Source organism: Virgibacillus alimentarius (assembly GCF_017874635.1).
GTDB lineage: Bacteria > Bacillota > Bacilli > Bacillales > Amphibacillaceae > Virgibacillus_B > Virgibacillus_B alimentarius.
Genome location: NZ_JAGIKX010000003.1, coordinates 115,344 through 173,014, shown reverse-complemented (window position 1 = coordinate 173,014; position 57,671 = coordinate 115,344). Strand labels below are relative to the sequence as shown.

Here is a 57,671-nt window from a genome sequence, read left to right as displayed (position 1 = left end):
ACCTAGTAATTCAGGAGCAATAACCTCATTCACATTTTCTACTGCTTTTAAAACACCTTTTCCTAAATAACGGTCTTTATCACCGTCACGAAGCTCTACTGCTTCATATTCGCCTGTTGAAGCACCACTAGGAACTAATGCAGAGCCGAAAGCTCCTGATTCCGTAAAAACCTCTACTTCAATGGTCGGATTACCACGCGAATCCAATACTTCACGTGCATAAACATCTGTAATATATGGCATTTGAATCTCTCCTCTATTATTTTTTTATTAATGATTTACCTGTCATTTCTTTCGGTTTTTCCAAATGTAATAAATCAAGCAATGTTGGGGATAAATCTGCTAAAATACCTCCATCACGCAGTTCAATATCATCTTTCGTAACAATGACTGGTACAGGATTCGTTGTATGAGCTGTCATTGGTTCGCCTTCAAGTGTTATTACTTCATCCGAATTGCCATGATCGGCCGTAATAATAGCATGTCCACCAAGTTCTATAATTTTATCAACAACTTTGCCAAGACACTCGTCAACCGCTTCAATCGCCTCAATGCTTGGCTCTAATTTCCCGGAATGTCCTACCATGTCTGGGTTAGCAAAGTTTAAAATAATTGCATGATGCTGCTTGGTATCCAACTCTTTTAATAATGCATCCGTTACTTCGTATGCACTCATTTCCGGTTTTAAATCATATGTTGCCACTTTGGGTGAATCAATTAATACTCGCTTTTCTCCTGGGAATTCATTTTCCCTTCCACCACTCATGAAAAATGTTACATGCGGATATTTTTCCGTTTCTGCAATTCGAAGTTGTTTCAGATCATGCTGAGACAACACTTCACCAACTGTATTATCAAGGTTCACTGGATGATAAGCAACATACCCATCAACAGATTCACTAAAATTCGTTAACATAACGAAATCCAAATCTTTTGGGACATGCTCACCACGATCAAAGTCATGAAAGTCCTGATTTGCAAAGGTTCTGGATATTTGAATCGCCCGATCTGGACGGAAGTTATAAAATATAATCGAATCCCCGTCTTCAACCTTTCCAATTGGTTCCCCATCTTTATTTGTAATTACAGACGGGATAACAAACTCATCATAGATTCCGTTCTCATAGGAATCATCTACTACTTCAAATGGATCCATGTAGCTTGGTCCTTTTCCGTAGACCATCGCATCATATGCTTTTTTCACACGATCCCAGCGTTTATCTCGATCCATGGAATAATAACGTCCTGATATTGTAGCAAATTGACCGACACCGTATTCTTTCATTTTATCTTCTGTTTGTTTGATATATTCCTTTGCTGTTTGCGGTCCAACATCCCGTCCATCTAAAAAGGCATGCACATAAACCTTTTCCATGTTTTCTTCTTTTGCAAGTTTTAATAAAGCAAACAAATGATTAATATGGCTATGTACACCACCATCAGATAACAATCCAAAAAGATGTAATGCCTTATTTTTTTCTTTAGCTTTATTTATTGATTTTAAAAATGCTTCTTTTTCAAAGAATTCCCCGTCTTTTATTGACAGGTTCACACGCGTTAAACTTTGATAAACAATTCTGCCAGCGCCAATATTTAAATGACCAACTTCCGAATTTCCCATTTGGCCTTCAGGTAGACCAACTGCTTTTCCGCAAGCAGTCAATTGATTATGGGCATACGTATTCCAATAACGTTCAAAATTAGGCTTATTAGCTTGTTTAACTGCATTTCCCTTTTCTTCCGCTCGAAGACCGAACCCATCTAAAATAATTAATGCTGCCAAATTATCCCGACTCATTTTGTTCCAGCCTCCATTAGTTGTAAAAATGACTCTGGCTCTAGGCTAGCTCCACCTACTAATGCGCCATCAATATCAGACTGTGCCAGTAATTCATCAATGTTTGCAGGTTTTACACTGCCCCCATATTGAATAATAACTTTTTCAGCTGTAGCTTCAGATGTAATTTCTTTCACAACATGACGTATATGTGTACATACGTCACTTGCTTCTTCACTAGAAGCTGTTTTACCTGTTCCAATCGCCCAAATTGGTTCATATGCGATAATCGTTTCCGCAATTTGACTTTCAGATAAGTCTTTTAAAGCTGCTTTCACTTGAGATGCTATATGATTCATTGTCTCATTTGCTTCACGTTGTTCTAATGTTTCACCACAGCAGATAATTGGCGTTAATCCATGCTTAAATGCAGCATGTGCTTTTTTGTTAACACTTTCATCTGTCTCAGCAAAATATTCTCTGCGTTCAGAATGTCCAATAACAGCATGACTGACACCAAGATCCTTTAACATCGATGGACTTACTTCACCTGTAAATGCACCTTTTTCTTCATAATGCATGTTTTGAGCACCAATTTTTAAGCTCGTTCCTTTTGCCTTTTCAACAAGTGATGCTAGAAAAGGAAATGGCGCACACACAATTGCTTCTACATGATCGTTATTTGGTACCTTGTTTGCTGTTTCCACCAAGAATTGATTTGCTTCTGATAACATTTTGTTCATCTTCCAATTTCCGGCGATTACTTTCTTACGCATATGATCCATCACTCCTTCTATTTTTCATCCAGCACTTTTACACCCGGCAGCTCTTTCCCTTCCATAAATTCCAATGAAGCTCCGCCGCCTGTTGATACGTGGTTCATATTATCCGCAAGATCGAACTTTTCAACTGCTGCAGCTGAATCACCGCCACCAATTACAGTATATCCTTCGGTGTTTGCTAAAGCATCAGCAACAGCTTTCGTTCCTCCTGCAAAAGCGTTCATTTCAAATACACCCATTGGACCGTTCCAAATAACAAGTTGTGACTCAGCCACAATCTGACTAAATAATTCACGTGTTTCAGGTCCAATGTCTAACGCTTGCCAATCTACAGGGATTTGGTCAATTGTTACAATTTTTGTATTTGCTGTTTCCGAAAAATCATTAGCCACGACCGCATCTTTCGGTAAAATGAGTCTAACGCCTTTATCCTTTGCCTTTTGCATAAACTTTTTGGCAAGATCGATTTTATCTTCTTCAAGTAATGAGTTCCCAATTTCATAGCCTTGTGCTTTCACAAAGGTGTAGGCCAATCCTCCACCAATGATTAAGTTATCAACCTTTTCTAATAAATAATCAATAACATCAATTTTATCTTTGACTTTCGCACCCCCGATTATCGCTGTAAATGGTCTATCGGGTGCTTTTAGCGCCTTGCTTAAAACATGTATTTCTTGTTCCATAAGAAATCCAGCAACAGCAGGTAATTTATCTGCTACTCCTGTTGTAGAAGCATGTGCCCGATGCGTGGTTCCAAAAGCATCGTTAACAAATATATCGGCCATATCAGCAAAAGCTTGTACTAATTTTGCATCATTTTTTTCTTCGCCGGGATCAAAGCGAACGTTTTCAATTAATAAAATATCTCCTTCACTCATTTTAGAAATTGCTTCATTTACTTCTTTCCCGTGAACTTCATCTGTTTTCAAAACTTCTTTTTCAAGTAGATCGCTTAACCGCTTTGCCACAGGATCTAGACGCAACTCTTCAACCACTTGCCCTTTTGGGCGGCCAAGGTGGCTTGCCAATATAGTAATTGCTCCTTGGTCCGAAAGATAATTAATTGTTGGTAAGACAGCCTTTATACGAGTTTCATCTGTTACTTCACCATTATCCATAGGAACATTTAAATCCACACGGCAAAACACCTTTTTACCTTTCAAATCCAGGTCATGAAGTGTTTTTTTGTTCAATACAAAAACCTCCCTATTAACAACTATGTACAAAAACAATCATAATAGGTTTTCCCAATAAATGCATCCAATAACCATTTAAAATTGAAAATGGAGGAGGAATGCATTCCTCCTCCTCTTATAAAATTTTATAAGCCTTGTTTTTTCATATATGCGGCCAAATCAACGCAACGTGCAGAATAAGCCATTTCGTTGTCATACCAGGAAACGACTTTCACCATATTGTCTTCCAGAATCATATTGGAAAGACCATCAACAATGGAGGAATTTGTATTCCCTACAATATCATTGGAGACAAGTGGAAGTTCACTATATTCTAAAACTCCTTTTAATTCACCTTCAGCAGCTTCTTTAAATGCATCATTTACATCTTCTAACGTAACATTTTTCGTAAGTTCTGCTACTAAATCGACGAGTGAACCATCTGGAGTTGGTACACGAACTGCCATCCCATTTAATTTTCCATCTAATGCTGGTAACACTTTTCCTACTACTTTTGCAGCACCAGTTGATGTTGGAATGATATTTTGAGCAGCTGCACGCGCACGTCTATAATCTTTATGGGGTAGATCTAGAATTTGCTGGTCATTTGTATAAGAATGAACAGTGGTCATTAATCCGCGATTAAGACCGAATTTTTCATGGAGAACTTTTGCTATAGGTGCCAGACAATTTGTAGTGCATGATGCATTTGATACAATATGGTGTTTATCAGCATCGTAATCTTGATGGTTAACACCCATTACCATTGTTAAATCTTCATTTTTAGCCGGTGCGGAAATAATCACTTTTTTAGCTCCTGCATCTATGTGCTTTTGGGCATCTTCCCTTTTAGTAAAACGGCCTGTTGACTCAATAACAACTTCTACGCCTAGATCACCCCAGCCGATATTAGCCGGATCACGTTCAGATAGTACTTTAATCTCTTTCCCGCCAACAATAATATTTGAACCATTTACATTGATTTCTTCCCCTAATTGTCCATGAACAGAATCAAATTTTAATAAATGGGCGAGCATCTCTGCGTCCGTTAAGTCATTTACTGCTACAACTTCTACTTCTTCATTTTTGAGAGACTGACGGAATACATTTCTTCCAATTCTACCAAAGCCATTTATACCTATTTTCACTGACATCTATATTCCTCCTATAACTGAGATAAATTTTATATATTCAAAGGGAATAATTAAGCCCTTAAAATCGCTTCTGCTACTGCTTCATCCGTAATGAGCAAATCACTTTTGTTTCTCATGAAGTAAGATACGATTGCCTTTGCCTTTGATTTTCCACCTGCTATTGCGATAACCTGAGGAGTAGACGATACATCTTCTAATTGAAGACCTATCGTTCTGACTTTGTGGACAATCTCTCCTTTATTATCAAAATAATAACCAAATGCCTCACTAACGGCATTCTTCTCTTTTAACTCTGCTGTTATGTGTTCTGGCGTATTTCTTCTTGCTGCCATCGTTAAGGCATCACCTATGCCATGTAAAACAATATCAGCGCTTTTTATTTTTTGTAAAACTTCTTTAATTGCCGGCTCATTGATCATTGTTTGATAGGATGTCTCACTTAATGTATCAGGTACATAAAGCAAACGGTAATCACCCTTCGCTTTTCTTGCCATTTTAGCAACAATTGAATTTGCCTGATTTTCCATTCTTTCCCCTATACCACCTCTTGCAGGGACAAATAAACAATCATCTGAAGTTTCTATTGGTGTCATCACATCAGCTACAGCAGCAATTGTTGTACCGCCAGTAACTGCTATTGCAGAGCCGGATTGAACCGTTTGTTTAAGATATGAAACACAGACTTTTCCCATTTCTTGTTTTACCCAATTGTCTTCATCACTATTACCTGGAACGATCAAGGCCTGTTTTATTTGTAATTTATCCTTTAATCGTTCCTGTAAAACACTTACCTTTGAAAACTCACTCATAAAAGGAGCCAGTTGTTCCACTAGCATTTTTCCCTCTTTCGTAATTTGCATTCCTTTTGTTGTCATATGAATAAAACTGTGTTTTTGTAAAAAAGTGACTTCCCCACGCACAATACGTTCGGTCAGTTTTGTATGTTCTGCCAAACCTCTTCTACCAATAGGCTGAAAAAGATAGATATTGCGCAACACAGCATATCTTTGATGCATACTTTCTAATAAGTCGGGATATAATTTTTTCTGCAAGTTAAGTAAGTCATTCATAAGAAAGGCTCCTTTTCACATAGGGACATATTTGTCCCGAATAAAATTACTATGTCCCACATGATTCAAAAAAATAGACATCATTTCACGTTGTCTATTTTTATTATAGCAAAGAGATACAATTCTTCAACAAATTTGATTGCATAGATTTTTGTTTACACATGTTCTTGGATTACACGATTTAATGTTTCAAAACTTATATTTCTGCAATCAAGCTGCCTACCATTTATATCAATAACAGGGATGTTCAGCTGATAAGCTTCCAACCAAGTTTCATTTGTATCAATATTTCTTTTATCCACTACAAATGGATAATCATTTCGAAGCAAGGTTAACAATGCTTCTGCATCTTCGCATAACGGACAGTTTTCCTTGGTATAAAACTTTATTTGAAGCATATTTTAACGCCCTCTTTCTATATTTCACAGTGTATAGTACCATCTTCCATTTTGCTGTTCTCGTTGACATTCTCCCCGGTTTCTTAAATATTCAAGGTGGGCAAGTGTCTCCCCAATAGCAAAACGCATTTCATGTACGGTAAGTTCCTTTTGAAACAGTTTCCCACAAATATCATAAACGGTATCACCCTGATGATCTAGGAATGATAATGTTTGTGCAAGTCGTTCCTCATGGTGTCCTTTGATTTCATCAATCCTTCGATTTGCTCCATGAAACGGTTTGCCATGAGAAGGAATGACTAAATCAGCATCCAATTTTTTTATTTTATCCAAAGATTTTAAATATGTATCCAGCGGATCTTGGTTACCATGGAACCAATGCGAGATATTCGGTGTAATCTTTGGCAATATATGATCGGTTGAGAGCAAAACATTTTTATCTTTATTATAAAATGTGATTAAACCGTCTGAATGCCCAGGCGTAAAGATTACCTCATAATTATATTTACCAAGAGGAACTAATTCACCTTCTTGAAAATAATGATCCACGTTTGGATAAGGTGTTACTGCTTCAATAAATTCTTCAGTATTGCCAGTCATTTTACCAGCCATTTCATTCGGAATCCCTGCAAGTGTATAGCTGTTGCGAATGCTTTTGATCGTATCTTCCTGCCAAGCTGTAAAACCGGCATTCACATCAATCTCACTCATTGAGAGACGAGCGTTTACCTTTCTTTGTAATCCTCCGGCATAACCAAAATGGTCTGGATGGTAATGCGTAATATATATATTTGAAACTATTTTTCCTTCCAATTCTTTTTCCCATCTCAAGATGGTTTCCTTGTTATTTAATCCAGTATCAATAATCGTCCATCCATTTTCACCTTCTGCCATAAAACAATTTACATGGTTAAGGCGAAAAGGCAAATCAAGCTTGATAAGTTTTAATCCATACGCTTCTAACATATATTCCTCACTGCTCACTTTCCTATTATATTTGATATTAAGAAGCCTCTTCCAAACTAGCTTCAAAGAATGTATCCACTTTTTTAATATATTCATCTTTGTTTTGTTTGTAGGCTTTTACATGACCTTCCCCATCAGGAAGCCATAATTTAAATTTTTCCGGATTTTTCTCAGCCATTTTCTTGCTTTCCGTATATGGAATCGCATCGTCTTCCTTATTATGGATAAAAAGTACTCGTCTTGGGGCGATGTCTCCCAATACAGAAATAGGACTGGCGTTTTTTGGATCCAGATCAGAAATCATAGGTACTAACGTCAAAATTAGCGGTGTGAAAGGAAAATTTGGCAAATTGGACCAGACTGGTAAATTGACTTTTAGATACTCCTCTAAGTCACTAAACGGACTATCAGCAACCACACCAATGACATCTTCTGCTTGAGAAGCGGCAAGTAAAGATGTCGAAGCTCCCATCGAGATACCAAGTAAACCGATTGGTTCATCATACCTTTCATTGACGTAATCAATTGCACCAAGCAAATCAAATTGTTCTTTTGCACCAATTGTTGACATATCGCCATCTGATTCTCCAGCATAACGAAAATCAAACATAACAACACGATACCCTTTGTCTAAAAGGTCTTTTGCCATGGAGAGATATGGTATATGGTCTTCATACCGATTCCCTTTATAGCCGTGCGAAAAGATTACTGTCATTTTTGGTGTCTCCTCCGGTTTCAGTACCCAGCCAGATAACTGCAGCCCATCTCCCCTACTGCTAAATTCAATATCTTCATAAGCCATCCCGTAATCACTAGGCGATTGCTCAATTGGTTTTTTTTCAGGATGTGTCATACTATACCCGACGAAAATAGATATTCCAACACACACAATAAGGGTTAATATAATCATTGCACCAAAAATAAGACTTACGGTTTTCTTCCTATTTCTTTTTCTTGATGAATGCTCCGTTTGATGTACTTTTTCTTCCAACTGATCACCTTCTTTCATTCACGTCATTCAATTGCTTTAAGGCCTACCGCTCCAGCAATGATGCAACATAAGAATAGCATTCGCTTCCAGCCCGCTGATTCTCTAAAAAAGAAAATACCTATTAATACTGCTCCTGCTGCTCCTAAACCTGTCCATATCGCATAGGCCGTACCAAGTGGTATATCTCGCATCGCAAGTGACAAAAACAAAAACCCGCCTGAAAAAGATAGGATCACCATTAACAGCCATTGAAGCGATTTTTTTTGAAGATAAATATTGATGAACATCACTCCAAAAATTTCACCGAAACTGGCAATAACCAGATACAACCAAGCCAATTTATCCCCCCCTATGTATGACTGTTTCCTTTTTCGCTTCGGTTGTTGTAATCTTAATACCAATAACACCTATTATAATTAACCCAATAAAAAATAGTTTTGCAACAGAAAATGCTGCACCAAAAATAAGAAAGTCAATTAAAACAATTGCAGCAGCTCCTGAACCGGTAAACACAGCGTAAACAGTCCCTGTTGGTAATTGTTCACTGGCTTTCACAATAAAATAAAAACTCAAAATAATAATAAAAATAGTACCAATCCACTCCATCAATGAATCAGAATATTTCAAACCAATGACCCAGAATACCTCGACAATAGCAGCAAAAAGAACATAAAGCCAACCCAAATCTCTAAAGCCTCCTATAATAATACTATTTCAAAACTACCTTACTATTTCGATAAGAGCAACTTATTCCTATTTTTCACTTTATCATATCACCAATTTGCCCATAATAATATCGTTCACAGAATGTTCATTGCTCTTCTTGGCACCGCCTGTTAAAATCATGTTAGAAATTGTTTTAGTTTGTTAAAAATCGATTAATGATTGAGAGGTGAAACATTCATGCTACCTATTGATCGTCAAAATCAAATTAAAAAACTAATAAAAAAGAAACAGACATTAAAAATTTCCGAGCTAAGTGAAATGCTTGATGTATCTGAAATGACGATCCATCGGGACTTAAGGCCATTGATTGAGTCTGGAGACGTCATTAAAACTTTTGGTGGTGTAACCATTGCTCAAAAGCACAAATCATCTGCGAATCCCGAGGAATGCACCGTATGCCAACGTTCTATCAACGAAAGAATGGCTTACAGGCTTATTCTGCCAAATAATCAAGTTGAGACTGCATGCTGTGCCCACTGTGGACTTCTTAGACATCGTCAGTTAAATGAGCAAGTTGTTCAGGCATTATGTTATGATTTTCTGAAACAAACCACAATAAGTGCACCTTTGGCATGGTTTGTCATGGATACTTCCCTTCATCTGGGCTGCTGTCAACCACAAGTTTTACCATTTGAGTGGAGAGATCATGCGGAAAAATTTGTTCATGGATTTGGAGGTAACGTTTATCCATTTCATGAAGCGCTGGAAATTGTCTTTAAAAAGATGAATGAGGGTAATGTGAATCCTTGTCAACACCATTAAAGAAAGGAAGTCATAAATGAGATTCATAAAATTTTTTGCCTTTATTTTTATCCTGTTCCTCGCTGCTTGCGGCGGTGAAGACATTGAAACAAATATGTCTGAAGAGGTTGCAGATTTTGAATTTACAACACAAGATGAAAAAAAATTAAGTAATAAAGATTTAGAGGGCGAATGGTGGGTAGCAGATTTCGTCTTTACAAACTGTACGACTGTTTGTCTACCAATGACCTCAAACATGTCCATTTTACAAGATAAATTAAAAGAAGAAGACCTAGATGTTCAGCTTGTTTCCTTTAGTGTTGACCCTGAACATGATACACCGGAAGTGTTAAGGGACTACGCCAAAGAATATGAAGCCGATCTTGATAACTGGACGTTCTTGACAGGATATGACTTTCAAACCATTAAAGAACTTTCTATTAAATCTTTTCGTTCTCTCTTAGCGGAACCCCAACCCGGGGATGATCAAGTGACACATGGAACAAACTTCTTTCTGATTAATCCAGAGGGAGAAATCGTAAAAAAATATGATGGTGTGGATAAAAAGGAAATAGAAACAATTGTGGAGGATTTAAAGGCTGTGCTCTAACATGAATAAAAACAAGGGGGAAAAGAAGAATGAGACGGAAAATATGGATATTTCTTTTTGTTCTCATGCTAATGCTATTAGCAGCATGCAGTGATAATCATTCAGACGAAACAAAAGAAGAAACAGAGGAATTAGCAGAACTGAAAGTTGATTTCGCTTTGCCTGAATCTGCAGAAGTTGACGAAGAAGTCGAGTTAAAAGCTATTGTTACTTATGGTGACGAAAAAGTGAAAGATGCAGATGAAATGGAATTTGAATACTGGAAGCAAGGAAATGAAGACGATAGCACTACAGTTGAAGCACAAAATAATGAAGATGGAACATATACAGCGAAAGTAAGCTTTGAAGAAGATGCTGTTTATGAAATCTATGCACATACAACAGCAAGAGATTTACACACTATGCCAAAAAAATCGATAGAAGTAGGAAATGCGATTGCCGATGAACATGATGCTCATGACGAACATGGAGATCATGAGCACGAGAATGCTGATGGCCTTCACATGCATTTCATGGAGCCTGAAGAGGTCAAAACAGATGAGGAAGTAGACTTAATCACACATTTACAAATGGATGATGAGCCTATTGAAAAAGCAGATGTTCAATACGATATCTCTAAGAAAGACGAATCGGATAATCAAGAAACAGCGGAGGCAGAAGAAACAAAAGCAGGTGAATATAAAGCAACACATACTTTCTCAGAAGCAGGCTCTTATACGATACAAATTCATGTTGAAGATGATGATGGAGTAAAAGAACAAGAAGAATATAAAATTGAAGTAAAATAAAACTTTTAAAACCCAAATCAGAACAATGATTTGGGTTTTTTGATCGATTTATTCAGGTACCTATCCAAGCATGTAGTCAGAAAGGAAGACTATTTACTTTATACGTAAGAATAATCCCTAATTTATGCATTATCATCATCGAAAGTCCAGCTGCAATTTGATCAAATTTTGTATTAAAAGGAGGCGGAAGTAATGCAACGGGGTCAGACGGACCTGCAAAACAAAGTCCTGTGGTTAATTCATTTAGAAATGGATTGGTCATTCCATCCATGAAAGCATATACAATGAATATTACACATGCTGGCATTATTAAAAGACTGCTTAAAAATGCATATCGCTTCTTTTTCTTTTTAGGTAGCTGTCTGTTTGCCGTACCTGCAATTGGCCACCACATAATAACAGCCAGTATAAATAATATAATTCCATAAACTTTATGAATTGCTGGATATTTAGATAGTAGTGTTAACACAAAAGGCATGTGGTAAAAAAAGAATAATATAGCGAAGATACACAGAGTGATGAACGGAAGGAATAAAATAAATTTCTTTTTTCTCAAATTTATTTTTTTTCTCATATATTCAATGATTTGGCTAGGTATTCCCAATAAAAATAAAGGAGGAATAATAAAATAAATGATACTCATCTGAATCATATGCAAACTGAATGAAGCATGGCTAACACCCGCAAAAGGACTTCCAAGAGACAAATAAACTAAACACAAACAGAGAACAAAAAGGGATGATTGCTTTTTTTTCAGATTCATCTTCATCCAATATTTAATCAGAAAGAAATAAAAACAGGCAATTGCGACTAAGCCAATCAACCATGGTATATTCCACTGCATGTGATCTTCGAGCAATACTTCATACATCATTTGTATCCCTCCAAAATCAAACCTATCATTGTATCAAATTCACACCCAACGATTTATCATCTATTTATTCTATGCAAAACTGGAATAAAGTGTGATTGGGAAGGGTTAAAAAATACAGGAAGAGACCTAGTAATGGACGCCCCTTCCTTTTACATTCTACTCTCTGTATCCGGTATTTGCCTTCACCTTTACTTCTGCATATCTTCTGGGATCTCTTTCTTTTGATAAAACTGTTCCTAGATATCCCCCTAAAAATCCAAGTGGTACTGAAAACAATGCGGGATTTGTAAACGGGAATATAGGATCTCCGACAAACATTGCCTCTCCTGGCACGGGAGAAAATACATTTGGACTTAATATAACAAGTACAAGAGATACTATTAATCCAGTCAACATTCCAGTAACTGCGCCACTTGTATTAAATCTCTTCCAATAGATCGTATATAAAATAACCGGTAAATTGGCACTTGCAGCAACACAAAATGCTAATGACACGAGAAAAGCAACGTTTAGATTTTGGGCAAATAATGCTAATATAATCGAAAATACAGATACTCCAAACGATGCATATTTTGCAGCAAGCATTTGATCTCGATCTGAAATCTTACCTTTCTTAATAATTTGACCATACACATCATGGGCAAATGCAGATGCACCTGATAAAACGAGCCCCGCTACAACAGCAAGAATCGTAGCAAATGCGACTGCTGATACAAATGACAATAAGAAATCTCCGCCGAGCGCTTCAGCCAGCAGTGGTGCAGCCATGTTTCCCGCTGTATTTGCAGATGTAATGGCTTTTGAACCCACAAACGCAGCCGCTCCAAAACCAAGAAAAACAGTTAAGACATAGAAAATGCCAACAACCCATGTAGCAGTAATGACAGAACTTCTTGCTGTTTTCGCATCTTTAACAGTAAAGAAACGCATTAATATATGTGGTAAACCAGCTGTTCCTAATACCAATGCGATCATTAGTGAAATCGTACCAAGTGGATCTGTGTACTTAAGTCCGGGTTTCAAGTAGTCTGCACCATGTTCTGTAACCGTTTTCATCTCACTGAACATGTAAACAAGATTAAAGTTAAATTTAGCTAATACCATAAATGAGATAATGACGGTTCCAAGCATTAATAAAAGTGCTTTAATAATTTGTACCCAACTTGTAGCTGTCATTCCGCCAAACAATACATAAATGGTCATCATTACGCCAACAATTAAAACAGCAACCCAATAATCTATGCCAAACAATAACTGAATAAGTGCACCTGCCCCAACTAACTGAGCAATCATATAAAAAATAACTATAACAATTGTATTTAAAGCAGCTGCCCCCCTTACTTTTTTTGCGTCAAAACGTGCATTTATCATATCAGCAAGTGTATATTTTCCAAGATTTCTCAAAGGTTCGGCTACTAAAAAAAGGACAACAAGATAAGCAATTAAAAATCCAATACTATAGAAAAATCCATCAAATCCATTCAGTGCTATAGCTCCTGCAATACCAAGAAAGGAGGCAGCGGATAAATAATCACCTGCAATTGCCAACCCATTTTGCCATCCCGTTAACCCGCCTCCAGCAGTGTAAAAGTCACCTGTTGATTTTGTTCTTTTTGCGGCCCAATATGTAATAACTAAGGTGCCTGCTACAATAAGAAGAAAGAAAAAAATCACTGTTGCATTCATGAATCGATTCCTCCCTTATCTAGCTGTTCCTCGATTATTTCATTTGATTTTTTATCAAAAACAGCTGCTTTTCTAATGTAGATAATAGATAGCACCCAAGTCATTACAAACTGCGCAAAGGCATAAACCCAAACCCACGTAATATCCCCAATTACTGGTGTGTTTAAAATAGTTGTATAGGACGTTAATATCGGTAACATAAAATAAAATACAATAAAGAAAATTGTAAACGGAATAATAAACTTTTTCCTTTCATTCATTAATTGTTTAAATTTTCTACTCCTAGCAACTTCTTCATAGTCTGGCGGGTTACTTACGCTTCTTGCTAATTCTTTTTCCAATAATACCAACTCCTATCTTCATCATTTTAAATGATTTGTTGTGATTTAGTATATCAATATAGATGCATATTTTCAAAATAATTCGGAAATTATTGTATATTTTAAAAATATAGAAAACATCAGTTATAAACTTTATTAGATAAGAATTATCCATCCGTATGCCTTACAAAAATTCAAGCTTTAGTATTAAAAAAGGTCTGCCCCTCTGCAAGGGACAGACCGTTCCAGTTTATAAAGTAACTGCAGTTACTTTATAAATATCTTCTAATTCTTTTAGTAATTCAAGTCCTGTTTGCTCTACCTGTTTATCGACTGTCAACATCATGATTGCATCACCGCCAACATCTGATCTTCCTACTTGCATTGTTGCTATATTTATATTATCTTTTGCAAGTGTTGTTCCCACTCTGCCGATAGCACCCGGCTGGTCTTTATGATGGACTAATACCATGTGGCCTTCCGGTATAACATCTACTCGATAATTGTCTACTTTGATAATACGGGCTCCATAGCCATTTAATAATGTTCCTGCTACTTTTCTTGTTTCTGATTTGGTTTTAACTTCTACCGTAATTAAATTTGTGAATCCTTTTGTAGTAGAAGTTTTATTCTCATTAATGATAATACTTTTTTTCTCTGCTAAGTATGCTGCATTTACGTCGTTTACATGATCCCCTAAGTAACGTTTTAATACGCCTTTCACAGTATTGCGTGTTAATGGTGCTACTTCTAATTCAGAAAGCTCTCCAGCATAGTATATATTAATCTCTTCAGCTGCTTCTTCTACAAGACGAGCTAGAAATGCACCTAATTTCTCAGATAAATGGAAATATGGTTCAATTTCGCTCATAATGTCTTGTGGTACAGCAGGCAGATTTACTGGATTTTGTGGTACTCCGCCTGACAGAATGTTTACAACGTCACGACTAACATCGATTGCTACATTTTCTTGCGCTTCTACAGTACTGGCACCAAGATGTGGTGTAGCAATTACCTCAGGAAGTTCAAGTAATTTATGATTACTAATAGGCTCTTCTTCAAATACATCTAATGCCGCACCAGCTACCTTCTTAGCCATAATTGCTTCATACAATGCATCCTCATCAATAATACCACCACGTGCACAGTTGATAACTCGTACAGAGTCTTTCATTAAGTCAAATGCATCTTGATTAATGAGATGTTTCGTTTCTTTCAAGAGAGGCGTATGAACAGTGATAAAGTCAGCTGCTTTTAGCACTTCTTCTATCGTTCCACATTCAATTCCCATATTCTCTGCTTTTTCTTCTGTTAAAAAGGGGTCATAAGCAATCACATTCATCCGCTGTCCTTTAGCTCTCGTAGCTACCTCTGCACCAATTCTGCCAAGCCCTACAATTCCTAAAGTTTTGTTTTTTAGCTCCACTCCCACATGTGACTTACGATCCCACCGTTCTTGTTTTAGAGCGTAGTAGGCTTGAGGAATTTTGCGCGCCAAAGACATAAGCATCGCCATTGTGTGTTCTGCTGCGGAGTTTGTATTCCCATCAGGTGCATTCACAACAATAACACCAGCTTCAGTTGCTGCCTCCAAATCAATATTGTCAACACCGACCCCAGCTCGTCCGATTACTTTTAACTTTTCTCCATGTGCAAATACTTCCTTTGTTACTTGCGTTTGACTGCGTACTAATAATCCGTCAAAGTCTTTTATCCTCTCAAGCAACTGATCATTTGTCAAATCTGTCTCCATTACTACTTCGATGTTATCCGCCTCACGTAAAGGGAATATACCATCTTCACTTAAAGGATCACTAATTAAAATACGAAATGTCATTGTTGACTTACCTCCTGTTTTAAATAGCATTCTTGGGCCGCTGCTACTCCTTGACCAAGTGTTACATCCTTGCCTAATTTTCGTAAGCCCAATTCCATTAAACCAATGGTTTGTATTACATCTGCCGGTGAACAATAACCCATATGACCAATTCGAACAATCTTTCCTTTTAGGTGTTGCTGGCCACCAGCCAACTCCAATCCAAATTCCTGTTTCACCTGTTTACGTAACATCTCTCCATCAAAATCTTCTGGTTGAATAGCTGTTACCGTAGGTGATGCAGTCGCGTCAGATGTCAGAAGCGGAATATCAAGCGCTTTAAAAGCGTTACGAGTCATTTCCATCATTATTTGATGCCTTTGGAAAACTTGTGCTAATCCCTCTTTTTCCATTAATGCTAAAGCCTGTTCAAGTCCAAACAACAAAGACAGTCCTGGAGTAAATGGTGTTGAAGCCTCATTTAAACTTTTTCGGTATTTATTTAAGTCTAAATAGAAACGTGGCTGCTGATTTTCCTCTATTACTTCCCAAGCACGCTCACTAACTGCAATAAAAGTTAGTCCTGCAGGTAACATCATAGCTTTTTGTGAACCAGTAACAAAGACATCAACACCCCATTCATCCATCTTTGTTTCCACTCCGCCAACACAGGAAACACCGTCTACTACCATTAGAGCTTTTGAATTTTCATGTACGACATTGCTAATTTCCCGTATCGGATTTAGCACACCTGTTGATGTTTCACAATATGTCGAAAAGACTGCTTTAATTTGAGGATTGTTTTTCAGATAATCTTTCACGATCTCAGGTTGAACAGCATCTCCCCATGTGATATCCAAACGGTGTACATTCAGTTGATAAGATTCGCAAATTTTAGCAAAACGATCTCCAAATGCACCCGTTACAATAACAAGTACATCATCGCCAGCTTGAGCAGTATTTACCACTGCAGCTTCTAAGCCAGAAGTACCACTACCCGTAATGATAAGCACATCCTGTTCTGTTCCAAATACAGGAGATAGTTTTGGTTTGATTCGCTGAAGGAGTTCTTTCGTCTCAATCCCCCGATGACCGATCATCGGTTGACTCATTGCCCGCTGAATACTCGGCGGTATAGGTGAAGGCCCTGGAATACGTAGTATATTCGTATCTTGTAGCATGATTAATCCCCTCTCAATTTTAGAAATCAAATACTATAAAAAATAAAAAAGCCCTTTCGCCCTTAATAGCTTAAGCTAAGGGGCGAAAAGGTTTCATTTTTCGCGGTACCACCCTTTTTTTACTGCATATGAATCCTATACGCAGTCTTCATTGGATTTACGATAACGGCCAGGTTGCCGGACAAACCTACTGTATGGTTTCAATTTGTCTATTCCGAAGTGCCGTTCACAAAAAGAATACACTGATTTACACCATCCATCAGCTCTCTAAAGTATCTCATTTTCATGAACCTATCTTCATCTTTATAGTTATTTATGAAATTGCTATAAAATAATAAATTTTTTAATTAATAATAATAATCATAGCAAAATTTCATTTATTGTCAACATATTTTGATATAATAATTTGAAAGAAAGAATTTAAATCGGTTGCTCAAATAAGTTCACACCTTCTTGCTCTTATATAAGAGTTTCATATTTCACCAGTTATTTAAATACTCTTTTCCCATCTATTTAATCAACTTAATTTATAAAGTAGCCCTAAATTTTATATATTTGTACATTTAACTGATTCTATATACTTCTTTATTCTTTAATTCTCTGCGAAGTATTTTTCCGCTGATTTTTGTTTTTGGTAACTTATCCAGCACTTCAATTTCTCTAGGAGCTGCATGTGCTGATAGATTATTTCTTACAAATACACGAATTTCTTCAAGTAACTCTTGGGACTCTTTATAGCCAGTTCGTAATACAATAAATGCTTTCACTAACTCCCCGCGAAGTGCATCTTGTTTACCAATGACCCCCGCTTCTGCCACTGCCGGATGTTCAATGAGTTTACTTTCTACTTCAAAAGGGCCGATTCTCTCCCCGGCTGAATTAATCATATCGTCGCTTCTGCTATGAAAAAACACATAGTCTTCATCGTCTTGAAAAGCCATGTCACCAGATACATACCAGCCTTTATATTTAAAATAAGAATTGAACTTATCTTTGCTTCCCCAAATCTCCTTCATCAAACCGGGCCACGGTGTACGAATAGCTAATTGTCCAACGGAACCACGTGGTAATTCCTTTCCGCTTTCATCTAATATTCCTACTTTAATCCCTGGAAATGGCCTTCCCATTGATCCTGGTTTAATAGGTTCTGAAGGTAAGTTTACAATCAAATGTCCTCCGGTCTCAGTCATCCACCATGTATCGTGAATACGAATTCCTAGTTGATTCCATGCCCAGTGAATAACCTCTGGATTTAAAGGCTCACCTACACTTAGGACGTGCCTTAAGGAGGAAAGATCATATTTTTTCAATAAATCACCTTGGGATAATAACATTCTAAAAGCAGTTGGCGCACTGTACCATGTGGTTACTTTTAATTCTTCTATTATTTCATACCAATTTTCAGCTTTAAAACGTCCTCCCTGAATGACGACTGTAGCTCTATTTAACCAAGGAGCAAATAAGCCATATACACTTCCTGTTACCCATCCTGGATGAGAGGTACACCAATATACATCATCGTCTTTAAGATCCAACACCCATCTACCTGATTCATAATGATGAATCATAGCACGATGAGCGTGCAAAATCCCCTTCGGTTTACCAGTTGATCCACTTGTATAGTGTATAATGAATCCGTCTTCTAAATGAACCCACTCGATAGTCGCCTCTATATTTGGAGTATTATAAAAGGAATCCTCCAAATCCTCTGTAAACAAAATTGATCGGAGGGAAGGAATATCTTTATTAGAAACGCGATTAATTAAGTATTTATCTGTAATAAGCATTGTTGCACTACAGTCATTCATCCGATCTGTTATTGCTTCCTTCATAAACGCTTCAAATAACGGTCCAGCAATTCCACCAATCTTAATAATCGCTAAAATAGAAATATAGCATGCAGGGGTTTTAGGTAGTAAAACAAACACTCTATCTCCTTTTTTCACGCCATTTTCTTTTAAAACACGAGCATAATGATCTGTTTTTTCTTTAACTTCTGCAAATGTTAAAACTTCTCTCTTATCACCATTTACGTACTGAAGTGCAACTCTCTCTCCAAAACCTTCATCAACATGTCTGTCGATCGTTTCATAAGCAATATTTACTTTTCCTGTTTTCCAAAAACTTAATTTTTCTGCTGCATTATTCCATGAAAATGATTCGTTTATAGCTTGGTAATCTTGTAAATTATATGTACCTGTAATTGACGGAAGCTCATTATTTACTGTAGACATGTTCATCTCCTCCTATTAAATTTAAGCTATCTAATATCTCTGTTTTAAACTCTGCGGATTTCCTACTGCCTCTTTTTCTAGGACGTGGTTCGGCTAATCTAATTTCTTTAGCAATTTCTCCTGGATGACCGCATAAGATAATAATTCGATCACATAAATAAATTGCTTCATCAACATCATGGGTAACTAACACCATTGTGGATTGATAACTTTCCCATACATCCAGTAATAAATCTTGTAAATGCATCTTGGTGAATGCATCCAACGCACTAAATGGTTCGTCCAATAATAGAATTTCCGGAGATGTAATCAAAGACCGGGCGATTGCTACACGTTGGGCCATTCCTCCAGAAAGCTGTTTTGGATAAAGATGTTCACTTCCAGCTAAGCCAACATCTTTCAAATATTGCCTTGCACAATCCTGCTTCTTTAGCTTGCTCCCTTTTAATCCAAACGTAACGTTATCCATTACTGTAAGCCAAGGCATTAAACGGGGTTCTTGAAACATAAAACCAGTATTCTTATGCATTCCTTTTGATATATAATCATTTATAACTATTTCTCCACTATATTCATTATCCAAGCCAGAAATAGCACGTAATAACGTACTTTTTCCACAACCACTCGTACCTAAAATACCAATAATTTCTCCTGGATTTGCAGTAAAAGAAATGTTTCTAACAACTGTTTTACCATTAAATGTTCGGCTAACATCTTTCATTTCTAAACTCACCATGTATACCTCCCGCTATGATTTCATTAAATTGTCCTGCCAGTGTAACGCTTGTTTTTCGATAACTTTCAAAATCCAATCGAAAAATTTTCCGATAATCGCAAATAAAATAATACTAGCAATAATTATCTCGGGAGAAAGTGTATTCTGGCCTAGAACCAACAAGTACCCTAGTCCTTCACTGGCCCCCATCAATTCTGCAGCAACAACAAACATCCAACCGAGTCCTAAACCACTTCGCAAACCAACGAGGAAAGAAGGCAATGCTCCCGGCAAAATGATCCTGCGAATTAATTGAAATATATTTAAATCATAAATTTTTCCGACTTCAATTAATTTTCGGTCAACTCCAAGTATTCCGCTCACAACATTAAGATAGACAGGGAAAAAGACACCAACTGCTATCATTGTTATTTTAGATGGCTCGCCAATTCCCATCCATAAAATGAACAATGGCACCCATGCAAGCGATGGAATAGAACGAAAAGCTTGAATCATTGGATCAAATAATCGCTCTGCATTTTTATAAAAGCCAACAAGTGACCCTAATAGGACAGCAGCTACTGTACCAATTAGAAACCCCATCAAAACACGATAGGTTGTAATTCCAATATGATCCCATAAAGTTCCTTCCTGTGCCATTTCTTTAATGGTAATTAAAATCGTTGTCGGTGCTGGGAGTTGGTAAGTTGGGAAAAATCCTACTCGACTTAATCCTTCCCACGCAATAATTAGAATAATTGGAATGAAACTTCCTAAAAGAACAGATTGAAGATTTTTTGACTGCTTCTTTTTCATTTTTTCATTACCTTTGATGCGCTCTGTAACAAACACAGATGCTATTTCTTCTTTATGCTTTGCCAATTTTATCCTCTCCTTTAGAATAGAACTAATTATCTACTCAATCGTTTCTTTTGCAAATGAGGGGTCAATTAGCTCTATAACAAGTTTTTCGACATTTGCATCCTCATCAATAACTTCTCCGTTTTGTAACACTTTACCAGCTTCTATTAAAGATCTTTGCTGATCTTTACCAGGAACTGGTCCAGAAAAATCATTACGTTCTAATTGCTTTTGTGCTACATCTACTGGAATACTTGCTTCTTCCGCTAGGATTTCTGCTGCCTCTTTAGGATTTTTAATTGTCCAAGTTCTTGCTTTTTCATACACCTCAATGACACGACTGACATATTCAGGATACTGTTCAACAAAACTCTCTCTTACATTTAAAAAACCGTATGTATTAAAATCTACGTTCCGATAGAATAACTCAGCATCAGATTCTATTTCTAGTCGAGCCATGTGAGGGTCAAGGCCAGCCCATCCATCCACAGACCCTGAAGTTAGCGCAGATGCCCCGTCCCCATGCTGTAGATTAACAATCTCAACATTACTGGCTGAAACCCCCTCCTCATTTAATGAACGAAGTAAGAAGATATAAGGATCTGTACCCAGTGTTGCCGCAACCTTCTTTCCTTGTAAATCATTTATACTTTCAATCTTGGAGTCTGCACGGGAGACAAGCGCAGTCCATTCCGGCTTTGAATAAATATATACATTTTTGATTGGCGCACCATTTGCCTTAGACATTAATGCAGCCGCACCTGCTGATGAACCAAAGTCAATACTGTCGCTATTTAAAAACTCTAATGCTTTATTGCTGCCTTGACTTAAAACCCACTCTATCTCAATACCTTCTTCTTCAAATGTCTCTTCTAGCCATCCAAACTTTTTAAGAACCAAGCTAGTTGGTGAATAATAGGCATAATCTAACCGAATTTTTTCTGGTGTACCTTTCGAGCTTGTTTTTGAAAAACATCCCATAGTTAGGAATAGTAAAACTCCTATTAGTCCTATTAATGTGAATTTTCCGACATAATGCTTTCTAAAAATCCTTTTTTCAAGCATTTTACCCTCTCCTTTTTCTATAAAATAATAAATAAAAACCCTCTTCCTAAGAAGAGGGTTAAAAAAACTATTCTCTCTTCTCATCTACCAGGAAATATCCTGCAGGAATTAGCACCTTCATAAACTATTTAATCTAGCCTATGGGTTGCCGGGCATCATTGGGCCAGTCCCTCCGCCTCTCTGGATAAGAAACTTATTTATAAATTTATACGAATAACTACTATACTAAAAAAACCTCTCAGATAAGTTAGAGAGGTTCATCTATTCTCATCTTATCTTCCTAAGCATCTTGCTTAGCTGGATTTAGCACCTATTAGGTATAGCACCTAATGGTTGCTGGGTATCATCGGGCCAGTCCCTCCACCACTCTGGATAAGATTTATTTAATTTTATTAACTAATGATAATTCAGAGTCTATCACAAGGAATTATTTCTGTCAACACTGTTACTGTAAAAATATGAATATTTATAAGGTCATGCATAATCTAGAGAGCTTTGAAGAAATTCTGTTCATCCCAAATAACGATGATAAAGTGTTTTGGCTTCCGATATATTCTTCGTTCCATGTATAAGTGTACGACCATCCTGAAATAGAACGAGCCGCTTTTTTTCAACTGTAAAAGAAAGCAGAAATGGGTTTTGTTCTACCTTCCCCATAGATGACAATGTCTGAGCTATCGTTTCTAAATCACGTTTTTCTTTTTTGGCCGGACGAATTTGAACAGAATCTCTTCCACAAAGCACAGCTGATTTTGTTTGATTTTCATAATCAAGGAATGGGTACGTAGGATGAACGCCGCAGGAGGTGCAATCAGCTTTTCTTAAACTAGAAACATTGATTTTTGATTCTTCGTTTTTCCAAAGATCAAAGGATACTAATTTTTCTCTTCGTGCGCCCCAATCTTCTGTAAGTATTTTTAGTGCCTCGGCTGTTTGATACACTACGACCATATTAGCTGCAGGACTGATGATCCCCGCGGTATCACAGGTCAGTCCGCCAATAGGCACAGTTTCCATCAAACAATGTAAACATGGTGTTTGATTTGGAATAATTGTAAAACTAATACCATAGCTCCCGACACAAGAGCCATAAATCCAAGGCACCCCATATTTCTGTGAAATATCATTAATAATCATCCGAATATCAAAATTATCGGTAGCATCTATTATTAGATCAACATTTTCTATTAAGCTTTCAAATTCTTGCGGACCGACATCTAAAATATGGGCTTCTATTTCTACCTCAGAATTAACTTGTTGGAGCCGCTTTTTGGCAGCAATTGCTTTTGGTATACGCTCTATTGCGTCTGATTCAACAAATAGCTGTTGTCGTTGTAAATTACTCCATTCAACATAATCGCGATCCACTATCGTTATTTTTCCAACACCCCCGCGGACAAGTGATTCCGCATTACCTGTGCCAAGAGCCCCTGCTCCCACGAGTAACACATGCTTTTTTTTTAGTCTTCTTTGTCCCTTTTCACCAATCGGAGCGAACAGCGTTTGTCTGGAATAACGATCATTCATCCGATACTCAGCCCTTCCATTGGACTGCTTGCTGTTGCTGTTCGTTTTTTAGGAATTCTTCCAGCTTCATAACCTAAGCGGCCCGCTTCAATTGCGAGTTTCATCGCTTTAGCCATTTTTACTGGGTCATCTGCAGCAGATACCGCTGTATTTAGTAACACAGCGTCAGCTCCTAATTCCATCGCTATTGCAGCATCAGCAGGAGAACCAATACCAGCGTCGACAATCACTGGAACCTTTGTTTGTTCAACAATAAAACGTAAATGAAGCGGATTAATAATTCCTTGACCTGATCCAATTGGTGAAGCTCCCGGCATGATCGCATGGGCACCAAGTTCTTCCAGTCTTTTAGCAAGCACAACATCATCAGAAGTATATGGCAGAACTGTAAAACCTTCTTTGAGCAGTTCCTCTGTTGCTTTTAATGTTTCCACAGGATCCGGAAGCAACGTCTTATCGCAACCAATAACTTCTACTTTGATCATATCGCAAAGCCCTGAGGCTTGAGCTAGTTTAGCATGGCGTACTGCTTCTTGAGCTGTTTTTGCACCAGCTGTATTTGGTAGCAAGTTAACTTTATCTAAATCTATTTTTTCAAGAAAATTAGGTTGACTTGGTTCATAAATGTTCATGCGCCGGACAGTAAATGTTAAAATTTCAGATTCTGATACCTCTACGGCTTGTTTTTGAATATCAAAATTTGGATATTTTCCTGTTCCTAATAGTAATCTGGAATGAAATTGTTTATCGTTAATGGTTAGCATCTCAACCGCCTCCTACAAATTGGACTAATTCTATTTTGTCACCTTCAAAAATTTGAGTTTTTTCATGTGCATTTTTATCTAAAATCGTGTCATTATGTTCCACAATGATGACAGGGTTGTTTATGTTAAAATGATCAATAACTCCTTTAATTGTACGCACCGAATCAGGTACAGTTACAACCTCCCCGTTTACTCGCAGATTCACTTGCTCACCTCCTCTACACTACGTTGTTTTATTTAAAAAGGGGCTTCTATTTCCTCTCCCTCAAGAAGTTTGGCCATATTTAACCCGGTAATAGGTGCAAGAAGTATTCCATTCCGGTAGTGACCTGTAGCAATCGATAATCCCTCAAACAGCGGGTGTCTTCCCATGTATGGTGTTTTATCAGCTGTTTGCGGCCGAATCCCAGCCCAAGATTTTTCCCACTGTGCACAGGTTAATTCCGGAATCAGTTTGATAGCGCGCTGCATAAGCTGAACGAGGCCCTCTAAATGAACCGATTCATCAAATGTATTTGCTTCTTCGGTCGCTCCAATAACTAGCCTTCCATCTGGTTTTGGCACAATATAACAACCTTTTGAGAATATCGTTCGTATAACCGGGCTCTTTTTAACCCGGACGGAAAAACATTCTCCTTTTACTGGATACGTGTTCAACTTTATCCCTAATTGACTTAGTAATTGTTCACTCCACGCCCCCCCTGTTATAACTGTTTCATCGGCAAATATTTTGCCTATCATCGTTTGAACGCCTATGATTCTATTTGTTTCTTTAATAAAACCACAAACCTCCGTATGTTCCATCATTTCTGCTCCCAGACCTATAGCAGCATGAGCTAATGCTCTAGATAGATTTGGTGGGGAAACATTTCCATCGTTTGGGATATACATAGCCCCTTTTATATACTCAGAAAGGGAAGGTTCCCACTCTCTTAATTCGTTTGGAGCTATCCAAGATGCACTTTCACCTAGCTTTTTCTGAATGGATATGATGGATGCTAGTGAAGCAGCTTCTGCATCCGTTTTCGCTATTTTAAATATCCCATTTTGTACGAGTTGAATATCTATTCCTGTCAATTCTTTTAATTCCTCTGCAAGTTTTGGAAACATTCCCCTGCTTTTTCTAGCTAAGCGGAATAATGGGCTATCTTTTTCCAATTCTGATTGCGCACCCAGCATTCCCGCTGCAGCACTTGATGCTTTGCTGGCTAGCTTATTTTTCTCCAGCAGCAGCACGTTTCTTCCTCGCTTACTTAATTGGTAAGCAATGGAACTCCCAATAACTCCGCCTCCAACGACAATCACATCATAATGTTTTTTCATCATTCACTTCGCCTTCTCTAAACTTTTTCTATATGCTAATGTAGCTTGTATAGGATTCTTTGCGAGTAAAACCCCTGATAGAACTGCAATCCCTCTAGCACCTGCTTTAATTACTTCTCCCGTATTTTCAGGAGTAATACCACCAATAGCTATGACTGGCACCTTGACGGTACTTGTAATTTCTTGTAATTTTTCAAGTCCTCTAGGAGGTATACCAGGTTTTGATTGTGTATTAAAAATATGACCATAAAACAAGTAATTTGCACCTTTTTCCTCCGCTAATATTGCTTGCTCCACTGAATGAGTTGAACAACCAATTTGCAATGATGGAAACGCTCCTTTTACCAAAGCAATATCTGCGCTATGATGTGTGAGCTGCACACCAATTGTTTGCATGATGTATGCAATATCAATACGGTCATTAATAATGATCTTTTCTTGCGGAACTCCTTTATCTATTAATGTTTGGACAACATCCACTATTTCCTTTGCAGTCCAATTTTTTTCACGTATATGGACCCTATCAACATATTCATGAATCGTTTGTAGAATGCCAGTAAAAGTTTCAGCAGATTGTTGTCCTGTTGAGATAAGATGTAATTGTTTAGTGAATGGAATCACCTCCCGTTCTGGAATCGTAAACTTTTGTCTTATCAACGGAAATGACTTTTATATAAACAAAAAACCACTTCCGTTACGCACAGCGCATAAGGAAGTGGTTTCAGATTTTTAACATAACAAATAATTACACATACTAAACATATGTATAACATTCGATGTAATCCTCAACACGTTACTTCCCTACGCTGGCTTCAACCAGATCAGGTTCAAAGAGTCCCAAAGTAATCACTTTGATCTCAGCCTTTTTAAAAGGCACCCCCAGTGTTTATACTCAATATCTAGTTTTAATTTTTAATGTCTACTATTAGTCTAACATGTTTTAATTATGTGTCAATTACAAACGTTTTCGCTTTATATAAGAAAATTTCTATTGACAGGATAATTGTTACGCTTTATTCTACTATTGTAAACCTTATTTTTTTAAAGTTAACAATAGAAGGAGGTGTAATGCTTATTTACACAAGCGAAAAATACTTCAGCATCAGGATGAGAGCTTCAAAATATGCATCCTCAGAGCAAGATGAAAAACATATTTCCGGAGGCGAAGCTCTGTGTACATACGATAAAATAAAAGATACGGTAAATACACTGTTGGATAAAGCCTTATCTCATTCAAGGGGAGATCCTGATTTTATGCAGATACAATTTGATGTATTAAATGATCCCATTAAAAAAATCAATCCTTTATTCGTCTCTAATAATTCAGTGAATTCGGATAAAACAGGAAGGGAATTGGCATTAAAGTTTCTCGTTCAATCTGGGGTTTCAGAAAAAGCTATTGCAAAGGGATATCAACATTTAATAGATCAATCTGAATTAAGAGGAGCCATTTTAATTGATTACCAATCAGGTGAACGGGTTGATAACTCAAACGAACGTGGAATACGTGTATCTAGGATGGACTGGTTGCAATCAGATTTTGAAAGATGGGCTGCATTTTATAACCTCCCAACAAATCCAAGACTAAAAGAAGCACTCGTTCTTGCTACGAAAGTGAATGATCACCCTTTAGCCATTGCAGAATTATGTTGGTCAGATGATCCCGGCTATATAACTGGTTACGTAGCCAGTAAAAGATTAGGTTATCAGCGAATTACGAAAATGAAGTCTCCTGGTGATGAGCAAGGATGCAGAATTTTCTTTATTGATGGAACAAAATATACAAATTCTTATATTCATTACTTGCAAAAGCAACCAATTTTAATTTCTTGGAGGGATAAATAATGACAAAAACATTACTGGAAAAAAGTAAGGAACATTTATGGTTACCTTTTACGCAAATGAAAGATTATGAAAAGGATCCCCTCATTATTGAGAGTGGAAATGGAGTTAAATTAAAGGATATCGATGGGAAAGAATATTATGATGGTTTTTCATCTGTCTGGCTTAATGTTCACGGTCACCGTAAAAAAGAATTAGATGATGCAATAAAAAAGCAATTAAATAAAATTGCGCATTCCACATTGCTTGGGATGACAAATGTACCTGCAACAGAACTAGCTGAGAAATTAATTGAGATTACTCCAGAACAATTAACACGCGTATTTTATTCAGACAGCGGTGCAGAAGCTATTGAAATTGCACTTAAAATGGCATACCAATATTGGAAAAATGAAGGATACCAAAAGAAAAGAAAGTTTATATCAATGAACAATGGCTATCACGGTGACACCATAGGTGCTGTAAGTGTAGGGTCAGTAGAGCTTTTCCACCAAGTATACGGTCCTTTAATGTTTGATAGTTTTAAAGCACCTATCCCAAATGTATATCGGTCCAACAGTGAAAATCCAGACCAATGCCGCGATGAATGTTTAAATATTCTCGAGCAATTACTTATTGAAAATCATCAAGATATAGCAGGATTAACAATTGAGGCTATGGTTCAAGGAGCCGCAGGTATGATTGTTATGCCTGATGGATTTTTATCGGGGGTGAGAGAGCTTTGTACAAAGTACGATGTACTTATGATCGTGGATGAAGTTGCGACTGGCTTTGGCCGTACCGGTAAAATGTTTGCTTGTGAACATGAGGGAATCCAGCCTGATCTAATGACAGTCGGTAAGGGAATTACAGGAGGTTATTTACCAATATCTGCAACATTTACAACAGAGGATATATATAACGCTTTTTACGATGATTATGAAAAGCTAAAAACACTTTTCCATGGACATTCTTATACCGGAAATCAACTTGGGTGTGCAGTAGCGATTGAAAATTTGCGGTTATTTGAATCAGAAAAAATCATCGATCGTGTAAACGAAAAAGCAGAAGAAGTGAAAACATTACTGTATGACCTAGAACTACTTCCCCATGTAGGTGAAATAAGACAACTTGGATTAATATGTGGGATAGAATTAGTTAAAAACAAAAAAACAAAGGAACCGTTCCCTTTCAATAGTCGAGTAGGCTATCATGTTTCACTAAAAATGAGGGAATTAGGAATGATAACAAGACCGATGGGAGATGTCATCGTTTTTATGCCGCCATTTGCAAGCAGTAGTGATGAATTAACTGAAATGGTGAAAATCATGAAGAACGCGATTGTTGAAGTAACACAAGGAGCAGCTACAATTGACGCTTGATCAATGGCTCACCCAACGTCTCGAAAAGACAAAAAATGCTGGTTTATATCGACAGTTGCGAATCATGCATCATGGACCTCGCCCTCAAATGCTGGTAAACCAAAAAGATGTGCTTGTGTTCTCATCAAACAATTACTTAGGAATGGCTAATAAAAAAGAATTAATTGATGCTGCCAAAATCGCTTTAATTGAATTTGGAGTAGGAAGTAGTGGTTCACAATTAACAACAGGTCATTCGTATTGGCATCACAAGCTCGAAAATCGTATCACTACATTTAAGAAAACAGAATCTACGCTTCTTTTCTCAAGTGGTTATTTAGCGAACATCGGTGTCTTATCAACCGTGCCTGAAGAAGGCGATATTATTTTAAGTGATCAGCTGAACCATGCCAGTATTATTGATGGATGCCGTTTATCAAAAGCTGACACAGTGATTTATAAACATGTTGACATGATGGATCTTGAAAATAAATTGAAAAGGACATCTAACTATAAAAGACGATTTATTATCACAGATGGTGTATTTAGCATGGACGGGAACATAGCACCATTAGATAAAATTGTTGCACTAGCAAATCGTTATGACACCTTTGTCATTGTAGATGATGCACATGCGACAGGAGTCCTTGGTAAAAATGGACGGGGAACCAATGAATATTTTGACGTTGAACCTGATATCGTCATTGGTACCATGAGTAAAGCAATAGGAACGGAAGGTGGCTTTGTTACAGGTTCAAAAACATCCATCGATTTTTTACTAAACCACGCAAGGAGTTTTATTTTTCAAACGGCAATTGCCCCTGCCATTTGTGCAGCATCCTATACAGCAATAAATAGGATAGAAGAAGATAAAAAACAACGCTCCCTTTTGCTAAAAAAAATAAAGACGGTAAAAACAACACTTACAGAAATGGGATATGAAGTAAGAGGGGGAGAAACACCTATTATACCGGTATTGATTGGGAGTGCCGAAAAAGCAGTGCTATTTGCTGATAAACTTTATGAAAGAGGCATTTATGCCCCTGCTATTCGCCCGCCAAGTGTACCATATGGACAAAGTAGAATCCGACTAACGATCACGACAGAACATACGGAAGAAAACATCAAAAAGTTGTTACTATCATTTAAAGAAATAGGAAAAGAGTTGAATATCATATGAAAGGATTTTTCATAACAGGTACTGATACGGATGTCGGAAAAACATTAATTTCATCTGGTCTTGCAGCTATATTCAAGGAAAAAAATATGGATATAGGTGTATACAAACCCTTGTTAAGTGGTGCTTCGCGGTATCATCCTAATAGTGACACAAGTCTTCTTAAGGAAATGGCACAGACCAAACTGTCGAATGCATCGATCACGCCCTTTCAATTTAAAGAGCCATTAGCGCCCTATGTAGCTGCTAAGTTAGAAGGACGAAGCATTTATTTAGAGGATGTCGTAGCACACTGGAAAAAGATCCAAAAAAAGCATGATTATTTCATAGTTGAAGGTGCCGGTGGTATATCTGTACCATTGGGTGAAGATTTTTTAGTCAGCCATTTAATTCAAGAATTACAACTTCCAATCATAATCGTTGCCCGTTCAGACCTTGGTACTTTCAATCATACATTTTTAACAGTACAATACGCTAAAGAAATGAAACTGAACATTGCTGGCATCATCATAAATGGAATAGACGATCCACCTAATCTCGCTGAAAAAACAAATCCAAATTTAATCGAATCTTTTTGTAAAGTACCAATCCTGGGTATTTTACCAAAAATGCAAGTAGTTGATGCACAAGATTTTAAACAAATTATAAAAGACAATATTGACACCGCTTCACTTATTCATCAAATGCAACAGAACGGATGATTGAAAATTATTTAAATCAATGAATGGAGGATTTTCATGTCAAGCCCCAATCATTTAACGAGGGAAGATCTAATTTCTTTCCCTCTAAATACGCATCAATTTATCAACAATCCTTATCCGACCTACAGCCATATACAGTCCATACATCCGGTGTATTGGAACGCTAAACGAAAATACCGCGGATGGTTTATAACCGGCTACAACGAAGCAAAAACAGCTCTAAAGGATAGCCGGTTAGAGAACCGAATTCCTTTACCTGTAATGACAAAGAAATACCAACATCTAAGAAAGCTACTGACAAATATGTTACTCTATAAAAATCAAATGGACCATATCAGGATTCGCAAAATAGTCAGCAAAGCTTTTTCTCCAAGGAGGATTAGTTATTATCAACCTTATATAAAGAATACCGTTCATGAACTACTAGAAGACTGCACAAAACAAAGGAAAAAAACGATTGATATCATTTCTGATTTTGCATTTCCATTAACTAGTCTTGTGATCGCTAAACTATTAGGGATACCCGAAAAAGAAAGACACCATTTTAGAAAATGGGCTATTCAATTAGTTAAAACGATTGATTTATCCCGGTCAAAGGTAGATATACAAAAGGGAGAATATCTCATTGAAAGATTAATGAAGTACTTTCAACATCTTATTCATGAAAAAACGAATAACCCTGACCATGACTTAATCAGTTTATTGATAAAGGATGAACAACTAACAGAAGAGGAATTGATTGCAACCTGTATTCTACTCGTTATTGCTGGTCATGAAACAACCGTTAATTTAATCTGTAATAGCGTTTATTCATTGCTAAAACACCCTGATCAATTGTTAAAATTGTAAGAAAATCCAAATTTGATTGACACAGCCATCGAAGAATTTTTACGTTACGAGAGCCCTACACAATTAACTGCTCGTATAGCCTCTGAAGATATGGAATTAGGTGGAAAATCTATAAAAAGTGGGGAACATATATACATATTATTAGGGGCCGCTAATCGAGATCCTAATACATTTTATATTCCTGACACACTTGATATAACAAGAAAACCTAACCCTCATCTTTCCTTTGGCCATGGTGCCCACTTCTGTATTGGGGCTTCACTTGCCCGGATGGAGGCAAAAATAGCACTTCTTGCACTAATACAACAAAAGCCTAACATAAAACTACAATCCGATAATATACAATGGCGAAGGCTTATTGGTTTCAGAGCATTAGCGAAGCTTCCGGTTATTGTTGATTAATTGAAAGTTCATTACAAACGATACAAGTTAAGTTTATAGCTTAACTTGTATCGTCTTCCAATGATAAGAATTGCTATTATTTGAAAACAATAAAGCTGCTGCTTACCCATTTTCAATCTGTCTATCAATTTTATTTTTTTGCACTTTTACCTGTGTAGTCAGCAATACACCAATAATTACGGCTAATGTACCAATTAAATGCATGATTGTTATCTCCTCATCTAACCATAGAAATGCACCGGTCATAGTAACAATCGGTAAAAAGTTCAGAAACACAGAAGCTCGGGATGGACTTAACAAATCAACAGCGCGGTTATAGAACAGCAAAGCAATAAAAGATGGAAACACTCCTAAATAAACAAGACCCATTATCTTCGCAATAGTAAGGAAGGGTAATCCAGCTACAAACCATTCCAAAAGGACAACAGGTAGTAATATAATGACAGAAATGCCTGTCATCATAAGCAAAACTCCATAATGAGGAAACAGATGCATATATTTTTTAACCATGATCGAATAAATCGCCCATGCAATAACCGCTCCGATCATAATTCCGTCGCCAACATTCCAATCAATGGATGTCAGATGGAATACCTGACCATTCATAATCACCCACAATGATCCGAAAAAGGACAACAAAATCCCAATCCAATGGACAAAATATAATTTGTCTTTAAGTAAAATGACGCTTAATATCACTGTTGCAACCGGAATGGATGACTCTAATACGGATACCTTCGTCGCTGTCGTGAAGCTTAAAGCTCCATATATAAAAGTGTTAAATAGCGTGATGCCTGTTAAGGTCATTAACAGAAAAGGTTTTTTGTATGTTAAAAATGTTGACCGATATGTCCATGCCTCACGAATTCCAAACGGGATCATTATGATAAACGCAATTAACAACCGAAAGAATGCAATGGTAAGCGGCGGCAAATCGTTCATTGCTTTACCAACAAGAATATTTCCTGCATAAAATAGTACAACGAAAATCATGAATATGTAGGGATACAAATAAAAACCCCCTATCCCAAAAGCAATAAATAAAGGCCCTAACCAAAAATGCTAGGAGCCAATATCTTTTGCTTTTATATTCTACTTATTATTTAACAGAAGATTCCTTCGGCAATTCTACTACCCAATCAAATGGATCTTCTAATTTTCCTAGTTGAATTCCTGTTAACGTTTCATATAGTTTTTTAGATATTTCACCTGTTTTCCCTTCATTGACAACCATTTCTTCCCCTTCCCAGTTAAGTTCGCCGATTGGTGAAATAACTGCTGCAGTTCCTGTTCCAAAAGCTTCTTCTAATTGACCATTATGATGTGCTTCTTGAACTTCCTTCATGGAAATTTTGCGTTCTTTAACACGCATACCCCAATGTTTTAATACTTGAATGATGGAGTTTCGAGTTACTCCTTCTAAAATACTTCCGTTTAAAGCTGGTGTCACAATTTCGCCATTTATCTTAAAAAAGATATTCATACTGCCAACTTCTTCTACAAATTTCTTTTCCACTCCATCTAACCATAATACTTGAGAAAATCCTTTTTGATCAGCTTCTTCCTGTGCTTTTAAACTTGCAGCATAGTTTCCTGCTGTTTTTGCTGTTCCTGTTCCACCAGCAACTGCACGAATATATTCATTTTCCACAAGAATTTTCACAGGATTAATTCCCTCTTTATAATACGCTCCCACAGGAGATAAAATAATCATAAAACGATACTTTTTAGATGGGGAAACACTAAGATTGGATTCTGTAGAAATCATAAATGGACGGATATATAGTGATGTTCCTTCTGCATTAGGAATCCAGTCTTTATCAATTGTAATTAACTTCTTCAACGCTTCTAATGCCAATGCTTCGTCTACTTTTGGCATACTCAATCGATTACTTGATTTATTTAGTCTTTCCATATTTTTCTCTGGACGGAATAATCTGATAGACCCGTCTTGGCCCATATATGCTTTTAAACCTTCAAAAACAGTTTGACCATAATGAAAAATCATCGCAGATGGATCAAGTGTGATCGGTTCATAAGGTACAATTCTTTTGTCATGCCACCCTTTTCCCTCAGTATAATCAGCAACAAACATATGATCTGTAAATTGCTTTCCAAATACTAATTGATCAGCTGCTGGCTTTTGTTTTTTGGTCGTTGCCAAATCGATTTTAATATTTTGTTCTTTCATCGGTGAAGCCCCCTAATTAAAATTCACTCTGATTTTCCGTACTAAATCCTATCTTTTTATCAGCTAATAGGAGATGAAGTGATATAAAATAATTTAAATTTTAATATTAATTATACAATAATTTTTAAAATATATCTATTATATTGAAACTTTAAATAATAAAATGCAAATGACTGTATATTAACTGTTCCATTCATTCTTTTTTAATTTACCATTTTATTAATGTAACTGTATTGGTTCTAAAAATTCAATACTCACGATATGATAATACCATTGTGAAAGGTGGAGATTATATTGAAAAACTTAAACATCCTTTTAATTGGCGGGGATGCCAGATATCTTGAAGTCATTGATACATTGGCCGCAGATGGGGCAAATATATACTTAATTGGCTATGAATCAGCCTCCTTTGATACTCCTAATATATTTCATACGAAATGCGAGAATTTAGACCTTCATACAATCGATGCCATCTTACTACCTGTGTCTGGAACAGATGCATCGGGAAAAATAAAGACCTCTTTCTCTGACGAATCTATCTATTTAACAGAGGATATGGTCACTCAAACGCCTAAACACTGCATTATATGTACAGGAATATCTAATAGCTTTTTGGATAAAATAACAAGAAGCAGCAACCGGAGATTAGTACGCTTATTTGCCCGTGATGACCTAGCTATTTATAATTCAATTCCTACTGCCGAAGGGGCGTTAAGTATAGCGATGGAGCATACTGATTACACGATTCACGGATCATCTGTAATGATTCTTGGTTTTGGAAGAGTCGGAATAACCGTTGCACGCATGTTTTCCGCTGTTGGAGCCAATGTTTCTGTTTGTGTAAGAAAATCAGCAGATATCGCTCGCATGAAGGTGATGGGGTTAAAGCCGGTGCGCATGAAAGATTTAAACCAAAAAATTGGTAATGTTGATATTTGCATTAATACAATTCCCCATCTAGTTATCAATTCAACTGTTCTTTCAAGTATGCAACAGTCAGCACTCATCATTGATCTTGCCTCCTCACCAGGTGGAGTCGATTTTGACTTTGCCAAAAAACATGATATTCAAACAATACACGGACTTGGTTTACCAGGAAAAGTTGCTCCTAAAACAGCCGGCAAGGTAATTGCAGAAGTTTTTACGGATGTGCTAGCATTTAACAATAATTAAAAAGAGACTGTTTGTCATAAGGGATGGTTCCTTATGACAACAGCCTCTTTTTTTATTCTTATTCTTTATCCTTATCTTGTTTACGTTCCAAAATCTTATCAATCAAGCCATAGTCTACCGCTTGTGCTGCAGACTTAAAGTTATCGCGTTCTGTATCGCGTTCAACAACTTCTAGCGGCTGACCAGTACGTTCAGAGAGAATTTTATTCATCTTTTCTTTCATTTGAATAATGCGGCGTGCGTGAATTTCAATATCAGTCGCCTGCCCTTGTGTTCCGCCTAATGGCTGGTGAATCATTACCTCACTGTTTGGAAGTGCATAACGTTTTCCTTTCTCTCCGGCAGCTAATAGGAAAGCACCCATTGATGCGGCCATTCCAGTACAAATGGTTGATACATCTGATTTTATAAATTGCATCGTATCATAGATGGCCATTCCAGCTGTAATGGACCCGCCCGGTGAGTTGATATAAATAGAAATGTCTTTCTCAGGATCCTCTGCCTCTAGGAAAAGTAATTGTGCTACAATTGAATTTGCAACATTATCATCAATTGCACTGCCAAGCATAATAATTCGATCTTTTAACAAACGTGAGTAAATATCATATGCTCGTTCGCCACGGTTGGTTTGTTCAATAACTGTTGGTATTAAAACCATGTTTATTTTCCTCCCTTATCGTTCAACTTCATTCACGATGTTGTGAATATATTTTAATAATAACTAATAGGTCAGGAAAGGTCAAACAAAAACATCTATTATTTCGATGCTATCTATTTATGACCTTTTGATGTTTCAAACATACTTTATAGGTTTCCCAATTTATAGTCATATAAACCTTAAAATGGATACTTATTATACAGTTTGACAAAGATCTAAAATATCCTTCTTTTTCAATGAAACAGGTTAATTACATTACATATAATAAAACTCTTGTGTATATGGATAGAAAACGTTATAATATCTAATGTGTCTAATATGTGCCCGTAGCTCAGCAGGATAGAGCAATGGTTTCCGGTACCATGTGTCGGGGGTTCGAATCCTCTCGGGCGCGTTATAAAAAATACATAAAAAAGACAAGGAGTACATTATTTGTGTTCCTTGTCTTTTTTTCAGCTGTCCTCTTTGTTACGCTTGAGTCACAAAGGAAGCTAGCTGATCGATCGCCGTATCTGCATCCGTGCCGTCTGCAACAAGCTTAATTGTCTCTCCAGACGTTATCGCTAAACTCATTAGCCCCATAATACTTTTTGCATTTATTCTTTTCCCGTCTTTCTCTAAGAAAATATGAGCACCATATTTATTTGCCTCCTGCACAAATAATGCAGCAGGTCTTGCTTGTAATCCTGTTTCTAGTTCTACTTTAACAGACCTCTCAACCAAATGTATCATCCTCTCCCTGTAGTAAGCGCTGTCAAATAAACGGTAACGATTCTTTTGCTTTGGTAGCAAAAGGTATCGTTTTTTTATTTTATTCAAATCATTTTTCACTGTAAATAATTGTTATTATATCATGGAAACGTAATTTTTAGTAGAAAATTAATTCAGTTCCTATTAAACCATCATTTTGGAACCATCTTATATTGATTCACCTTGCCTAATCTTATCAGCAAATTGATCAATTTTTTTCAAACGATGATTTACACCTGATTTAGAAATCTTTCCGCTTGGGACCAATTCTCCCAATTCCTTTAAAGAAACATCTTGATGGCGAACGCGTAAAATAGCTATTTCTCGAAGTTTGTCCGGCAGTGCATGAAGACCAATTTCCTTATCTATTAATTGAATACTTTCAATTTGTCTAAATGCTGCACCGATCGTTTTGTTTAAGTTAGCTGTTTCACAATTAACCAGCCGATTTACAGAGTTCCTCATATCCCGAACAATGCGGACATCCTCAAATTTGAACAAGGCATTGTGTGCCCCGATAATACTTAGGAACTCAGTAATTTTCTCTGCTTCTTTCATATAAACGATATACCCGTTTTTACGTTCTAACTCTCTTGCACGTAAATCAAAATCATTAAGTAATTCATGAAGTCCAGCATTATGTTCTTGGTGGGTATTAAATATTTCTAAATGATAAGAAGACGTTTCTGGATTGTTGATCGACCCCCCTGCAAGAAATGCTCCGCGCAAATAAGCTCTTCTGCAACAAGTTTTATTGCTATATTTTTTTGATATAGTTCTTATAAAAGTGTAATTATCATGTAAGATATCTAAATCGGATAATAATTTATTTGCATTTTTTTTCATACGAACGATGTATATATTATTTTTCTTTAACTTCATTTTTTTGCGAACGAGCAGTTCTACTGGTAATGCATATAAAGATTTAATTAATGTATAAATACGCCGGGCAATTGCCGCATTTTCTGTTTGTACGTCCAGCGTAAATTCTTGTTTAGAGACAGAGATCACACCGTTCATCCGTACTAAAGCCGCAAGCTCAGCGGACATGCAGCAAGCATCCGTTTCAATCCCGGTCAGTTCTTTTTTTATTTCAGAAGCAAAGGACAATTTATTCCTCCCCTTTACTTAGTTGTCAGATTAACCATCACTTTTTTGATCGATGATGGAATAAAGTAATTTTGCTATTTTATTTGTATCATGTCGTAATGTAGAGCGGTTATTGTCAATAATATCCCCTTCAATTATTTGCAGATGCATTTCAAGGAGGCGCTCTGTATCATACACGACAGGTACTGCGTTTTCCTCGGCATACACAGCACATATTGCTTTGTTAATTGGTTCATTTTGTACGACAATCGAATCAATACAATCTTCGCCTATATGATCTCTGATTGCCTGTATATGATCTGAAGCGGTATAGTTCGTCGTTTCCCCTGATTGTGTCATTACATTACAAACATAAACGACTTTTGCCTTTGTATTTCGTACTGCATCATCAATCTGTGGTATGATCAAATTGGGCATAATACTTGTATACAGACTGCCCGGGGAAATAACGATCATATCTGCCTCCTCAATTGCTTTAACTGCGTTTGGTAATGGCTTGATTGACTTGGGACTTAAAAAGACCCGTTTGATTGGCTTTTGTGCAAGTGGAATATATGATTCTCCGGAAACAATTGTACCATCTTCCATCTCCGCATGTAATAACATACTCTCGTTTGAAATGGGGTAAATATTACCTTTCACATTTAATACACGAGAAACTTCTTTAATTCCTGTGTAAAAATCTCCTGTAACCGAAGACAGTGCTGCCAGTAATAAGTTTCCCAGGGAATGACCGGAAAGTCCATTTTCTACATTAAAACGAAAGCGGTGCTGAAATAGATCTAATAGCATCGGTTCTGCTTCAGACAATGCTGCAATGACATTGCGTATATCTCCAGGTGCAGGGATAGCCATTTCATTTCGTAGTCTTCCTGTACTCCCACCGTCATCGGCTACGGTAACAAGTGCTGTCAAATCAATGGGGTAATTCTTTAATCCACGAAGCAGTACAGGCATACCAGTTCCCCCACCTATAACAACAACACGTGGTTCCTTTTTTGCTCCCATCTTCATTGTCCCTTTCTTTTATCGATATCTCGATGACTAATATGTGTAATATAATTCGCTGATAAATTTTTAGCAAAGTGCTCCGCAATGGCTACAGAACGATGCTGTCCTCCAGTACAGCCAATGGCAACTACAAGCTGTGATTTTCCTTCTTTTTTATATTGCGGCAACATGAATTGCAATAATTCAAGTACTTTTTCAGTAAATTTTTGAGTATCTGTCCATTTAAAAACATATGCAGCTACTTCTGGATTTAATCCGGTTAATGGTTTCATTTGCGGAACATAATGGGGATTAGGTAAAAAGCGTACATCAAATACTAAATCCGCATCAATAGGAATTCCGTATTTAAAACCAAAGGAAACCATATGGACTGAAAATATTTCCTGTTTTTCTTCTGTATATGCCTTTACAATTTTTTTACGCAAATCTCTTGGTTTTAAATCCGTTGTATCGATGATTCGCTGCGCTCTTCCTCTTAGTTCATCTAATATCTCTCTTTCTTGCTGAATCCCATTAAGAGGTAGTCCTCCAACAGATAAAGGATGCGAACGTCTCGTTTCTTTATACCGGCTTACTAGTGTTTCCTCTTTCGCATCAAGAAAAAGAATATGTTCATCCAGCCACTCTTCATCCCCTAGAACATCTAATGCTTCAAACAAAGAATCAAAAAATTCCCTTCCTCGCAAATCCATTACAAGCGCTACTTTCCGAATATTATTCGTAGCATCTTTCATCAATTCAAGAAATTTCGGAAGTAATGCTGGAGGTAAGTTGTCCACACAATAGTACCCTAAATCTTCGAAGCTTTGAACTGCAACCGTTTTTCCCGCACCAGACATTCCAGTAATAATAACTAGCTTTGTTTCCTGTTCGGCAGTTTTTCTCAATGCACATCCTCCTTTTCCATTATATGTCTTTATCCCAATCAAGTCTGTAATCAAGCAGTTCATCGTCCGCTGTATAAGAAAAAGACCCATATAACACTTCTTTTGAAGTCAGTATATGCTGAAATATTTTTAAGTCACCTTCCGCCATAGGCAATGTATGAATTTGATTCAACGGCACCCACTCTAAATCTCCTTCTTTACAATAATCCGTTAATTGACCATGGTAATTTTCACTTATAAAGGTGAACATCATCCATTCCTCTTTTATTTTCTTCTCTGAAAAAATCGAAAATGTAAATGCTCCAGCTAATTTTGGCTCCTTAACGTGTAAGGCTGTTTCTTCTCGAAATTCTCTAATTGCTGCTTCTTTAATTGTTTCATTTTGTTCCATTTTGCCTCCAGGTATAGCGTACCAACCTCGGCGTGGCTTTTTTATCAGTAATATCTGTTCGTTATTTATTAATATGCAGTTTGTGACCCTTTGCATGCATAACACCTTTTCTTGTGCTTATTTACTTTTTCAATTAAAATCGACTATCTCTATTATACAATGAATTTTTTAAAAGCCACAACAATTCATATCCATCTCAAAATATGGCAAAATTTCACGACTGCGAACCGATATTTTTCAACAACATTCAACAAAAAATAAAAAAGGCACAGGTGAAACTCACCTGTGCAAGAAACTAATTTATCTATTAAAAGGGGGTCAATTAGTCAAATACATTATATCTAATTTATATTGCATACGTGTTACATTGGCGTTAAGATCAAATTACTTTTATATCCCCTTCGTTTACTTTGATGCTTTTAACTTTTCTTCTAAATCCTCAATATACTTTTGTGCCGCTTCTGCTGCAATACTGCCATCCCCTGTAGCTGTCACAATTTGTCGAAGATTCTTGTCACGAATATCTCCAGCAGCAAAAACTCCCGGAACGCTCGTTTCCATATTTTCATTTGTTGGAATATAACCCTCATCATTAACAATATTTATAGATTTAAATGGCTCACTAAGTGGAACCATACCAATATAAATAAATACACCATCAATTGGATGTTCGTATTTTTCTCCAGTTTTCACATTTTCTAGAGAAACACTGCTTACTTTCCCATCTGGACCATTGATTGTTTTTGCGACAGTGTCCCAAATAAAGTTGATTTTATCATTATCAAATGCACGATCCTGAAGAATCTTCTGTGCTCGGAGTTCATCACGTCTGTGAACAATTGTAACCTTCTTGGCAAAACGAGTTAAATACATACCTTCTTCAACAGCAGAGTCTCCTCCACCAATAACAATCAGGTCTTTTTCTTTAAAGAAGGCGCCATCACATACCGCACAGTACGATACACCACGGCCTGTTAATTCTTCTTCACCCTCAATACCAATCTTTTTAAATTGTGCTCCAGTAGTAATGATTAATGCTTTGGTTTTATATTCCTTACTTCCTGCATGAACAAGTTTATAATCTCCATGATCGGTAACATCTTTAATATCACCATAAGCATACTCTGCACCAAATTTTTTCGCATGTTCAAACATCTTGTTCGATAAATCTGCCCCCAAAATATGGTCATATCCAGGGTAGTTCTCTACGTCCTCGGTATCTGCCATTTGTCCCCCAGGGATACCACGCTCAATCATTAAAGTATCCAGATTTGCACGTGAAGCATATACTGCAGCAGTCATTCCCGCTGGTCCAGCTCCCGCAATAATAACATCATATATCTTTTCTTCGGACATGTTCATGATCGCCCCTTTACTTATTATATTCTAAGGTATTTCGCCTCTCACGGCTTATATCCATACCTTAGCTTATAAGAATTAAATCATTTCGTCTAATGTTCTGCTCAAGTACTACTGCCAAGGGCTTTTTTCTTGTGACAATTGAGGATATTTCCTGCATCCTTCTTCCCATATTGAAGTAGCTTTGAATGTTTTACCCATATGAAAAGCCGCCACACTGAACCATCGATAATAGGAAAGCTGGTCTGTTACAATTCCTTTCGACAACATGCAGAAACGCTGATATGCTTCTTTATAATATCCTGTTCTGACTAGTGTTATAGCTATGCGCAGTTGCTGTTGTTCATGGATGGGGTATACATTTAGTAATGCCTGAATATTTGCTTTATATGCCTCTTTTTTATTTAATTTATAAAAAAACAATGCTAAGTTTGTATGACAATAAAGTGTATTTGGATCTACCTGTAAAAGTTCCAACTCCATTTCAACTGCTTCTTCCTCATAACCTGAAAAAAATAGTGCGTGAGCATAATCGTGCTTCGTTGTCTTATGTTCTGGAAACAATGTCATCATTTCTTCAAGCAAGGGTATTACCTTTTCCCACTCGCAATTTTCCATATGATAAAAAGCTGTTTCTTGATAAATTAGCAATTCATCTTCATGATCAAGTTCCCAGCCATCATCATCATTTTCACCAATATCAATTAACTGGAGCAAGTTCTCTGCCTCTTCTTTAAACTCGTCATCAGTCGTTTTCTCCAGGTATAAATTCGCATATTTTCTTGCGTCATTTAATAAACCTAAATGAGCGTAATTATTAGCAAGCAAATAATAGCAATCTACATACGTTGTTGATTTTAAGATATTCGTTAATAATTGATTTGCTTTATGGTATTGCCCTATTTCTGTATATATAATAGACAATTGACAAGCATACAAAGTTTCCTTCGGTTTCGCTTCTATTGCCTTATTCATCCATTTGATTGCAAGCTCAAATTTTCTTTTTTGAAAAGCCTCTATCCCTTTTGTAAAGTAAAAGTCACCTTCAGGGATAAAAGGAATGATATTTTTTAATTTTTCTTTCTGTTTTACCTGCTGCATGCATATCCACTCCATTTAATATAGCCAACAAAGTATATCACAGATTATTAAAGAATCCTATGACATTTTAGCGAAACATTAGCTTTTTACGGCTGTTTTTGTCCTCTTTAGCAAAAAAAAAACATAAATGAAGAGCTATAAAAATAGCCCTTCATTTATGAGCTGGTCCATCTGTCCTTTCACGTTGTTCCATTTCTTCTTTCGTGTATATCAACCGCATTGGATTACCACCAACAAAAGCACCAGGTGGTACGTCTTTATGCACCAGAGTACCTGCAGATACAATTGCATTATTACCTATTGTCACCCCTGGAAGAATGGTTGTATTTGCTCCGATCATGACCTCATTTCCAATGTTTACTTCACCTATTCGGTATTCTTTTATTAAATATTCGTGCGCTAAAATGGTCGTATTATAACCAATAATACTATTGCTTCCCACATTTATTTTTTCAGGAAACATAATATCAGGCATCACCATTAAAGCAAAGGAAGTAGTTTCTCCAACTTTCATACGTAAAAATGTACGATACATCCAATTTTTCATCCTTAAAAAAGGAGTATATCGAGCTATTTGGATCACAATAAAATTCTTCATCACTTTCCAGAAAGATACGGTATTATATATTTGCCATAAAGAATTCGCCTTGCTTACCTGAAATCGGTCTGTATTTCGCATCCCTTACACTCCTACTATCTTTAACAGATCACACATATCTTCCAGCATATAATCAGGTCTATATTGTAATAATATATCTTTTCCCTTATGCGCCCACGCCACTCCAGCTGTTTGTACTCCTGCATTCTTCCCGGCTTCTATATCATGATAATTATCTCCAACCATTAATGTCGATGCGGCCTGTGCTCCCAATTGTTTCATGGCTTGAAGAACTGGTTCAGGATGTGGCTTAGAATGAATGACGTCATCATACGTGATAATTGTTTTAAAAAAGGGATCAATGGCTGTTTTTATAATGCCTTTCATAGCAGTTTTACGCATTTTCGTTGTAACAATTCCAAGTTCTATCTCTTTCTCTTTCAATTGCTTGAGTACATCATTCACATTAGGAAAAGCTCTGACATAATGATCATGATAAAATAAATTATGTTTTCGATACATCGAAATCATGTTTTCTGCCTTTATAGGGTCAATTTGATGAAAGGTATCACGTAACGGTGGACCATTAAAACTTTTTATTTTTTCTCTTGTATGCGACATATTAAACTGTTCAAATGTATAAATAAAAGATGCGATGTTCAATTCATTGGTGTCTATTAATGTACCATCAAGGTCAAATAGAATCGTACGAATGCTCATTTACAGTATCCCTCTTTTTCTTGATATCTAACCGTTTCCATATAAATGCCACCGTCATTGTTAATAGCATCGCTGTGACTAATCGGATTAACAGCAGTGGCCATACTGGTATTCCTAGCGGGATAAAGATCACTGTATCTTCTACCACGGCATGACAAGCTACAAGAAACAAAAGTGCTAAAAATGTATCCTTCTTTGAAACACCATCTTCTTTTACAGCTTGAATCATAACCCCTGCCCCGTAGGCTAAACCGATCGTTAAACCAGCTACTAATGTCAATGATGTATTTTTCTCCATACCTAATATTTTAGTAACTGGAGCAAAAGCATCAGAAATTTTTATTAACCAGCCTTTTTCTCGCAAAAATTGCATAACAATCATCAATATGATCACTATCAGCGCTAATTGAATAACAGCAAACAACGCTGTTTGAATTGCCTGCAATATCATTTCAGCCCATCCGGCTGGAATTTCCTTTTGTGAAATAAAGCCATATTGTGCAGGCTGTGACCCACCAGCCCATACAAGATTTATAAAAATAGCAGCTGTCATTGCAAGTACTAGGCGCACTCCAGAAATAAGCCACCAGCTTATACCCACTCTGGAAGCTACGGTCGATTCGATGAATAAATTGTGTGAGAAGGAAAGCATCACCGCCAAAATAAATACTTCTTTCACTGAAAAATCGAAAGAAATAATAGCCGCAATGCCTGCATATAAATTCAAGCTATTTCCTAAAACTAAAGGAACTGCAGCTTCACCAGGTAAGCCAAATAAACCCATGATAGGACTTAATAATTCAATAATCCACGGCAAAATAGGGGTATGCTGTAGAATAGTAACAATTAATGTAATTGGGAAAATCACTTTTCCTAATGTCCATGTAACATGCAATCCTTGTTGAAGGCCACGGTATGCAATTCCTGACATTATTCATCCCCTCCTCATTCAACTAAACATCTTTTAATTTTTGATCTTCTTTCCATCGTAACGCTTATCAGCTTTTCCAGATATACGACGATAAATCATGATAGCTACTGCAGCTAAGATTAATAAGATAGAGATAAACTGCGCAGTGCGAATGTGCCCAAACATATATAAGCTGTCCGTTCGCATCCCTTCAATAAAGAATCGCCCAATGGAATAAGTGATCACGTAGGCTAAGAACAGTTCTCCTCGCAATAGATTGTATTTACGTAAAACGAATAACAATCCAAAAATGAGTAGATTCCAAACGGATTCATATAAAAAAGTTGGATGATACATCACACCATTAATACACATTTGGTCCATAATAAAATCAGGCAAATATTGATGGAAACTATTATAGACAGATTCAGACAGTGGGCCGCCATGAGCTTCTTGATTCATAAAATTTCCCCAACGTCCAATGGCCTGCCCTAAAATCAAACTCGGCGCTACAATGTCGGCAAGCTGCCAAAAGGAGACTTGTTTGATACGAGCATATACGATCGCAGTTAGTACAGAACCAATCAATGCCCCGTGAATCGCAATGCCTCCCTCCCAAACAGCAAATACTTTCCACCAAGGTCCACCTGCATACCGGTCCCATTCAAAAATAACATAATACATTCGCGCGAAAATAATCGCAATCGGGGCTGCAAAAACAATGAGGTCTACGATCAAATCTTTTTGTAAACCGAGCCGATTGGACTCTCGCGTTGCCAAATATAAACCAATTAGGAGCCCTGTAATGATAATTACTCCATACCAATATACCGTGAGTGGCCCAAATTCAATAAATATACGGTCTAATGAAGGTGCGTCACAAGTCAAGAAATCACTCCTTTTCTATCCATCTTTCTCCTGATCGATCATTGTTGTTAATCGTTCAGAAAATTCTTCTGCAGCGTTTACGCCCATTCGCTTTAATCGGAAATTCATTGCCGCTACTTCAATAATTACCGCTAAGTTTCTTCCAGGTCTGACTGGAATCGTTACTTTCGGAATATGAACATCCATGATTTTCATTGTCTCCTCATCTAGACCAAGACGATCATATTGTTTCGTTTGATCCCATACTTCCAAATCAACAATCATTGATATTTTTTTATAATTACGGATTGCACCGGCACCGAAAAGGGTCATCACATTAATAATTCCTAATCCACGAATCTCTAATAGATGCTTAATAAGTGGCGGTGAATTTCCAATCAGCTTATCATAATCTTCTTGTCTGATTTCTACACTGTCATCTGCAACAAGACGGTGCCCCCGTTTCACTAATTCAAGAGCCGTTTCACTTTTCCCGACGCCGCTTTGTCCAGTGATAAGCACGCCAACACCATTGATATCTACAAGAACTCCATGTATTGCTGTAAAGGGAGCAAATTTAATATCTAAATAAGTAGTCAATCTGCTTATAACTCTCGTTGTTTTACGTGGTGATTTTAAAATCGGGGTACCCGACATATTAGCAGCATCCAACAGTTCGTTTGGGATATCCATCCACCTTGATATAACAATTCCCGGAGTAATATCTGTACAAAGCTGATCTGCACGTTCTTTTCTTTGATCTGCACTCAAATCCAAAAAATAAGCCATTTCTGTTTTTCCAATCAATTGTAACCGTTCCCTGGGATAATATTTAAAATAACCTGTCATCTCGATACCAGGACGGGATATATCACTCGTTGTAATTTCTCTATGTATACCATCAAACCCTGCAACTAAGGTAAGATTAAAATTATCCAACAAATCCTTTGTACGAACAGTTCCCATCGTCATCCCTCCATAACCATCCATTTCCTGTTTTATATTGTAGCACATTTTAAGAAATGGAAGGAATAGATAACGAAGAAGATAAAACAAAAACGCAGGTGGTTATCCTGCGTTCTATCTGACTTTTATCCCCATTAATCCATCCTGTTGAGTGAATGGTTCATTATTTGATTGTTTCCCTCGCCAAACTATTTAGCAGCATATTCAACATCGAAATAACAAAAGCAGCAATAATTGCTGTACCGAAACCGTCAATAACGAACGACTCATCCATCAATCCTTGTGTGATCATCAGCGTGATTGCATTAATTACAAACAAAAATAAGCCTAACGTTAAAAATGTAATTGGCAGAGTAAAAATAACTAATATCGGTTTTACCAGAACATTCAAGATGGATAAGATAAAACTTGCTAAGACTGCTGTTCCAAAACTTTCTAAGTGAAATGAATCAAATAATTGAGCAACAGCTATTAGTGCAATAGAATTTAATAAAATAGATAAAAGCCAGCGAATTAACATTAATATATCTCTCCTTCATTCGGAATAATAAAAATGGCTGCTACATAAATGAGTGCTATCGTAAAAACACTAAAAAATAAGCCGATAACAAAAACCAATCGGACAACAGGGGGATCAATATTCAAATATTCTGCGATTCCACCTAAAACTCCAGCAAGCATGCGGTCCTTATTCGACCGATAAAGGCGTTTCATCCGATATAATCCTCCATTCATATTCGTATTTTTTCCTATAAAAGCGTTTTTTATAAATATATGAGGATTTATTTTTTGTAATTCCTCCTACTAATATATTCATAGACAGGTGAATTTTTTAATCGCTTTTTGGATAGTCCCAAATATAAAACCTTTCTTTTCCGAGCCGTTCGATAGCCGCTTCTTTCAAATCTCTTGATTCTTCGGTATCACCATAAAATGCTTTAATAATACCAGAAGCTTGCGATTGATGGGCAACAATAGCTTTCATTTTCTCATCAAAATTATCTGTCATATCGATACAAATATCTGGTTCTCCAAGAACTTTCTCAAAATTATGGGAAATAGCCTGTGCCCAGACAGTAGGCCTTGTATCGGCATCCATCATACCGACTGCTTCAATAGTTGCTGCCCCTAATGCATTATGATCAGGATGCACAGCATAGTTAGGATAATGTGTAATAACAAGACTTGGATTAATTTCTTCTAAAACTCCTTTAATATGTCTAGCAACTTCTTGTTTATCTTCATATTCAATCGTTTTATCCCGATAACCTAGTAGCCGTAAATCAATGTCGAGAATCTTGCATGCTTCAACCAATTCTTTTTTGCGCAGCTTTGGCAGTGTTTCTCTATTTGCAAAAATAGGGGATCCCATATTTCTGCCCATTTCTCCGAGTGTTCCACATAAATAGGTTACAGGAACCCCTTCTTTTCTAAATTTTGAAATGGTACCAGCTGCACCAAACGACTCATCATCCGGGTGCGGGTATATAACAACAACATGTTTTTCCATCTTTTTCACCAATCCTTTATAGCTTAACTTTAATAATCAAAGGGTGTTTCACTAATTTGTAAAGAGACCATCAGACGTCCTTCCCGATCATGCCCCGCAAGTAAGAGTTTAGAACCTTCATGTATAGTCCAATCTGTTAATCCTTCTGCGTAAATCCAGCCTTTTTCCATTTTCAATCCAACACGGTACACATTTTCCATTCCGATAATTTTCGCTTGTGTAAAAAGTACGCTGGTATTTCGTATATATGCACCAACTGTATAGGCATTTTTATTATTATGATTTGCATAGGCTCCATTGGTTGTTTCTAAATGAAGATATACTTGCTTATTTTTAAAGCCATTTAATAATTCCTGTACTTTTTCCATTTCAATTGGTTTCATTACTCGTGATCCTCCCATACATCTTCTCTTTTTTTACCTTACCGAAATGAGGCGTATCCGTCAAAATTTACGCCCTGTATTTATCGCTTTTATGACCTTTACTTCTAGACGATATGAAAAGAAAAAGCAGCACGTGTTGATTCAACATGCTACTTTTTCTTCATCATTATTCAGCAAGTATCTTCTCTTTTTCATCAAGTGCTTCTTTCATTCTCTGTTGATCTCTTTCTAAAATTGGTTTTAAATATTTCCCTGTGTAAGATCCCTTTACTTCAGCGATTTGTTCAGGCGGGCCAGTAGCAATAATTTGACCGCCACGATCGCCGCCTTCCGGACCGAGGTCAATGATATGATCAGCCGTTTTTATTACATCCAAATTATGTTCAATAATAATAACCGTATCCCCATTCTCGACCAGACGCTGAAGCACACTTAATAATCGCTTGATATCATCCGCATGCAATCCTGTCGTCGGCTCATCCAGTATATAAAATGACTTGCCGTTGGAACGTTTATGCAATTCACTTGCTAGTTTCACACGTTGAGCTTCTCCACCTGATAAAGTTGTGGCAGGCTGGCCTAATTTAATATAGCCTAGCCCAACGTCAGCAATCGTTTGTAATTTGCGTTTGATTTTTGGTATTTTAGCAAAGAAGTCTAGTGCCTCTTCGATCCGCATATCCAATATATCAGCGATATTCTTTCCTTTATATTTAACTTCTAATGTCTCACGATTATATCTTTTTCCATGACAGACTTCACATGGCACATACACATCAGGGAGAAAGTGCATTTCAATTTTAATAATACCATCACCGCGGCATGCTTCACATCTGCCGCCTTTTACATTAAAGCTAAATCTCCCTTTTTTGTAACCGCGTATCTTCGCTTCGTTTGTTTGTGCAAACACTTCTCTTACGTCATCAAAAACGCTTGTATACGTTGCCGGATTTGATCTTGGTGTCCGGCCAATAGGTGACTGATCAATATCAATTACCTTCTCAATATGGTTAACCCCTTTAATCTCTTTGTGTTTTCCAGGTTTATGCTTCCCGCGATAAAGATTTTTCGCTAATGATTTATACAATATTTCATTAACTAATGTGCTTTTTCCTGATCCGGATACGCCTGTAACTACCGTCATTAAACCAATTGGGATTTTGACAGATACATTTTTTAAATTATTTTCAGTTGCATCAACAATCTCAATATTGCGTTTCGTTGGTTTTCTGCGGTTTGCGGGTAAGGAAATAAATTCCCTTCCTGACAAATAATTTCCCGTTAATGACTTTTTGGTTCGCATTACTTTATTTGGGGTTCCACTTGCAACGATTTTTCCTCCGTGCTCACCAGCACCTGGCCCAATATCAATTAACCAATCTGCTGCAAGCATGGTATCTTCGTCATGCTCAACAATGATTAGTGTATTATCTAAATCCCGCATTCGCTTCAGCGTGTTAATTAACCGATCATTATCTCGTTGATGCAGTCCAATGGATGGCTCATCAAGTACATATAAAACCCCTGTCAAGGCAGATCCGATTTGCGTTGCTAGTCGAATCCGTTGCGCTTCACCGCCCGATAAAGTTCCTGCAGAACGGGATAATGTTAAATAGTTAAGACCAACATTATTCAAAAAGTCTAACCGGTCACTGATTTCTTTTAAAATCATATGCGCAATTTGCTCTTCCTTCTCGCTAAGTTCAAGGTTTTGGATAAAGTCCTTTGCTTCCATAATGGAATAGTCGGTGACATTACTAATATGCAAACCATTTACCAATACAGCTAATGCTTCTTCGCTTAATCGGTAGCCATCACAAGTAGGACAATTGATATGCGCCATATATTTTTCAAGTTGTTCCCGGATAAAATCGGAAGAAGTTTCTCTATAGCGTCTTGCTACATTCTTAATAACCCCTTCAAACCGGATCATATTATCACGAATATTTCCAAAGTCGTTAACATAATAAAAGTGTATTTTCTCTTTCCCACTGCCATATAAAATTTTATTCATTTTTTCCTTAGGAATATCTTTTACTGGTATATTCATATCAATATCATAATGTTTGCAAACACTTTTAAGCAGTTGCGGATAGTACTGAGAGCTTATAGGTTCCCATGGTGCGATAGCATGGTTATTTAATGTTTCACTCCAATCCGGGATAACAAGTTCAAGATCAACTTCTAAATTCGTTCCTAAACCATCGCAAGTAGGGCATGCACCATACGGACTATTAAATGAAAATAGTCTTGGCTCCAGGTCATCAATAGAAAAGCCACAAACGGGACAGGCGTGATTTTCGCTAAATAAAAGTTCCTCTTCTCCAACTATATCAACAATAACATTTCCTTCTCCCAGCGATAAAGCAGTCTCAATCGAGTCGCTTAGTCTGCCTGCAACACCATCTTTTACAACAATACGATCAATCACAACTTCAATGGAATGCTTTTTGTTCTTTTCCAACGGAATATCTTCGGTTACTTCACGCATTTCTTGATCAACGCGGATTCGTACGTAACCCTCTTGCTTTAGCTTTTCAATGGTTTTCACATGTGTCCCTTTCCGTCCTGAAACGACAGGTGCCAATATTTGTAATTTCGTCCGTTCCGGATACTCCAATATTCGGTCAACCATTTGTTGCACTGTTTGCGAGCTAATTTCAATTCCATGTTTTGGACAAGTTGGATGCCCTACTCTTGCAAACAATAAACGTAAATAATCATAAATCTCCGTTACTGTACCGACAGTAGATCTTGGATTTTTGCTCGTTGTTTTCTGATCAATCGATATCGCGGGAGATAACCCGTCTATTGCATCCACATCAGGCTTATTCATTTGCCCTAAAAATTGGCGGGCATATGCAGAAAGAGATTCTACATATCGGCGTTGTCCTTCTGCATAAATGGTATCAAAAGCCAGAGAAGATTTTCCTGAACCCGATAAACCAGTGACAACAACCATTTTATTTTTAGGAATATTTACATCTATATTTTTCAAATTATGTGCTCGTGCACCCTGTATCTTAATTGACTTACTAGGCATGGACAAGTCATCCTTCCGCTTTAAGTTCAAGTATTATATCACGAAGTTCCGCAGCTTTTTCAAAATTAAGCGATTTCGCTGCTTCTTTCATTTCTTTTTCCATGTTATCGATTGCTTTTGTTTTCTCTTTCCCTTTTAAATTTGAAAGTTTTTCTGTTTTTGTTCCATACGCTGCTTCGTCTTCCTCTGCAACAGTTGCCCGTATAACATCTCGGACTTCTTTTTTAATCGTAGTTGGGGTAATCCCATGTTTTTCGTTGTACTCCTGTTGAATGGTTCGACGGCGATTTGTCTCATCAATCGCTACTTGCATGGACGCTGTTATATTGTCTGCATACATAATAACTTCCCCGTTCTGATTACGGGCAGCACGCCCCATTGTCTGGATTAAAGAACGTTCAGAACGTAAAAACCCTTCCTTGTCGGCATCCAAAATGGCAACTAAAGACACTTCAGGGATATCAAGCCCCTCTCTCAGGAGGTTAATCCCTATTAAAACATCAAACTTTCTGAGTCGTAAATCACGAATGACCTCTACACGTTCCAGTGTCTTAATTTCGGAGTGTAGATAGGCAACCTTTATCCCGATTTCTTTTAAATAATCCGTAAGATCCTCTGCCATTTTTTTTGTTAGTGTTGTTATTAAAACACGTTCATGACGTTCTATACGTTTGTTTATTTCACTGATTAAATCATCTATTTGTCCATCAACCGGGCGCACATCAATTTTTGGATCCAATAAACCAGTAGGACGAATAATTTGCTCTGTTATTTCCGGCGAATGCTCGCGTTCATATGGTCCTGGGGTTGCTGATACATAAATTAGCTGGTTCGTTTTTTGTTCAAATTCTTCAAACTTTAATGGCCGATTATCTAGAGCAGATGGTAAGCGGAAACCATGATCGACCAAAACTTGTTTTCTAGCCTGGTCTCCATTATACATACCTCTTACTTGGGGTAGTGTTGCATGTGACTCATCAACAACAACTAAAAAATCATCTGGAAAATAATCAAATAATGTATATGGAGTGGCTCCAGCTTCACGCAAAGTTAAATGCCTGGAATAGTTTTCAATACCTGAGCAGAATCCCATTTCATTCATCATTTCAATATCATAATGTGTCCTCTGTTCCAGCCGCTGCGCTTCAAGTAACTTATTTTGACCACGTAATATTTTTAGTTGCTCTTCCAATTCTTTTTCTATATTTTTAATTGCTTTTTGTAATTTTTCTTCTCGTGTCACAAAGTGGGAAGCCGGAAAGATAGCTACATGTTCCCGGTCTCCAATAATTTCACCGGTTAATGCATCCACCTCACGAATTCGATCTATTTCATCACCAAAAAATTCAATCCGGATACAGTGTTCTTCTCTTGAAGCTGGTATAACCTCAACAGAATCACCTCGAACGCGGAATGTACCACGCTGAAAATTGATATCATTACGTGCATATTGAACGTCTACAAGCTCACGCAATAATTGATCCCGGTCTTTTTCCATTCCTACACGCAGTGATAATACATGGCTCCCGTACTCCTCGGGTGAACCTAGGCCATAGATACAAGAGACACTTGCTACAACGAGCACGTCTCGGCGTTCAAATAAGGCAGATGTTGCTGAGTGACGTAGTTTGTCAATTTCATCATTAATACTGGCATCTTTCTCTATAAAGGTATCTGTTGATGGCACGTAAGCCTCTGGTTGATAGTAATCATAAAAACTGACAAAGTATTCTACTGCATTATTTGGAAAGTATTCTTTAAACTCACTATATAACTGACCTGCTAATGTCTTATTATGAGCCATTACCAATGTTGGTCGATTGATCTCCTGAACAACATTTGAGACAGTAAATGTTTTACCAGTCCCTGTTGCACCGAGCAATGTTTGGTGATGCTGACCCGCTTTCACTTTCTCGACCAATTCCTTTATTGCTTTAGGCTGGTCACCAAGCGGTTCATATTCGGCTACAAGGTCAAACTGATTCTCCACAAATCTAGCCCCCATTCTTCTCTATCAAAGATAGCTGATCATCTATTTTTATTTCAATGGATATTCCAAGTCTCTATATCTTGAAAAGTAATTTATTTCTATTTTAACATACTGACGAACAAATATTCTAGCATCTTACTTACTGTCCTATTCGTTATTCTACCCTAGTTATCTTATGAGAAATCATCTTCCTATTATTTCTCTTATATCAACGATCCCAATAAGGAAAAAACATTAGCATGCAGCTAATGTATCCTTTCAAGTAATCCTTCTATTATTTTAGATAATGATTGACATTCCAAGTTTTGATGATATTCCTCCATTTTTTGCTGATAAATCGTTTGTTGTTGCCTATCATTAAAAAATTGGATAATTTTCTGCTCAAAGCTTTGCTCCTCTACATTTACAGGCATAATTACGCCTAATTGTTTAAGCTGCTCAACATTAATTTTTTCCTGACCTGGCAAGGGATTACAGACAAAAATTGGTTTTCGCTTTATTAAACATTCGCTTATTGTAACCCCTCCAGGCTTTGTTAAAACAGCATCTACGCGGTCATATAAGTCATTCATCTTTTTCCTGCAAGATAGATAAGGAAAAGGGGTGATATGTGAGTTATGTTGATTTGATAATCGTCGATATAATGTTTGATTCTTTCCACATAATACATAAAAATGGACACTACCACTTGTATTGGTCAGATATTTTTCCATTGTTCCTATCCCTAGATTACCTCCTGTAACCAAAATGGAAGGCTTCGGATGGTGTCGTCGCTGAGCACCTTGCTCTAAAAAAACGGAATTTACAGGGATGCCAGTAACAAATATATTACTTCCTTGAATACCTTTTTTTAATAAGTATTCTTTGACCTGGATGGAGGGGACAAAATGAAAATCGACCCCTTCTAATCCCCAAACCCGATTGACAAAAAAATCGGTATAAATATTGACCACGATCGAATCTAATTGCTTCTTCTGTTTTAATACACTAGCAATATGTGATGGTAAGGCGTGTGTACAAAAAAGAATATTTGGTTTTTTTTCTTTCACAAGTTGTTTAAAAAAATATATAAACAGCATTTCATATAGAAAATTACGATTATGTTGTGATGTTTTTTTATATGCAGCCTGATAATATAGCCAATTATAAGTACTTGGCAGTTTTTTAATCCATGTCAGATAGATCGATGAGATAAGTTTTTCCATCCACCCATAACTATAGGATAATAGATCGACTTTATTACAACTTAACTCCATATTACAACGTCGCAATTCAGCCATCAATGTATCAGCAACATGATGGTGTCCGCTTGGTATTTGCATAAATGGCAAAAATAATGCCTTTCGCTGTATTTGTCCCATCGTCGCGCCTCCACTCCTTCCATCATCCTGATGCCTCAAATTACCAATAAAATTGCTTTTATTACATGGTATAATTATTGTCGAGGAGGTTATTTGCAATGATTTATTTATTTTATACACTACTTGTTATTTTCATTGGTTATCTTATCTATAAAGCATATAAAAATACACATGATATAAAAATAAACAATATTAAAATTACACCCGATACGGAATCTGAACAAGGCGATTTCTTATCTATTCTTCACCTTTCTGATTTACATTTGGAAAACATTTCATTCACTTCCGAGCAATTAAGTCAGACATTAGCAAATAAATCAATTGATTTGATCGTATTAACAGGTGATTTTCTGGACCGTAAACGAACCATTCCTAAATTAATTCCATATTTAAAAGTACTACAAAAGATACAACCCAAATATGGAATATATGCTGTGCTTGGAAATCATGATTATGTTTTAAAAAAGGATGATCTAAATAAATTAACAAAAATAATGGCAGATCATGATTGTCATATTCTACAAAATGACAGCAAAACGATTACAATCAACGGGAATTTGATAAATATTATAGGAATTGATGACTATAGTACAAAAAGAAGTAATTTACCTCGTGCTTTTCAACAGGTAAACGCTGGAATGAATATTGTCATTACACATGACCCTACAATTGTACTTGAAATGGAAGATTATCGATTTGATTATTTAATGGCAGGGCATTTTCATGGCGGCCAAATATGCTACCCCAAAGCTTACCATTTGGTTAAGATGGGGAAATTAGCAAGAAAGAATATTATTAAAGGACTACACAAGCATAATGATTCCCCGTTTTATATAAGTGAAGGACTTGGCCAAACAGGTTTAAACATTCGTGTAGGCAGCAGACCTGAAATAACGTTTCATGATGTTTCTGTTCAGTCAAAGGCATCATAAACAAAGACTATCCATTATATTTGTTTTGTAATTGGCCTTTGGACATAAATAAATATACAGGCACGTTATGGTCCATCGTACTGCATAGAAAGTTCATTGGTAAAAAGGACAACTTTTTGTATATGCAATACCAGCTGTTTTTTATGGGGACAATTTCAAAACCTAACCTGCTTGCACCGCGATGTAAGCAGGTAATCCCTATGATTCCCTTAATTTCATGATGACTCTGGTGTTCCATCACGTATTTAGACAGCATGGGTAGTGCATGTTTGATTGTATGATAAAGGTATACTGCCTTTTTAACATCGCCATTTATAGCCTGTAAATCCCTGAGGATGCAAACATTGTGCAGATGGATTTTTAATAGCAAATCATTTGTTTCTATTGCCGTTCCATCACGGAGCACAACAGTAGTGCCTTTATAACGGGTAAGCCGTACACGGAACACAGTATTATCTTTTTCGATACTAGGCACGTATTGTAACCTAGTAAAAGTAAAATAAACAGGATCAATGGTTTTCCACATACGTAAAAGGTAATTCTTCATAAATGTATTCCCTTTCCTTTTAAAAAGTCAATCTTAGTTTACTTATATTTCAACAAAAATATTGAAGGAATATTTTAGTAAAAAAAGCCTCCCCCTTCGGTTGAAGGGGAAGGCTTTTTTTACCATTTTAATGCTGTTCTGATTGAATGGAAGCGTTATGTTTACTTTTTTTACTCCGATTAGGAGGTCCTGCAAAAATTAAACCCAATTCATGATGATCTCCCTCATAAAAAGCACCTTGAACAAATCGTTTTTCTCCGTTATCGTCTAGTACTTCCAGCTTAAAGAATGCTCCACTTTCTTGCAACGCCTGATATAGTTCTGCGGATCGGTCAATTTTTTTACCATTTACTTTGCTGATGGTTTCTCCTACAAGAATATCTAACCTGTCTGCAGGAGTACCGGGTATAATCCCCAATATTTTTATCCCTCTTTTTGTTTCAAGAAAATAGGCTCTTTTTTCTTTATCTTTTGTACGTTGCTTATAATTGATCAGTTCCTTGCCTATAATAGCTATAATCACACTTGCAAAGGAAAGCCAAGGAAGATAGATACTCCCTATCCCAAGACAAAGAACAATTATTCCTAGCCACATAACGGATTGGGCTATTTTTTTTGCTATGTGTGATGGAAGATAGCCTGTAACTTTATAGTGAAAGCCTATTAAAAATGGGACAAGCACTAAGCTGTATGTATCTCCGTCGATTGAAAAATACGGCCAAAAATCAGCAAAAGGGACAATCATGCCTGTAGGTACCAAGGTAAAAAATGGAATAATGCTTATTTTCTTAAGATGGTGCTGGCCTATCCAAATGCCTCTGTTTCCCAGTAATAAATCAGGAAATGTTTCATTCCGCTTGATACGACTTAATAGCACTGCTTCTGCAAGCAAAAATATCCCTAACAATATAGTTAACCCCGTGAAGTTCGTATCTAAAAACAAATCAGCTTTTAAAAAAGTTTGTTTCGTCAATAAAAATGGTAAAAACAAAAGCAATAAGTACGTAATTCCGATCGTATAGCTCGCTGAAAGCACCGATAGGTTAAAAGTGAAACTAAGAACGATAATCACGATACTTAATAACATAATCGTTTCATAGGTAAATACCATTCCTAAACCCAATGTTAGTAGAGAAAGGAATAGGCCAAACAATATGGATGGAGATAATGTGTTTTTCCATTCTGTAAAAATCTCATCTATTTTCGTTCCGAAATTTATTCGATCACGCTGGATCCGTTTATATCCTGATAAAAATACTATTAATACTGCCCAGTATAATAAAGGATTCAAAAAAACCTTTCCTATTCCTTTTGCAATCTCAATAAGCCATGCTTCGATCACTATAATCACCTTCCAG

At 36.8% G+C, this 57,671-nt stretch carries 58 protein-coding genes, 1 tRNA gene, 1 pseudogene, 3 riboswitches and 1 other annotated feature (2 of these 64 cut by a window edge); of the genes and pseudogenes, 11 read left to right on the top strand and 49 right to left on the bottom strand.

Annotated elements, in window-relative coordinates; genetic code table 11:
• The 11 genes from eno to J2Z81_RS04000 all read right to left on the bottom strand — a co-directional run.
• Positions 1-243, bottom strand: partial view of a phosphopyruvate hydratase gene (gene eno / locus J2Z81_RS04050; protein WP_226370772.1) — the beginning only. 1,044 nt of this gene lie to the left of the window's left edge; only the first 243 of its 1,287 coding nucleotides appear in the window; its start codon is at positions 241-243; its stop codon lies beyond the left edge, outside the window.
• A 16-nt stretch (positions 244-259) separates the two neighbouring features.
• Entirely contained in the window at positions 260-1,798 is a 1,539-nt protein-coding gene (gene gpmI / locus J2Z81_RS04045; RefSeq protein WP_029270436.1) for a 2,3-bisphosphoglycerate-independent phosphoglycerate mutase, read from the bottom strand.
• Positions 1,795-2,553, bottom strand: coding sequence for a triose-phosphate isomerase (tpiA, locus tag J2Z81_RS04040; protein ID WP_029270438.1), 759 nt, complete (start codon positions 2,551-2,553; stop codon positions 1,795-1,797). The genes gpmI and tpiA overlap by 4 nt, the downstream gene beginning before the upstream one ends.
• Positions 2,554-2,570: 17 nt before the next feature.
• Entirely contained in the window at positions 2,571-3,752 is a 1,182-nt protein-coding gene (locus J2Z81_RS04035) for a phosphoglycerate kinase (protein WP_029270440.1), read from the bottom strand.
• 128 nt (positions 3,753-3,880) lie between these two features.
• Positions 3,881-4,888, bottom strand: a complete 1,008-nt coding sequence (gene gap, locus J2Z81_RS04030) for a type I glyceraldehyde-3-phosphate dehydrogenase (protein WP_029270442.1) — start codon at positions 4,886-4,888, stop codon at positions 3,881-3,883.
• 50 nt (positions 4,889-4,938) lie between these two features.
• Positions 4,939-5,958: a sugar-binding transcriptional regulator gene (locus tag J2Z81_RS04025; RefSeq protein WP_029270444.1), complete on the bottom strand. Its 1,020-nt coding sequence runs from the start codon at positions 5,956-5,958 to the stop codon at positions 4,939-4,941.
• 155 nt (positions 5,959-6,113) lie between these two features.
• Complete coding sequence (locus tag J2Z81_RS04020) at positions 6,114-6,356, bottom strand: glutaredoxin family protein (RefSeq protein ID WP_029270446.1); 243 nt, start codon at positions 6,354-6,356, stop codon at positions 6,114-6,116.
• A 24-nt stretch (positions 6,357-6,380) separates the two neighbouring features.
• Positions 6,381-7,388, bottom strand: a complete 1,008-nt coding sequence (locus J2Z81_RS04015) for an MBL fold metallo-hydrolase (RefSeq protein ID WP_318842389.1) — start codon at positions 7,386-7,388, stop codon at positions 6,381-6,383.
• Entirely contained in the window at positions 7,360-8,313 is a 954-nt protein-coding gene (locus tag J2Z81_RS04010; RefSeq protein ID WP_226981219.1) for an alpha/beta hydrolase, read from the bottom strand. Before J2Z81_RS04010 ends, J2Z81_RS04015 begins: the two co-directional genes overlap by 29 nt.
• Positions 8,314-8,336: 23 nt before the next feature.
• Positions 8,337-8,651, bottom strand: a complete 315-nt coding sequence (locus tag J2Z81_RS04005; protein WP_226370770.1) for a DMT family transporter — start codon at positions 8,649-8,651, stop codon at positions 8,337-8,339.
• A 1-nt stretch (position 8,652) separates the two neighbouring features.
• Positions 8,653-8,997, bottom strand: coding sequence for a DMT family transporter (locus J2Z81_RS04000; protein WP_226370769.1), 345 nt, complete (start codon positions 8,995-8,997; stop codon positions 8,653-8,655).
• A 219-nt stretch (positions 8,998-9,216) separates the two neighbouring features.
• On the opposite strand from J2Z81_RS04000, the gene J2Z81_RS03995 reads away from it, so the two are divergent.
• From J2Z81_RS03995 to J2Z81_RS03985, 3 genes are read left to right on the top strand one after another with little or no spacing between them, the layout of a single operon-like run.
• Positions 9,217-9,801 carry a DeoR family transcriptional regulator gene (locus tag J2Z81_RS03995; RefSeq protein WP_029270453.1) on the top strand — a complete coding sequence of 195 codons (585 nt, stop codon included), beginning with the start codon at positions 9,217-9,219 and terminating at the stop codon, positions 9,799-9,801.
• Between the two features lie 16 nt (positions 9,802-9,817).
• The gene (locus tag J2Z81_RS03990; protein ID WP_029270455.1) at positions 9,818-10,390 is read left to right on the top strand and encodes an SCO family protein; all 573 of its coding nucleotides are present in this window, start codon (positions 9,818-9,820) and stop codon (positions 10,388-10,390) included.
• 29 nt (positions 10,391-10,419) lie between these two features.
• Entirely contained in the window at positions 10,420-11,178 is a 759-nt protein-coding gene (locus J2Z81_RS03985) for a FixH family protein (protein ID WP_029270457.1), read from the top strand.
• A gap of 76 nt (positions 11,179-11,254) precedes the next feature.
• Here the strand turns inward: J2Z81_RS03985 and J2Z81_RS03980 are convergent, their stop codons facing one another.
• The 14 genes from J2Z81_RS03980 to tenI form a co-directional block, all read right to left on the bottom strand.
• A complete protein-coding gene (locus J2Z81_RS03980) occupies positions 11,255-12,052 on the bottom strand; it encodes a cytochrome c oxidase assembly protein (RefSeq protein WP_029270459.1) in 798 nt (265 codons plus the stop codon).
• A gap of 156 nt (positions 12,053-12,208) precedes the next feature.
• Positions 12,209-13,738: a solute symporter family protein gene (locus tag J2Z81_RS03975; RefSeq protein WP_029270461.1), complete on the bottom strand. Its 1,530-nt coding sequence runs from the start codon at positions 13,736-13,738 to the stop codon at positions 12,209-12,211.
• A complete protein-coding gene (locus tag J2Z81_RS03970; RefSeq protein WP_390337342.1) occupies positions 13,735-14,079 on the bottom strand; it encodes a DUF485 domain-containing protein in 345 nt (114 codons plus the stop codon). The genes J2Z81_RS03975 and J2Z81_RS03970 overlap by 4 nt, the downstream gene beginning before the upstream one ends.
• A 229-nt stretch (positions 14,080-14,308) precedes the next feature.
• Positions 14,309-15,895, bottom strand: a complete 1,587-nt coding sequence (gene serA, locus J2Z81_RS03965; protein ID WP_226370768.1) for a phosphoglycerate dehydrogenase — start codon at positions 15,893-15,895, stop codon at positions 14,309-14,311.
• Entirely contained in the window at positions 15,892-17,055 is a 1,164-nt protein-coding gene (locus J2Z81_RS03960) for a pyridoxal-phosphate-dependent aminotransferase family protein (RefSeq protein WP_226370767.1), read from the bottom strand. The genes serA and J2Z81_RS03960 overlap by 4 nt, the downstream gene beginning before the upstream one ends.
• A gap of 75 nt (positions 17,056-17,130) precedes the next feature.
• Positions 17,131-17,368, bottom strand: a binding site (T-box leader).
• A gap of 250 nt (positions 17,369-17,618) precedes the next feature.
• Positions 17,619-19,289 carry an acetate--CoA ligase gene (gene acsA, locus J2Z81_RS03955; RefSeq protein ID WP_226370766.1) on the bottom strand — a complete coding sequence of 557 codons (1,671 nt, stop codon included), beginning with the start codon at positions 19,287-19,289 and terminating at the stop codon, positions 17,619-17,621.
• Entirely contained in the window at positions 19,273-20,022 is a 750-nt protein-coding gene (locus J2Z81_RS03950) for an ABC transporter ATP-binding protein (protein WP_226370765.1), read from the bottom strand. The genes acsA and J2Z81_RS03950 overlap by 17 nt, the downstream gene beginning before the upstream one ends.
• A 15-nt stretch (positions 20,023-20,037) precedes the next feature.
• Positions 20,038-20,820, bottom strand: coding sequence for an ABC transporter permease (locus J2Z81_RS03945; RefSeq protein ID WP_226370795.1), 783 nt, complete (start codon positions 20,818-20,820; stop codon positions 20,038-20,040).
• 99 nt (positions 20,821-20,919) lie between these two features.
• Positions 20,920-21,930, bottom strand: coding sequence for an aliphatic sulfonate ABC transporter substrate-binding protein (locus J2Z81_RS03940; protein WP_226370764.1), 1,011 nt, complete (start codon positions 21,928-21,930; stop codon positions 20,920-20,922).
• A 77-nt stretch (positions 21,931-22,007) separates the two neighbouring features.
• Positions 22,008-22,121, bottom strand: a riboswitch (SAM riboswitch).
• A 78-nt stretch (positions 22,122-22,199) separates the two neighbouring features.
• Positions 22,200-22,309, bottom strand: a riboswitch (SAM riboswitch).
• A 131-nt stretch (positions 22,310-22,440) separates the two neighbouring features.
• Positions 22,441-23,457 carry a thiazole biosynthesis adenylyltransferase ThiF gene (locus J2Z81_RS03935; protein ID WP_226370763.1) on the bottom strand — a complete coding sequence of 339 codons (1,017 nt, stop codon included), beginning with the start codon at positions 23,455-23,457 and terminating at the stop codon, positions 22,441-22,443.
• Positions 23,454-24,221, bottom strand: coding sequence for a thiazole synthase (locus J2Z81_RS03930; RefSeq protein WP_029270469.1), 768 nt, complete (start codon positions 24,219-24,221; stop codon positions 23,454-23,456). Before J2Z81_RS03930 ends, J2Z81_RS03935 begins: the two co-directional genes overlap by 4 nt.
• A 1-nt stretch (position 24,222) precedes the next feature.
• Complete coding sequence (thiS, locus tag J2Z81_RS03925; RefSeq protein WP_029270471.1) at positions 24,223-24,426, bottom strand: sulfur carrier protein ThiS; 204 nt, start codon at positions 24,424-24,426, stop codon at positions 24,223-24,225.
• Between the two features lie 32 nt (positions 24,427-24,458).
• A complete protein-coding gene (gene thiO, locus J2Z81_RS03920; RefSeq protein WP_156947738.1) occupies positions 24,459-25,547 on the bottom strand; it encodes a glycine oxidase ThiO in 1,089 nt (362 codons plus the stop codon).
• Positions 25,548-26,201 carry a thiazole tautomerase TenI gene (tenI, locus tag J2Z81_RS03915; RefSeq protein ID WP_226981218.1) on the bottom strand — a complete coding sequence of 218 codons (654 nt, stop codon included), beginning with the start codon at positions 26,199-26,201 and terminating at the stop codon, positions 25,548-25,550.
• Between the two features lie 124 nt (positions 26,202-26,325).
• Positions 26,326-26,435, bottom strand: a riboswitch (TPP riboswitch).
• 177 nt (positions 26,436-26,612) lie between these two features.
• Here tenI and bioW point away from each other — a divergent pair.
• From bioW to J2Z81_RS03890, 5 genes and pseudogenes are all read left to right on the top strand, one after another.
• Positions 26,613-27,389 (top strand): 6-carboxyhexanoate--CoA ligase, encoded by a 777-nt coding sequence (gene bioW, locus J2Z81_RS03910; RefSeq protein WP_029270476.1) that lies wholly within the window; start codon positions 26,613-26,615, stop codon positions 27,387-27,389.
• Positions 27,389-28,747, top strand: coding sequence for an adenosylmethionine--8-amino-7-oxononanoate transaminase (gene bioA, locus J2Z81_RS03905; RefSeq protein WP_226370762.1), 1,359 nt, complete (start codon positions 27,389-27,391; stop codon positions 28,745-28,747). Before bioW ends, bioA begins: the two co-directional genes overlap by 1 nt.
• Positions 28,737-29,906, top strand: coding sequence for an 8-amino-7-oxononanoate synthase (gene bioF, locus J2Z81_RS03900; protein ID WP_226370761.1), 1,170 nt, complete (start codon positions 28,737-28,739; stop codon positions 29,904-29,906). Before bioA ends, bioF begins: the two co-directional genes overlap by 11 nt.
• Positions 29,903-30,604, top strand: coding sequence for a dethiobiotin synthase (gene bioD / locus J2Z81_RS03895; protein ID WP_029270482.1), 702 nt, complete (start codon positions 29,903-29,905; stop codon positions 30,602-30,604). The genes bioF and bioD overlap by 4 nt, the downstream gene beginning before the upstream one ends.
• Before the next feature lie 36 nt (positions 30,605-30,640).
• Positions 30,641-31,855, top strand: a pseudogene (locus tag J2Z81_RS03890) (cytochrome P450).
• Between the two features lie 102 nt (positions 31,856-31,957).
• On the opposite strand, the gene J2Z81_RS03885 reads toward J2Z81_RS03890, so the two are convergent.
• Positions 31,958-32,866 (bottom strand): DMT family transporter, encoded by a 909-nt coding sequence (locus tag J2Z81_RS03885; protein ID WP_226981217.1) that lies wholly within the window; start codon positions 32,864-32,866, stop codon positions 31,958-31,960.
• Between the two features lie 88 nt (positions 32,867-32,954).
• Complete coding sequence (locus J2Z81_RS03880; RefSeq protein WP_226370760.1) at positions 32,955-34,046, bottom strand: branched-chain amino acid aminotransferase; 1,092 nt, start codon at positions 34,044-34,046, stop codon at positions 32,955-32,957.
• Between the two features lie 294 nt (positions 34,047-34,340).
• On the opposite strand from J2Z81_RS03880, the gene dpaA reads away from it, so the two are divergent.
• On the top strand, positions 34,341-35,219 hold the full coding sequence (gene dpaA / locus J2Z81_RS03875) for a dipicolinic acid synthetase subunit A (RefSeq protein ID WP_226981216.1): 879 nt from the start codon (positions 34,341-34,343) through the stop codon (positions 35,217-35,219).
• A gap of 58 nt (positions 35,220-35,277) precedes the next feature.
• Here dpaA and clpP read toward each other — a convergent pair whose 3' ends face one another.
• On the bottom strand, positions 35,278-35,877 hold the full coding sequence (gene clpP, locus J2Z81_RS03870) for an ATP-dependent Clp endopeptidase proteolytic subunit ClpP (protein ID WP_029270492.1): 600 nt from the start codon (positions 35,875-35,877) through the stop codon (positions 35,278-35,280).
• A gap of 320 nt (positions 35,878-36,197) precedes the next feature.
• On the opposite strand from clpP, the gene J2Z81_RS03865 reads away from it, so the two are divergent.
• Positions 36,198-36,271 (top strand) — tRNA-Arg (locus tag J2Z81_RS03865).
• A gap of 74 nt (positions 36,272-36,345) precedes the next feature.
• Here the strand turns inward: J2Z81_RS03865 and J2Z81_RS03860 are convergent.
• The 19 genes from J2Z81_RS03860 to J2Z81_RS03770 form a co-directional block, all read right to left on the bottom strand.
• Positions 36,346-36,600, bottom strand: coding sequence for an HPr family phosphocarrier protein (locus J2Z81_RS03860; protein WP_029265783.1), 255 nt, complete (start codon positions 36,598-36,600; stop codon positions 36,346-36,348).
• A gap of 195 nt (positions 36,601-36,795) precedes the next feature.
• Positions 36,796-37,737: a DNA-binding protein WhiA gene (gene whiA, locus J2Z81_RS03855; RefSeq protein WP_029265785.1), complete on the bottom strand. Its 942-nt coding sequence runs from the start codon at positions 37,735-37,737 to the stop codon at positions 36,796-36,798.
• Between the two features lie 30 nt (positions 37,738-37,767).
• On the bottom strand, positions 37,768-38,745 hold the full coding sequence (locus J2Z81_RS03850; RefSeq protein WP_226370759.1) for a gluconeogenesis factor YvcK family protein: 978 nt from the start codon (positions 38,743-38,745) through the stop codon (positions 37,768-37,770).
• A 2-nt stretch (positions 38,746-38,747) separates the two neighbouring features.
• Positions 38,748-39,635, bottom strand: coding sequence for an RNase adapter RapZ (rapZ, locus tag J2Z81_RS03845; RefSeq protein ID WP_029265789.1), 888 nt, complete (start codon positions 39,633-39,635; stop codon positions 38,748-38,750).
• Positions 39,636-39,654: 19 nt separating this feature from the next.
• Entirely contained in the window at positions 39,655-40,122 is a 468-nt protein-coding gene (locus J2Z81_RS03840) for an NUDIX hydrolase (protein WP_029265791.1), read from the bottom strand.
• 309 nt (positions 40,123-40,431) lie between these two features.
• Positions 40,432-41,382, bottom strand: coding sequence for a thioredoxin-disulfide reductase (trxB, locus tag J2Z81_RS03835; RefSeq protein ID WP_029270352.1), 951 nt, complete (start codon positions 41,380-41,382; stop codon positions 40,432-40,434).
• A 114-nt stretch (positions 41,383-41,496) separates the two neighbouring features.
• On the bottom strand, positions 41,497-42,486 hold the full coding sequence (locus J2Z81_RS03830) for a tetratricopeptide repeat protein (protein WP_226370758.1): 990 nt from the start codon (positions 42,484-42,486) through the stop codon (positions 41,497-41,499).
• Positions 42,487-42,637: 151 nt separating this feature from the next.
• Complete coding sequence (locus J2Z81_RS03825) at positions 42,638-43,165, bottom strand: acyltransferase (RefSeq protein ID WP_029270348.1); 528 nt, start codon at positions 43,163-43,165, stop codon at positions 42,638-42,640.
• Positions 43,166-43,168: 3 nt separating this feature from the next.
• The gene (ppaX, locus tag J2Z81_RS03820) at positions 43,169-43,804 is read right to left on the bottom strand and encodes a pyrophosphatase PpaX (RefSeq protein ID WP_226370757.1); all 636 of its coding nucleotides are present in this window, start codon (positions 43,802-43,804) and stop codon (positions 43,169-43,171) included.
• Entirely contained in the window at positions 43,779-44,735 is a 957-nt protein-coding gene (locus tag J2Z81_RS03815; RefSeq protein ID WP_226370756.1) for a nucleoside recognition domain-containing protein, read from the bottom strand. The genes ppaX and J2Z81_RS03815 overlap by 26 nt, the downstream gene beginning before the upstream one ends.
• A gap of 33 nt (positions 44,736-44,768) precedes the next feature.
• Complete coding sequence (lgt, locus tag J2Z81_RS03810; RefSeq protein ID WP_226370755.1) at positions 44,769-45,602, bottom strand: prolipoprotein diacylglyceryl transferase; 834 nt, start codon at positions 45,600-45,602, stop codon at positions 44,769-44,771.
• A gap of 15 nt (positions 45,603-45,617) precedes the next feature.
• The gene (gene hprK, locus J2Z81_RS03805; protein ID WP_029270342.1) at positions 45,618-46,547 is read right to left on the bottom strand and encodes an HPr(Ser) kinase/phosphatase; all 930 of its coding nucleotides are present in this window, start codon (positions 46,545-46,547) and stop codon (positions 45,618-45,620) included.
• Between the two features lie 163 nt (positions 46,548-46,710).
• Complete coding sequence (locus J2Z81_RS03800) at positions 46,711-47,067, bottom strand: phage holin family protein (RefSeq protein ID WP_029270341.1); 357 nt, start codon at positions 47,065-47,067, stop codon at positions 46,711-46,713.
• Positions 47,067-47,261, bottom strand: a complete 195-nt coding sequence (locus J2Z81_RS03795; protein ID WP_029270339.1) for a PspC domain-containing protein — start codon at positions 47,259-47,261, stop codon at positions 47,067-47,069. Before J2Z81_RS03795 ends, J2Z81_RS03800 begins: the two co-directional genes overlap by 1 nt.
• Positions 47,262-47,379: 118 nt before the next feature.
• On the bottom strand, positions 47,380-48,057 hold the full coding sequence (gene bshB2, locus J2Z81_RS03790; RefSeq protein ID WP_226370754.1) for a bacillithiol biosynthesis deacetylase BshB2: 678 nt from the start codon (positions 48,055-48,057) through the stop codon (positions 47,380-47,382).
• Positions 48,058-48,086: 29 nt separating this feature from the next.
• Positions 48,087-48,440, bottom strand: a complete 354-nt coding sequence (locus J2Z81_RS03785) for a YojF family protein (protein ID WP_029270335.1) — start codon at positions 48,438-48,440, stop codon at positions 48,087-48,089.
• A 166-nt stretch (positions 48,441-48,606) separates the two neighbouring features.
• The gene (gene uvrA, locus J2Z81_RS03780) at positions 48,607-51,483 is read right to left on the bottom strand and encodes an excinuclease ABC subunit UvrA (protein ID WP_029270333.1); all 2,877 of its coding nucleotides are present in this window, start codon (positions 51,481-51,483) and stop codon (positions 48,607-48,609) included.
• Positions 51,484-51,490: 7 nt separating this feature from the next.
• On the bottom strand, positions 51,491-53,488 hold the full coding sequence (uvrB, locus tag J2Z81_RS03775) for an excinuclease ABC subunit UvrB (protein WP_226981215.1): 1,998 nt from the start codon (positions 53,486-53,488) through the stop codon (positions 51,491-51,493).
• Between the two features lie 230 nt (positions 53,489-53,718).
• A complete protein-coding gene (locus tag J2Z81_RS03770) occupies positions 53,719-54,834 on the bottom strand; it encodes an MGDG synthase family glycosyltransferase (protein ID WP_226370752.1) in 1,116 nt (371 codons plus the stop codon).
• A 98-nt stretch (positions 54,835-54,932) separates the two neighbouring features.
• On the opposite strand from J2Z81_RS03770, the gene J2Z81_RS03765 reads away from it, so the two are divergent.
• On the top strand, positions 54,933-55,766 hold the full coding sequence (locus J2Z81_RS03765; protein ID WP_226370751.1) for a metallophosphoesterase: 834 nt from the start codon (positions 54,933-54,935) through the stop codon (positions 55,764-55,766).
• Between the two features lie 7 nt (positions 55,767-55,773).
• On the opposite strand, the gene J2Z81_RS03760 is transcribed toward J2Z81_RS03765, so the two are convergent.
• Together J2Z81_RS03760 and J2Z81_RS03755 are read right to left on the bottom strand one after the other, a co-directional pair.
• A complete protein-coding gene (locus J2Z81_RS03760) occupies positions 55,774-56,313 on the bottom strand; it encodes a YkoP family protein (protein WP_226370750.1) in 540 nt (179 codons plus the stop codon).
• A 127-nt stretch (positions 56,314-56,440) separates the two neighbouring features.
• Positions 56,441-57,671, bottom strand: the 3' portion of a protein-coding gene (locus J2Z81_RS03755) for a PDZ domain-containing protein (protein WP_226981214.1). The gene runs 71 nt beyond the window's last position; 1,231 of the gene's 1,302 nt are visible here — the last part of the coding sequence; the start codon falls outside the window, past its right edge; the stop codon is at positions 56,441-56,443.

Bases quoted from the DNA above. Each gene is read 5' to 3' on its own strand.
- bioA (WP_226370762.1), top strand. From the start codon at position 27,389: ATGACAAAAACATTACTGGAAAAAAGTAAGGAACATTTATGGTTACCT.
- J2Z81_RS03770 (WP_226370752.1), bottom strand. From the start codon at position 54,834: ATGGGACAAATACAGCGAAAGGCATTATTTTTGCCATTTATGCAAATA.
- J2Z81_RS03980 (WP_029270459.1), bottom strand. From the start codon at position 12,052: ATGATGTATGAAGTATTGCTCGAAGATCACATGCAGTGGAATATACCA.
- clpP (WP_029270492.1), bottom strand. From the start codon at position 35,877: ATGGTTTTAATACCAACAGTTATTGAACAAACCAACCGTGGCGAACGA.
- J2Z81_RS03935 (WP_226370763.1), bottom strand. From the start codon at position 23,457: ATGAATGATCGTTATTCCAGACAAACGCTGTTCGCTCCGATTGGTGAA.
- uvrB (WP_226981215.1), bottom strand. From the start codon at position 53,488: ATGGGGGCTAGATTTGTGGAGAATCAGTTTGACCTTGTAGCCGAATAT.
- J2Z81_RS03995 (WP_029270453.1), top strand. From the start codon at position 9,217: ATGCTACCTATTGATCGTCAAAATCAAATTAAAAAACTAATAAAAAAG.
- J2Z81_RS03940 (WP_226370764.1), bottom strand. From the start codon at position 21,930: ATGCTTGAAAAAAGGATTTTTAGAAAGCATTATGTCGGAAAATTCACA.
- J2Z81_RS03985 (WP_029270457.1), top strand. From the start codon at position 10,420: ATGAGACGGAAAATATGGATATTTCTTTTTGTTCTCATGCTAATGCTA.
- trxB (WP_029270352.1), bottom strand. From the start codon at position 41,382: ATGTCCGAAGAAAAGATATATGATGTTATTATTGCGGGAGCTGGACCA.
- J2Z81_RS04020 (WP_029270446.1), bottom strand. From the start codon at position 6,356: ATGCTTCAAATAAAGTTTTATACCAAGGAAAACTGTCCGTTATGCGAA.
- J2Z81_RS03825 (WP_029270348.1), bottom strand. From the start codon at position 43,165: ATGCGAAATACAGACCGATTTCAGGTAAGCAAGGCGAATTCTTTATGG.
- J2Z81_RS03930 (WP_029270469.1), bottom strand. From the start codon at position 24,221: ATGCTAACCATTAACGATAAACAATTTCATTCCAGATTACTATTAGGA.
- bioW (WP_029270476.1), top strand. From the start codon at position 26,613: ATGCTTATTTACACAAGCGAAAAATACTTCAGCATCAGGATGAGAGCT.
- ppaX (WP_226370757.1), bottom strand. From the start codon at position 43,804: ATGAGCATTCGTACGATTCTATTTGACCTTGATGGTACATTAATAGAC.
- J2Z81_RS03765 (WP_226370751.1), top strand. From the start codon at position 54,933: ATGATTTATTTATTTTATACACTACTTGTTATTTTCATTGGTTATCTT.
- J2Z81_RS03990 (WP_029270455.1), top strand. From the start codon at position 9,818: ATGAGATTCATAAAATTTTTTGCCTTTATTTTTATCCTGTTCCTCGCT.
- J2Z81_RS03840 (WP_029265791.1), bottom strand. From the start codon at position 40,122: ATGCAAAGGGTCACAAACTGCATATTAATAAATAACGAACAGATATTA.
- serA (WP_226370768.1), bottom strand. From the start codon at position 15,895: ATGACATTTCGTATTTTAATTAGTGATCCTTTAAGTGAAGATGGTATA.
- J2Z81_RS03880 (WP_226370760.1), bottom strand. From the start codon at position 34,046: ATGAAAGAACAAAATATTAAAATCGATTTGGCAACGACCAAAAAACAA.
- J2Z81_RS03830 (WP_226370758.1), bottom strand. From the start codon at position 42,486: ATGCAGCAGGTAAAACAGAAAGAAAAATTAAAAAATATCATTCCTTTT.
- J2Z81_RS03800 (WP_029270341.1), bottom strand. From the start codon at position 47,067: ATGTTAATTCGCTGGCTTTTATCTATTTTATTAAATTCTATTGCACTA.
- J2Z81_RS03795 (WP_029270339.1), bottom strand. From the start codon at position 47,261: ATGAAACGCCTTTATCGGTCGAATAAGGACCGCATGCTTGCTGGAGTT.
- bioD (WP_029270482.1), top strand. From the start codon at position 29,903: ATGAAAGGATTTTTCATAACAGGTACTGATACGGATGTCGGAAAAACA.
- J2Z81_RS04025 (WP_029270444.1), bottom strand. From the start codon at position 5,958: ATGAATGACTTACTTAACTTGCAGAAAAAATTATATCCCGACTTATTA.
- J2Z81_RS03785 (WP_029270335.1), bottom strand. From the start codon at position 48,440: ATGAAACCAATTGAAATGGAAAAAGTACAGGAATTATTAAATGGCTTT.
- gap (WP_029270442.1), bottom strand. From the start codon at position 4,888: ATGTCAGTGAAAATAGGTATAAATGGCTTTGGTAGAATTGGAAGAAAT.
- hprK (WP_029270342.1), bottom strand. From the start codon at position 46,547: ATGGGAACTGTTCGTACAAAGGATTTGTTGGATAATTTTAATCTTACC.
- uvrA (WP_029270333.1), bottom strand. From the start codon at position 51,483: ATGCCTAGTAAGTCAATTAAGATACAGGGTGCACGAGCACATAATTTG.
- tpiA (WP_029270438.1), bottom strand. From the start codon at position 2,553: ATGCGTAAGAAAGTAATCGCCGGAAATTGGAAGATGAACAAAATGTTA.
- J2Z81_RS03815 (WP_226370756.1), bottom strand. From the start codon at position 44,735: ATGTCAGGAATTGCATACCGTGGCCTTCAACAAGGATTGCATGTTACA.
- J2Z81_RS03945 (WP_226370795.1), bottom strand. From the start codon at position 20,820: ATGAAAAAGAAGCAGTCAAAAAATCTTCAATCTGTTCTTTTAGGAAGT.
- J2Z81_RS03850 (WP_226370759.1), bottom strand. From the start codon at position 38,745: ATGGGAGCAAAAAAGGAACCACGTGTTGTTGTTATAGGTGGGGGAACT.
- J2Z81_RS03760 (WP_226370750.1), bottom strand. From the start codon at position 56,313: ATGAAGAATTACCTTTTACGTATGTGGAAAACCATTGATCCTGTTTAT.
- J2Z81_RS03975 (WP_029270461.1), bottom strand. From the start codon at position 13,738: ATGAATGCAACAGTGATTTTTTTCTTTCTTCTTATTGTAGCAGGCACC.
- J2Z81_RS03960 (WP_226370767.1), bottom strand. From the start codon at position 17,055: ATGCTACAAGATACGAATATACTACGTATTCCAGGGCCTTCACCTATA.
- bshB2 (WP_226370754.1), bottom strand. From the start codon at position 48,057: ATGGAAAAACATGTTGTTGTTATATACCCGCACCCGGATGATGAGTCG.
- thiO (WP_156947738.1), bottom strand. From the start codon at position 25,547: ATGATGAAAAAACATTATGATGTGATTGTCGTTGGAGGCGGAGTTATT.
- acsA (WP_226370766.1), bottom strand. From the start codon at position 19,289: ATGTCTACAGTAAATAATGAGCTTCCGTCAATTACAGGTACATATAAT.
- gpmI (WP_029270436.1), bottom strand. From the start codon at position 1,798: ATGAGTCGGGATAATTTGGCAGCATTAATTATTTTAGATGGGTTCGGT.